This window comes from Faecalibacterium butyricigenerans (assembly GCF_020687345.1).
Taxonomy (GTDB): domain Bacteria; phylum Bacillota; class Clostridia; order Oscillospirales; family Ruminococcaceae; genus Faecalibacterium; species Faecalibacterium butyricigenerans.
On record NZ_JAJEQL010000016.1, the window covers coordinates 1 to 50,600 of the forward strand.

Consider the following 50,600-nt stretch of genomic DNA (forward strand, 5'->3'; position numbering starts at 1 on the left):
GCGTCCTCGCCGCCCATGGCCAGCAGCTCGTCCACCGAGAGGGTGGTGGAGCAGAGGATGGTCTGGAAGGTGATGGTGTCGATGCCCTCAGCCCGCAGCTGACGCAGCGCGGCCAGCGAGATGCGGAAGGAGGCTGTGAGCCGTCCGACGCAGACGGTGAGGGTATTGCCGCTCTGGGTGCTGGTGTAGGAGATGCGCTGGCCGTCCTTGTCGGTGACAGTCAGGCCGGGGAGGGGAGAGGCGGGTGCGGACGGGGTGGCAGAGCCGCCGTCAGAAGAGGAAGAAGACTCCTCGGGGATAACAGGCTCAGGCTCTTCCGGCTCCACAGGACGGGGGATGGGGCTAGAGACCTGCTTGGTTTCGCCATTAGCGTCGGTGGCGGTGACTTTTGCGCCCGGGCCCAGCTTGTCCTTGATGGTGTCGAGGTCAAGCTCATGGCCGGCCCACGAGATGGCCTTGCCGTTGGGCCTACCGGCCTTGGCGGTCAGCTCGAGGCTGCCCGACAGATCGATGTCGTTGCTGTAGATGCCGTAGCCGCCGACTTTGCCGCCGTTGCCGCCAGCGGCGTTGACCGTACCGCCGGAGATGGTGACGCCGCCGCTGCGGATGCCGTCGCCGCCGTAGCCGTCTTTGCTGTCGCCGCCAGCGGCTTTGACCGTACCGCCGGAAATGGTGACGTCGCCGCTGTCGCTGCGGATGCCGTCGCCGCTCACATTGCCGCCGTTGCCGCCGTTGGCAGTGACCGTACTACCGCCGGAAATGGTGACGTCGCCGCTGTCGCTGCGGATGCCGTCGCCGCCGTAGTCGTCTTTGCCGTCGCCGCCGTTGGCAGTGACCGTACTACCGCCGGAGATGGTGACGCCGCCGCTGCTCCAGATGCCGTCGCCGCCGTCGCCGCCGCCGCCGCTGCCGCCGTTGGCAGTGACCGTACCGCCGGAGATGGTGAGGCTGCCGCTGCTATAGATGCCGTCTGCGCCGCTGCCGCCTTGGGCCGTCAGGCTGTCATTTTCGCCGCCGGAGATGGTGAGGCTGCCGCTGCTGGAGATGCCGCTGCTGTAGATGTCGCTCTTCAGCGCGTTGTCGCCATCCAGCTCGATATTGGTATTGCCCTCGCCAGTCACGCTCACGGCGGCTTCGCTCCGGCTGCTGGTGTCGATGTTCACATCCTTGAGTGTGACCTCTACCTTATCGTCCTTATCTTTGGCCTCGATGGTCACGGTGTTGGAAGAAGCTTTGTCCTTGTCACTATTTGTGATAACGGTGTTGGTGTCTTCCACCTCCGGATTCTCCCCTTGTGAGACCTTGTTCGTCCCTTCGGTCTCACCTGCTCTCACGGTGATGTCACCTTCTTCAATGTACCATTCCTTTGCAAAGGCCGGGGCGGTAAGGGTGGTGAGCATTGCGGCAGTCAGGATAAGCGCCGCTGCCCGCTGAGAGGCCGGACGGGGCGAATCGCTGCCCCCCGTATGGAGAGGCCGGCCCAGAACACGCATCGCAAGCTTACGATAAGACAGCATACAAAAACCTCCTTTGAATGGTGAAAATAAATGGTGAAAACAGAGAGCGTCTGACTGACCTGAATGTACCACATCTGGGGGAAAAAATCAAGAAAACCTGCGCGAATCGCCCTGTTTCCTGCGTGAACGAAGGAGTTCGGACAGATTTTGGCTCTCCCAAAGAACCTGTTTATCGCTGTGCGGCGGCTCTCGGGAGACGGGCTTGCCCTCTCAGTCTCGCTCCGCTCGCCAGCTCTCCCATAGGGAGAGCCATTGGCATGTCGGGCAACTCTGCGCTGACCGCTGGAAGCTCAATATGGCATAAAATATAGTGCCCTGCTACAGAGATTCACAACAGCTTGACAAAGTGCTCTTGTCCCGAAGCTGCTGCCCTCTGTAGCAGGGCACTACTGTTTCCGAAAAAATCAGACTTTGCTCGTCCCGCGTGGGCCTGACCGGCACGCCAGAGGCTCCCCCTTTGGGGGAGCTGGCACCGAAGGTGACTGAGAGGGCAAGGACGCCGACAAAGAGCTTTTCTGCGCCTTTTTGCTCAAAAAACCGACTAAAAATACATTTTATTGGACTTTTATTCTGCTATACTCCTGTCAGAACAAAAAGACACAGGAGGGAAGAGGAATGAAAGACGTAGAGCTGCGATATGTGGGCGGTCATGTGGAGGTGTACACGGAGGCGGGGGCGTTCCTGTTCTCGGCGGACACCCTGCGGGAGGCGATGGAAGAGCTGGACGCCGCCTGACGCATTCCCGGGAATACCGGGCGGCGGGGTTAGAAAACACTAACGTAAAATCGAAGTAAAATCAAAGAAAAGAACAGTGCAAAAGAGGGCGGGAATTTTAAAATTCCAGTCAAAAAGGTGATTTTCCTGTAAAATAATGCTTGTTGAGCCGGGGGGTTCGATGATATAATAAAAAGGACGGCGTTTTGCATACGGAGAGCTGGGCGAAGCCGTCTTGTGCAATGGAGCAATAGGAAGATTTTAGGAGCATTGTTTTATGGACATTACACACATCACCTCTCTGCTGGGCGGTATTGCGCTGTTCCTGTATGGTATGTCGATCATGGGCGCCGGCCTTGAGAAGCTGGCCGGCGGCAAGATGCAGGGCGTATTACAGAAGCTGACCTCCTCCACCATCAAGGGCGTTATTTTCGGTACGCTCATCACCGGCGTGATCCAGTCGTCCGCCGGTACGGTCGTCATCTGTGTCGGCCTTGTCAACTCCGGCATCATGACCCTTACGCAGTCGGTAGGCGTTATCATGGGTGCAAACATTGGTACGACGGTCACGGGCCAGCTCATCCGCATGGCGGATATTTCGGGCGACAGCCTCATCCTGACCCTCATCCAGCCCAAGACGTTTGCGCCGGTGGTGGCGTTTATCGGCTGCATTTTTTATGTCTTCATCCGCAGTGCGAAAAAGAAGAACATCGGCCAGATCATGCTGGGCTTCGGCATCCTGTTCACCGGCATGAGCCTGATGGACACCGGCGTGTCCCCTCTGCGGGAGAGCGCCATGTTTCAGGAGCTGTTCGTCACCATGACCAACCCCATCCTCGGCGTTCTCGTGGGTGTGGTGGTCACGGTCATCATCCAGTCGTCCTCGGCGTCGGTGGGTATCCTGCAGGCTCTGTCCAGCACCGGCCTCGTCACCTTCAGTTCGGCCATCCCCATCGTGCTGGGTGCCCACATCGGCACTGCGTTCACCCCGCTGTTGACCATCGGCGGCTCCTCCAAGGACGGCAAGCGCGCCGCCCTCATCCACCTGTACTTCAACATCATCGGCAGCGTCATCCTGCTGGCGCTGGTCTATGCGCTCCAGTTCACCATCGGCATCCCCATGTGGGGCGATGTAATGAACAAGAGCAGCATCGCAAACATCCACACCATGACCAGCGTCATTGCGATGCTGTTCTTCCTGCCCTGCAGCGGTGTGCTGTCCAAGCTGGCCATGATGACCGTGCCCAGCAGCGCCGAGGAGGCGCAGGAGATGAGTATGCCTGTGCTGGATGAGCGTCTGTTCAAGAGCCCGGCCGTGGCTTTGCAGCAGGCCAAGAATGCCGTCGTCAAGATGTCCCGCCGTGCGGCCCGCAACGTCGGTCTTTCCACCCCGCTGCTGCTCAAGATGGACGAGGACGTGGTGAGCGCCATTGATGTCCGCGAGAACCTCATCGACCGGATGGAGGTCGAGATCTCCAACTACCTCATCAAGCTGGCCGATCAGGAGCTGGGCGACGCGGAGAGCCACGAGGTGACAGAGCTGCTCAACTTCGTCACCGAGTGTGAGCGCATCGGCGACTACGCCGTGAACATCAAGGAAAAGGCACAGGAACTGGCCGATAAGGAAGTTGCCTTCAGCGAGATGGCCCAGCAGGAGCTGAAGCTTCTGGACAAGGCGCTGGAAAAGATCCTGACCCTTACGGCGGATGCATTCGAGGCGGACGACGGCCGGATGGCCAGTCAGGTGGAGCCGCTGGAGCAGGTCATCGACATCCTTGTGGAGAAGCTCCGCGCCCAGCACATCAAGCGCCTGAAAGACGGCATCTGCTCCATCGATACCGGTGTCGTCTTCCTCGATGTGCTGAACAACGCCGAGCGCATCTCCGACCACTGCTCCAACATTGCCGCCCGTCTGGTGGGCATGGAGGCAGGCGAGGACTACGACTCCCACACCCTCAAGAATATGATGCACCACAACCCCACCAAGGAATATATGCTCAACTACGAGCAGTGCCGCAAGGATTATCTCCTTCCGCTGGAACAGCTCGAAGCCTGATGAAAGACGCAAAAAGCCTGACCGTCCGCAAGCGGTCAGGCTTTTTGCTTATCCGCCGAGGTCCTCCAGCTGCGCCCGCAGGGCGGTCTCCCCGGAGACGTAGAAGCCCTGCTTGAGCCGGACGGCGTCGGCCTCGGGCAGAAGGTTGACGTAGATGCCGGTGCGCAGGAGGCGCTTGTCGGGCAGGCCGTTCTCCGTGCAGGTGTAGACCACCACCCGTCCGCCCTCGTCGCAGAGGTAAAAATCCGTGCTGCCCTGCCCGGCGCGGCCCTGTGCAGCCAGCCCCGGCTCGGAGGCAGGCGTTTCTGTGCCTGAGTCGGCAGGGAAGGGGAGCTTGGGCAGGGCCATCCAGAACAGGCTGAACACGATGGTGAAGATGCAGACGGCATAAAAAACGCAGAGCCAGACCTTGCGCATGGCAGTGGACTCCTTTCGGGGCAGAATGATGTTTCAGACGGTAGTATGTGCAAAAAACAACAGCCTCAGACAGAAGCGCAGAATTTTCACACCCGGGTGCTGTACTTTGGCGGGGCAGATGTGCTATACTAATATCGTATCCGGTCGATTTGCCCCTTGCAGAAGAGGATGGCGAGGACTATAATGTATTATTATGGCTGCGGGCGGACTCGTCCGCAGCAGGATGAACAGCGAACAGCACCCTTCGGCGGTGCTTTGATGCGAAAATTGCGATAGGAGGGGATCCTTATCTCAAACAACGAAAGACGAAAGATCCGCAGCAACGGTGCTCTCCGGGAGAGACGCCCCGCCGAGGAGACGCCCCGCCGCAGCCGTGCGCCGCGGGAGCCGGAGGAAAAGAGCGGCCACCCCGTCCTGCGGTTTCTGGGCCGCACCCTCGTCACCCTCGTCTGTCTGGGCATCATGGCAGGCAGTCTGGCGGCGGTGGGCGCAGTCTACTATGTGGTGCAGGTCACGGCCAACGACGGCGACCTGCTGGACCTCGACAACATCGAGCTGAGCCAGTCGAGCCTTGTGGTGGCCACCGACCCGGACACCGGTGCACAGGTGGAGTACGCCACCCTGCGCTCCTCTAACAGCCACCGCGTCTGGGCCGACCTCGAGCAGATCCCGACCAACCTACAGTATGCATTCATCTGCACCGAGGATAAGGACTTCTACACCGAGCCGGGCGTCAACTTCAAGCGCACCATCGGCGCGATGATCAACGAGTACCTGCTGCCCATCTACAGCTCCAAGCAGGGTGCCTCCACGCTGGAGCAGCAGCTCATCAAGAACCTGACCAGCGACAAGAGCGCCAGCGGCATCGAGGGCGCACTGCGTAAGCTGCGTGAGATCTACCGCGCCCTCATCCTGAGCCGCAGCTATTCCAAGGAGACCATTCTGGAAGCGTATCTCAACACCATCAGCTTCACGGGCACCATTCAGGGCGTCCAGACGGCGGCCAACGAGTACTTCAACAAGGATGTCAGCCAGCTGACCCTCTGGGAGTGCGCGTCCATCGCTTCCATCACCAAGAATCCGACCAACTACAACCCCTACACCAACCCCGAAAACCTCATCCACCGCCGCAACTTCCTGCTCTACAATATGTGGCAGCAGGGCGTCATCTCGGAGGATGATTACCGCAACGCAGCGGCGCAGCCGCTGGTGCTGGCGGAGGAGGATGGCAGCAAGAAGAGCAGCTCCACCACCTCCTACTTCACCGACGCCCTCTTCAACGAGGTGGTGAAGGACATCATGGCCAAGGAGGGCGTGGACGAATCCACCGCCCAGAGTATGCTCTACACCGGCGGCTACACCATCGAGGCCACCGTGAACCCCAAGCTCCAGACCGCGATGGAGAATCTGATGCTCAACGCCGACGATGCCTACTTCCCGGCCGGCTGGCATGAGGAAGAAGTGACCAGCATCTCGGACGACGATGTGCAGGTGTACAACGAGGACGGCACCCCTAAGACCCGCACCGGCGAGGACGGCACGGTCTACTACTACCGCAATGTCCGCACACAGGCTGCGATGGTCACGCTGGACTACGACGGCAATGTGCTGGCCATGGTGGGCGGTCTGGGCGAAAAGACCAAGAGCCTCTCTCTGAACCGCGCTTACGGCGTCACCCGGCAGACCGGCTCCACCATCAAGCCCATCGGTGCGTATGCGCTGGGCATCGAGTATGGTCTGGTCAACTGGTCCACCATGCTCAACAACTCGCCCCTCTACCTCAAACAGGATATGGTCATCCGCGACGAGGACTACTGCCGGAAGAACGGCCTGATGGGCCTGACCGACAAGCAGCTGAAAGCCTATCCCAACGCATGGCGCAGCTGGCCCCGCAACTACGGCGGCAACTACGGTGACAACTCCGACCTGCCGCTCTGGAACGGCCTTGCCCGCTCGCTGAACACCATCGCCATCCGGGTGGGCGACCTCGTGGGTGCAAGCAACATCTTCAACTTCGTCTACAATACCTTGCAGCTCAATACGCTGGACCCGGTCAACGACGTGGGCCTTGCGCAGATGGTCATGGGCAGCCAGACCCACGGCGTCACCCCGATGGCGTTGGCGGCGGCGTTCCAGATCTTCTATGACGGCGAGTACACCACGCCCCATCTCTACACCCGCGTCCTCGACCGCGACGGCAACATCTATATGGAGAGCAACGACACCAGCTATCAGGCCCTGACCCCCCAGACGGCTTATGTCATGAACCGCCTGCTCAAGAACGTCCTGTTCTCCAGCGTTGGCACGGCCAGCGGCCGCTACCCCAACTCCAACGGTATGGAGGCCTTCGGCAAGACCGGTACGGCCAGCGACGAGAAGGACCTGTGGTTCGTGGGCGGCACGCCCTACTACGTCACCGCCGTGTGGTGGGGCTATGACGCGCCCTACGACATGACCAAGACCCTCGGCAAGCAGCAGGCTAAGACCCGCACCTGCGTCATGGCATGGAAGGCCCTGATGGAGCAGGTGCAGGCAGACCTGCCCTATAAGGCATTCCCGACGGCAGACGGCGTCGTGGAGCGCAGCTACTGCACCCAGAGCGGACTGCTGGCCAGCGGCTCCTGCCCCAGCACCGCAGTGGGCTACTACCGCGCCGACGACCTGCCCGATGTCTGCAACTACTCCCACGGTCAGGCCGCTGTGTCCAGCGCCCCCCTCACGTCGGAGCCGGATACCACCAGCCTCGACACCGACTGAGCGAAAAAACTCATACTTTTGCGGCATCGGATAGCAATTCCGGTGCGCTGAGAGGGCACTTCACGGCACAAAACTGGATAATCTGACAAAATAGCATCCGACCCCTTGCAATGCGGGGAGTCGGATGCTATTATATTTTCTGCAAGAACACTTGTGTTTGTGAGGTGAACAAGTTGGAACGCCGTTTTTATCTGGTGGACGCGCAGGTGCTGCCGGAAGTCTTTCTCAAAGTCGTCCGCGCCAAGGAGCTTCTGGCCAGCGGGGAGGCGCGCAGCATCTCGGCTGCGACCCGCAGCGTGGACCTGTCGCGCAGCGCATTTTATAAATATAAGGACTGCATCTTCGACTCGGAGAATGGCCGCGAGGTCATCACCGTCATGGCGACCCTGCGGGACGAGACGGGCGCGCTGCAGAGCCTTCTGGCCGGCATCAGCGCCGCCGGTGCCAGCATCGTGACCATCAACCAGTCTACCCCGGAGAACGGTGCGGCGCTGGTGGCTGTCACCATCCGCACCGACACCATGCAGATGACCCCCGAGGAGCTGACCGAAAAGCTTTCGCGTCAGCGGATGGTCGTGGGCGTACACTGCGGATACAATCTGTGAGAGCATATTGATAGAAAACAGGAACGAGGGCTGTATCATGGCAAAAATCGCGATCTTGGGCTTTGGCACGGTGGGCAGTGGCGTGTACGAGGTGCTCTGCCGCAACGCCGCAGGCGTCTCCCGCCGCGCAGGCGAGCCGGTGGAGGTCAAGTACATCCTTGACCCCAAGGATTTCTCGGCTCATCCGGCTGCACAGCTGTTTATTAAGAACTTCGATACCATTCTGGAAGACCCGGAGGTGAAGGTCGTCGTCGAGACCATCGGCGGCACCCGCTTCGCCTACCCCTACGTCAAGGCCTGCCTCGAGAGCGGCCGGAGCGTCTGCACCTCCAACAAGGAGATGGTGGCCACCTACGGCGCAGAGCTGCTGGCTCTGGCCAAGGCCCACGGCTGCGCCTTCCTCTTCGAGGCCTCTGTGGGCGGCGGCACCCCCATCATCACCCCGATGCATCAGTGCCTCGCGGCCAATGTCATCACTGAGGTGGAGGGCATCGTCAACGGCACCACCAATTTCATGCTCACCAAGATGGTGCGGGAGAATCTGGGCTTCGACGAGGCACTGAAGATCGCGCAGGAGCTGGGTTACGCCGAGACGAAGGACCCCGGCGATGATGTGGATGGCCGCGACGCCTGCCGCAAGATCGCCATCCTGTCCTCGCTGGTCTGCGGCCATCAGATCTATCCCCAGAACATCCCCACCCGCGGCATCCGGGACATCACGGCGGGCGATGTGGCGGCAGCGGAAAAGCTGGGCTGCGTCATCAAGCTCATCGCATGGATGAAGCGGGGCGAGGACGGCAGCGTGGCTGCGGGCGTCGAGCCCTGCCTCGTGCCGAAGGTGAACCAGCTGGCCGGCGTGGACGACGTCTTCAACGCCGTCCTCGTGAAGGGCGATATGCTGGGCGATGTGGTCTTTTACGGCAAGGGCGCAGGCAAGCTGCCCACCGCCAGCGCCGTGGTGGCCGACGTGGTGAACGCCCTCAAGAACGGCTCCAAGGTCCACGACAGCCTGTTCTGGCAGCCCGCCGAGCCGGTGGAAGGGATGCTCACCGACCCCGCGCCCGCCGCATACTATGTGCGTGTGGAGGGCATCGCCCCGGCCGTGGCCGAGGCCATCTATGGCAAGGGCCATGTGGTGGATGAGCACTTCGACGGCTGTGCCTACTTCGTGGACAGCGCCGACGGCAAGGCTCTGGCCGAAGCGGCCCGGAAGGTGGAGGCCGTGGGCGGCAGCGTGAAGCTGGTGCTCCGCCGTCTGCCCGAGGAAGTCTGAGCGGAAGAGGAGAGGGAACTGCTATGAAGATCAAAGTTTCCGTCCCGGCGACCAGCGCCAACATCGGCTCCGGCTTCGATGCACTGGGCCTCGCGGTGACGCTGTACAACACGGTGACATTTGAAGAGAGCGACCATCTGGACATCTCGGCGGCGGACGGCACCCGTATCCCCCGGGGCGAGAGCAATCTGGTCTATCGCTCGGCCAAGGGCCTGTTCGACAAGGTGGGCAAGACCATGCCGCCCCTCAAGCTCGTCCAGACCAACGCCATCCCCATGGCCCGGGGCCTCGGCTCGTCCTCGGCCTGCATCATCGCGGGCCTGCTGGGCGCGAACCGGATGCTGGGCGATGTGCTCAACACGCAGGAGCTGCTGACGCTGGCCACCTCCATCGAGGGCCACCCCGATAACGTGGCACCGGCCCTTCTGGGCGGCCTGACCAGCAGCGTCTTCGAGGACGGCGTGGTCTACTCCGTCAAGCGGGACGTGGACGAGAGCCTCTGCTTCGCGGCCATCGTGCCCGACTACAAGCTGCTGACCGAGGCCGCCCGTGCGGCCCTGCCGAAAGAGGTCACTCACAAGGATGCGGTGTATAACCTGTCCCGTGCAGCCCTCATTCCGGCGGCGTTCTGTGAGGGACGCCACGACCTGCTGGCCATCGCCACCGAAGATAAGCTCCACCAGCCCTACCGGATGCCCCTGATGCCCGGCTCGAAGGAAGTCTTCGACATGGCGCGGCTCTGCGGCGCAAAGGCGGTATACGTCTCGGGCGCGGGCAGCACCGTGATGGCGGTGGCAGAGAAGGCCAGCGCCGAAAAATTCTACTCCAAGCTGGAAAAAGGCCTCGAGCTGCTGGAGGGCTTGGACGGATGTGAAGCATTTACACTGCTGCGGCTGGATGCCGACAACACCGGTGCGACAGTGGAATGATAGACAGGGAGAGGAAGTGCAAGACCGCTTCCGCCCGGTGTACCCCTCAGACACTGAGGGAGCAAAAAGAGGAGAGTGACAAGATATGGCGTTGATCGTACAGAAGTTCGGCGGTTCTTCGGTGAAGGACCGGGACCGTATCTTCAACGTGGCCCGCATCGTGGCCAACACCCACAACGCGGGAAATGACGTGGTCGTGGTGGTGTCCGCACAGGGCGACACCACCGATGACCTTATCGCAAAGGCAGCAGAGATCACCCACAACCCTTCTGCCCGTGAGATGGATATGCTGCTGGCCGCAGGCGAAGAGATCAGCATCTCCCTGCTGGCCATGGCCCTGAACGAGCTGGGCTGCCACGCTACCAGCCTGACCGGCTGGCAGGCGGGTTTCCGCACCGACCGTGCCTACACCAAGGCCCGCATCACCAAGCTGGAGACCGAGCGCATCTCTTCGGAGCTGGAGCGCAACCGCGTCGTCGTCGTGGCAGGCTTCCAGGGACTGAACAAGCTGGACGACATCACCACGCTGGGCCGTGGCGGCTCGGACACCAGCGCCGTCGCCATCGCGGCAGCCCTGCACGCCGACCGCTGCCAGATCTTCACGGATGTGGAGGGCGTTTACACGGCCGACCCCCGCAAGGTGCGCAACACCCGCAAGCTGGACGAGATCACCTTCGACGAGATGCTGGAGCTGGCCTCCCTCGGCGCACAGGTGCTCAACAACCGCAGCGTGGAGCTGGCCAAGAAGTATAATGTGGAGCTGGAGGTCCTCTCCAGCCTGAACCCCGTGCCCGGCACGGTCGTCAAGGAGGTTGTAAAAGACGTGGAAGGTATGCTGATCAAGGGTGTCGCAAAGGACACCGACGTTGCTGTTATCACTATCCTGAATGTTCCCGATGAGCCGGGCACCAGCTTCAAGATCTTCGGTCTGCTGGCCCAGAAGAACATCAATGTGGACATCATCCTGCAGTCCACCGGCCGCGATGGCAAGAAGGACATCAGCTTCACCTGTGCTGAGAGCGAGGCGGAGACTGCGATGCGCGTCCTGCGCGAGGGCGCACACTTCGATCAGATCACCTGCGACGAGACCTGCGCCAAGGTGTCCATCGTGGGTGCCGGTATGCAGAGCCACAGCGGCGTGGCCTCCAAGATGTTCGAGGCCATGTCCAACAACAACATCAACATCAAGATGATCTCCACCAGCGAGATCAAGATCTCCTGCATCATCGACCGCGAGGACGCCGATAAGGCAGTCAGCGCCATCCACGATATGCTGTTCGAGTAAAAAAGGCTATAGAAGCCGCCGTGCCGTGCGCTCTGCGCCGGTGCGGCGGCTTTTTTGCGTACACAATTTTTTTACAGGGCCTGCCGTTTACACCCGGAGAAAAGGGGTGTATAATGTAATTATCTGCCTGCACCCCGGGCGAACGCCGAACAAGAGGAAGGAAGCTGCATCATGGAGCAAAATCGACCCGAACCCCGCCGCACGCTGCCGCCGGCCCAGCGCCGCCGGAGACACCGCATCCGCCTCGTGCGCAACTGGACGGTCTTTCTGCTCAGCTGCGGCGCGATGATGGCCGTGATGACCGGCGGCATCCTCTGGCTGCTGCCGAAGGCCTACGCCCTCATCGCGCCGCCGACGGCTTTCGAGGCCCGGGAGTATACCGGCGGCGCAGAGACGGACCTCTCCGACGCCCGTCTTGTGCTGGTGAATGGGAACCTGCCCCTGACGGAAGAGCCGACGCCGGAGCTTGCCGTGGCCGACGAGGCCACCGGCGTTTCGCTGGAGGCCGAGGCCGCCGCAGCTTACCGCCAGATGGCGGAGGCTGCGCGGCAGGATGAGATCGAGCTGGTGCTGACGGCGGGTCATCAGGACGCCGCCGCCCGCCAGAGCGCCTATGAGGCCGCAGTCCAGAGCTACCGGGAGGCCGGAAGCAAGGAAGAGGCCGCTGCCGCCAAGGCCGCCACCGTCCAGCCTGCGCCGGAGGCCAGCGAGTACGCCACCGGCTACGCCGCCGACATCCTCGCAGCGGACAGCCTTGAGGAGAACACCGGCTTCGCCGACACCCGCGCCTACGAGTGGCTGGAGGCCTATGCGGCCGAGTACGGCTTCATCCTGCGCTGGCCGCAGGAGCGTCAGGCCGCCACCGGCATGGTGTTCGAGCCGTGGCACTGGCGGTATGTGGGCAGGGACAACGCCCTCGCCATCCGTGCCTCGGGCCTCTCGCTGGAAGAGTATCTGGCGCTGGAACAAACGAAATAACACAAAAGGACGATAGAACATTGAAACGAACCCAGATCGCGCCCGGCGTCCATCTCTCGTATGACGCCGCGCAGAAATTCAACCGCTGCCGCATCAGCATCCACTTTGCGTTCCCGGCCCGCCGCGAAACGGCCACGGCCCACGCACTGCTGCCGCTGGTGATGGAGCGGGGCTATGCCGACTGCCCCGATATGACCCAGCTGACCAAGAAGCTGGCCCGCCTCTATGGTGCCGACCTGACGGTGGACGCCCGCCCGATGGGATGCAGCCACAACCTATGCGTCAGCATCACCGGCATCAAGGACCAGTTCGCGCTGGAAGGGGAGAAGCTGACGCAGGAGTACGCCGCACTGGCGCTGGGCACAGCCTTCCACCCCTATTTCGTGGGCGGAACCTTCGACCCCGAGGCCGTGGGCATCGAGAAACAGATGCTGAAAAAGGCGCTGGAAGACGAAGTGAACGACAAACGGCTCTACTGCCAGCGGCAGGCCAACCGAGAATTTTTCGGCGACAGCCCCGCCGGTGTCCGGCAGGAGGGCTACCTGGAAGAAGTGGACGGCCTGACGCCTGAGATGCTGACCGAGGCTTATGACGAGATGCTCCGGACGGCGAACATCGAGCTGATCGTGCTGGGCTGTGACGAGGCCAGCACCGCCGCTGTGCAGGACGCCCTGCTGGCCGAGCTTTCGGCCCTCGACCGCGGCCCGCTGCCCCGGGCGGAGAACATCGCCATGCCCCGGCGGGAGCCGGTGCGCCGGGTGGAGCACTTCGACACCACGCAGGCCAAGCTCTGTATGCTCTTCACGCTGGGCCAGCCCATGCAGCCCGGCCAGCTGGCCGCAGTCCGGCTGGCGATGGCTCTCTACGGCGGCAGCGTCACCAGCCGCCTCTTCCTGAACGTCCGGGAGCGGGATCACCTGTGCTATTACTGCTCGTCCTCCTTCCAGAGCTTTACGGGCAGTATGGCCGTCAACAGCGGTGTTGAGCACGCGGACGCGGCCCGGGCCGAGGCAGCCGTGCTCAAAGAGCTGAAAGACCTCTGCGACGGCCCCATCACCGACGAGGAGCTGGAAGACTGCCGCCGGGGCCTGCTGGCCGGGATGAACGGCCTTGAGGACACGCTGGGCGGCATCGAGACGTGGTACTATATGGAGGTGCTGCGGGGCGGCCCGGTGCAGACGCCGGACGACGCCCGCCGCGCCCTGCTGGCCGTGACCAAGGAAGAGGTGCGGGACATCCTCCGGCAGTTCACCCTGTCGGTGAGCTGCCTGCTGACGAGAGAGGAGGGAGACGAGAATGGCTGAGAACACCCAGAGCGTGCTGGAACGCACCGCCGCAGACCAGTGGCAGACCCTGCCCTCGGGGCTGACCGTCCTCGTCCGCCCCATGCCGGGCTACTCCGGCACCCATGTCATCTATGCAACCCGCTTCGGCTCCATCGACCGGGACTTCCGGCTGGGGGAGCGGGAGGTACATCTGCCCGCCGGCGTGGCCCATTTCCTCGAGCACAAGATGTTTGAGGACGAGGACGGCGACGCCTTTGCAAAGTTTGCCAAGACCGGCGCCAACGCCAATGCCTTCACCGCCTTCGACCGCACCTGCTATCTCTTTACGGCCACAGAACAGCTGGACGAGAGCCTCGACGTGCTGCTGGGCATGGTGGGACGCCCCTACTTTACCGAGCAGACCATCGCCAAGGAGCAGGGCATCATCGGGCAGGAGATCAAAATGTACGATGACAGCCCTGACTGGCGGCTCATCACCGGCCTGTGCGAGTGCCTGTACCACAGCCACCCCATCCGCAGCGACATTGCGGGCACGGTGGAGAGCATTGCCGAGATAACCCCCGGTATGCTCTACGACTGCTGCAGGGCTTTCTATGCCCCGGGCAATATGGTGCTGGCCGCAGCGGGCAACACCAGCATGGAGCAGATCCTCGCGGCCTGTGCCCGCCACGGCCTGATGGACGAGCGCCCGGCGGAAAAGGTGGAGCGGCTGCTCCGCTCCGAACCCATGACGCTGGCGGCGGCGGAAAAGACCATCGCCATGCCCATCGCCAAACCCTGCTTCGGTCTGGGCTTCAAGGAAGAGCCGCTGCCCTTCGGCGACCTGCGCAGCGAGATGCTGTACGAGCTTATCCTCTGCTGCATCTGCGGCGGGATGTCGCCGCTCTACCGCCGCCTCTACGACGAGGGCCTGACCAACCCGGGCTTCGGCGGCGAGGTGCTGCGGGTGGAGGGGTGCTGCTGCATCCTCTTCACCGGCGAGAGCGACGCCCCCGACACCGTCCGCCAGCTTCTGCTGGACGAGATCGAGCGGGTGCGGCGCGAGGGGGTTGACCGGGAGATCTTCACCCTCTGCAAGAACGAAAAATACGGCCAGCTCATCGAAAATCTGGAAAATGTCGAGGATTCGGCCAGCCAGATGGCGGATTTCGCGCTGGCAGGCCAGACTGTGGCCCAGCAGATCACCATGCTGGCGGGCCTGACGGCAGAGGATGCCGACGCGGCCCTGCAGCACATCCTCCGCCCGGAGCGGATGGCCATGATGCGCATCGAGCCGGACGGCACGGTCGGCGATGAGGAAGAAGAGGAGACAGAAGAATGACGAATCTGGTACAGTTCCCGGGCCTTGGCCTCAGCTTTGAGCTGGATCGTGTGGCCTTCAGCATCGGCGGGGCCGATATTTATTGGTACGGCGTCTGCATCGCCTTCGGCCTCTGCCTTGCGCTGGTGTTCGCGTTCCGCCGCTGCACCGAGTTCGGCATCGACGCCGACGCGATGGTGGACGTCATCCTCGTCGGCGTGGTGCTGGGCATCGCCAGCGCCCGCCTGTATTATGTGGCGATGGCACCTTATAATTATGATACCATCTGGGATGTGCTGGCTGTCCGGGATGGCGGTCTGGCCATCTACGGTGGCATCATCGGTGCTTTCGTGTTCGGTGGTCTGGCCTGCAAGTGGCGGGGCGTGCCGGTGCTGCCCATGTTCGACCTCGCCGGCATGGGCTTTCTCATCGGACAGGGCTGCGGCCGCTGGGGCAACTTCTTCAATCAGGAGGCCTTCGGCTGCAACACCACCCTGCCGTGGGGAATGTTCAGTGAGGCGACGGAGGAATACCTGATGGGCAGCACCGTCACGGTGCCCAAGGGCGTCACCATCGACCCCACGATGCCCGTCCACCCCACCTTCCTCTACGAGAGCATCTGGTGCTTCGTGGGTCTGGCCCTGCTGACGGCGTACATCAAGAAGCGGAAGTTCAACGGCGACATCGCCCTGCGCTATCTCATCTGGTACGGCGCAGGCCGCTTCTGGATCGAGGGCCTCCGCACCGACAGCCTGCTGCTGGTGCCGTCGCTGGGCCTGCGTGCCTCCCAGCTGGTGGCGGCGGCGGCCGTCGTGGGCGGTGTGGCGCTGGAGATCTTCCTGACCCGGAAGTATAAAGGCAAGCCGCTCATGGTGACGCTGGCCCTGACGGCGGAGAACCGCACCCTTCTGGCAAAGGTGCACAAAGCGCAGCCGGAGCTTGTCCTTGAGCGGGAGGAGCTGGTGGCGTCCAGCCCCCGCAAGCTTTTCATCGAGCGCACCAACGCATATAACGAGCGGGTGAAGCAGATGCTGAAGGAGAAGCTGGCGGAGAAAAACTGAAAATATTTCCGCAAAAGCGGGATTTTCCTCTTGAAATCCGCACGCTTTTTTGCTATACTATTCTAGCCGCTTGGTGTGGGCGCCTCAAATGGCCCCTGTGAGGGCCTGCCTTTACGACCAGCGAGTACAACGAAAAGGAATGAACAAAATGTACGCAATCATTGTTACCGGCGGTAAGCAGTACCGCGTGGAGCAGGGCGACATCGTCTACATCGAAAAGCTGGACGTTGAGGCCGACTCCGAAGTGAAGTTTGATCAGGTTCTCGCTGTTGGCGAGGAGGGTTCGGTCAAGGTTGGCGCTCCTGTTGTTGAGGGCGCTTCCGTTTCTGCCAAGGTCATCAAGAATGGCAAGGGCAAGAAGCTGAACATCATCACCTATCGCGCAAAGAAGCACAGTGCTCGCCGCATGGGCCATCGTCAGCCCTTCACCAAGGTTGAGATCACTGCGATCAACGGCTAAGTAGGAGGTATATTACAATGGCACATAAAAAGGGCGTAGGCAGCACCAAGAACGGCCGTGATTCTGCGGCTCAGCGTCTGGGCACCAAGCGTGCAGATGGTCAGTTCGTTCTGGCCGGCAACATCCTCGTTCGCCAGCGCGGCACTCACATCCAGCCGGGTGAGAATGTCGGCAAGGGCAGCGATGATACCCTGTTTGCTCTGGTCGATGGCACCGTTCGTTTCGAGCGCGTGGGCAAGAGCGGCAAGAAGTGCAGCGTCAAGCAGTAACTTCTTCCTAAAATCTGCAACACAGAGAGCCGGACCCTCGTGGCCCGGCTCTTTTTGATGAATTTCTTCTTCCTTGATCCGGCTCCCCTCGCCAGGGGAGCTGGCCGCGCCAAAGCGCGGACTGAGAGGTTATTTTCCGATAAAAGCGCAGAGAATAAGCGCTGAGAAGAATCTTTTCTGAGAACAGGAGGGCCTGTATGGCAGCACAAACCAATTTTATCGACATCGCCACCATCTGGCTCCATGCGGGCAAGGGCGGCGACGGCGCTGTGAGTTTCCATCGTGAAAAGTTCGTGGCCGCTGGCGGCCCGGACGGCGGCGACGGCGGACGGGGCGGCGACATCATCTTCGTCGTGGACGACCACCTCACCACCCTGATGGACTTCCGCTACAAGCGCAAGTACACCGCTGACGAGGGCGGCAAGGGCGGCGCGAGCCTCTGCCACGGCAAGAACGCCGAGAACCTTGTCATCAAGGTGCCGCTGGGCACCGTCATCAAGGACGCCGAGAGCGGCCTTGTCATCGCCGATCTGTCCGACCACACCCCCGTGACCGTGGCCAAGGGAGGCCGGGGCGGCTATGGCAATGCCCATTTCGCCACCCCCACCCGCCAGATCCCCAAGTTCGCAAAGCCCGGTATGCCCGGCGAGGACATTCAGGTGACGCTGGAGCTGAAGCTGATCGCAGATGTGGGCCTCATCGGCTTCCCCAATGTGGGCAAGTCCACCCTCATCTCCACCATCAGCGCCGCCAAGCCGAAGATCGCCAACTACCACTTCACCACGCTGGTGCCCACGCTGGGCGTCGTGTCGGTGGGCGAGGGCGCAAGCTTCGTCTGCGCCGACATCCCCGGCCTCATCGAGGGTGCCAGCGAGGGCATCGGTCTGGGCCATGACTTCCTCCGCCATGTGGAGCGCTGCCGCCTGCTGCTCCACGTCGTGGATGTCTCCGGCAGCGAGTGCCGCGACCCCATCGAGGACTTCGAGAAGATCAACGAGGAGCTGGCAAAGTTCAGCCCTGCGCTGGCCGAGCGTCCCCAGATCGTGGTGGGCAACAAGTGTGACCTCGCCACCGAGGAGCAGATCGACACCTTCCGCAGGTATGTGGAGGAGAAGGGCCTGACCTTCGTGCCCATCTCCGCCGCCACCATGCAGGGCGTGAGGGAGCTTCCGGGTCTGGTCTACAACCGCCTGAAGGACATCCCCGCCATCCCCGTGTTCACCCCCGAGTACAAGAAGCCGGAGGCAAAGGCTGGCCGCCGCGAGTTTACCATCAAGCGGATGGAGGCTCATGTCTGGAGCGTGGATGCGCCGTGGCTGGAGTATATCCTTGCCGGCAGCAATGTGGACGACTACGAGAGCCTGCAGTATTTCCAGCGTCAGCTGGGCGAGAGCGGCATTCTGGACGCTCTGGTCCAGAAGGGCGTGCAGGAGAATGACACCATCCTCATCGGCGAGTATCAGTTCGATTATATCTTCTAAGAGGTCAACGGGCTTGCCCTCTCAGCCTCACGCAGTTCGGCAGCTCTCCCAAAGGGAGAGCCAGAACGTGACGGTCAGGCTTTTGCCTCTCCCTTTGGGAGAGGTGGCATTGCGAAGCAATGACGGAGAGGGCAAGGACGCTGACGAAAGGAGAGACCGTTCTATGAACGAACCCGAAAAGATCGACCCCCGGGAGCTGAGTCCGCTGGCGCTGGCCTTTGTGGGCGACAGTGTGCTGGAGCTTCTGGTGCGGCAGCGGCTGGTGGAGCACCACCGGCTGTCGGCGGGAAAGCTCAACGCCGAAAAGGTCAAGTACGTTTCGGCCCGGGCGCAGTTCCGGGAGGAGCAGCTGTTGGAGCCGCTCTTCACAGAGGACGAGCTTGCCGTCTTCAAGCGGGGCCGCAACGCCAGCAAGGCCAGCGTCGCCAAGCACGCCTCCCCGGAGGAATATCGTGCCTCTACCGGCTTCGAGTGCCTGCTGGGCTGGCTGTATCTGAACGGCCAGCTGAGCCGGGTGCAGGAGCTGTTCGAGACGCTGTGGCAGTCCTTCGACCCCAACGAGAAGTAAGAAAAAACGCGAAAGCCCACTGCTTTCTGCACTGGGGAACAGTGCAAAGAGAGCAGTGGGCTTTTTGGGGTCACTCCGCCTTATCGGCTGTTGCGGGCGGAGTTGTGGGCCGAGTTCTTGCCGCCCTCATCGTCGGCACCCTTGGTGTACTGGTTGGGGTGCTTGTGCTCGTTGGTGGCAGAGTTCTGGCTGGAACTGGTGGTGCGGCTGTTCGTCTGATTGGTGGTGCGGTTCTGGTTCTTGCAGTTGGTGCTGCGGTTCTCGCTGCGATTTTCCATCGTATCGTCGCTCCTTTCGATTTCGGGAGGCGCTTTGCGCTCCCTGCCCATAGTTTGACCGGCTGCGGCGGCTTTATGCACCGCAGCCCGAAGGAGGTTTTGCAAAAATGCCTGCCGAATATTTTGAAGCCCGGGAGCGCGCCCTGCTGGGCGAACGGTACGAGCTGCTCTACGCCGCCCCGCAGGAGACGGCGGCCCGGGGCGTGACCGTCTCCGCACTCCGCACGACCCCGGAGGAGTTTGCGGCCCGGGCAGACTTCCCGCTCCGGCCCTCGCCCTTCTGCAAAGCGGCGTTCGTGGTGGAGTGTCCCGACTTCAAGCCGGGACGCCACCCCTATCATCACGCAGGCGTCTTTTACTCGCAGGAGCCGTCGGCCTCGTCCGCCGCGCCGCTGCTGGGCGTCCGGCCCGGGATGTGGGTGCTGGACCTGTGCGCCGCCCCCGGCGGCAAGAGCAGCCAGCTCGCCGCCGCCCTGCGGGGGCAGGGGCTTCTGGTCAGCAACGAATACGTCGCGGCCCGGGCGGAGATCCTGAAAAGCAATCTCGAGCGGATGGGTGTGCCCAATGCTGTAGTGCTCAACGAGACGCCCGCCCGCATCGCGGCGGCTCTGCCGGAGTTTTTTGACCGGGTGCTGGTGGACGCGCCCTGCTCCGGCGAGGGGATGTTCCGCAAAGAGCCTGCAGCGCTGGCCCAGCACTGTGAGGCGCTGGTGAAGCAGTGCGCGGAGCTTGGCGCAGACATCCTCGACAGCGCCGCCGCGGCCCTCGCGCCGGGCGGGGAGCTGGTCTACTCCACCTGCACCTTCGCACCCGAGGAGGATGAGGGGCAGGTGGCAGCGTTCTTACAGCGCCACCCGGAGTTCGCGCTGGCCGACGTGCTGGGCCATGTGGACTACACCTTCGGCAGTGAGGGCGAGGCCAACCGCACCGGCGGACTGCCGCTGGACGTGAGCAAGGTGCGCCGTATCTGGCCCTGTCAGGGCGGCGAGGGCCACTTCATGGCCCGGCTGGTCAAGGCGGGCACGCCCCGCACCCTGCCTGCCCCCGGCGGGTACACGCCGGAAGAGCAGCTCTGGCTGGCCGCTGCCGCCGAGGCAGGCCGAAAGGCCAAGGGCGGCAAGCCCCAGAAAGGCGGCAGGCCCGCCGATGCCCGCAGCGCACGGCGGGAAAACAGCCGCGCCTGCCGGGAGGCCGCGCAGGGCCGCAGCGTCCGCAGCCGGGACGGCGGGGCAGGGGAGGCAACGCCCGCCCAGAGCCTCGCTGCGTGGCGGGAGTTCGCGGAGGAATATTTCCCGGAGCTGGCCGGGCGTCCCGCCGTGGTGCATGGCGGAGGCGTCCTGCTTCCGGCGGCCTTCCCCCAGACGAATCTCCACGTCCTGCGGGCGGGCGTCTTTGTGGGCAGCGTGCAGAAGGGCCGCTTCGTGCCGGAGCACCATCTGTTCACGGCCTTCGGCGCGCTCTGCAAGAACCGCGAGGAGCTGACCCTCGCCGACCCGCGGACCGTGGAATACCTCTCCGGCCGGGAGGCCGAAGCCCGCACCGCCGCCGACGGCTGGTGCTGCGTGACGGTGGATGGCTGGCCGCTGGGCGGCGGAAAAGTGTCCGGCGGCAGGGTCAAAAACCACTACCCCAAGGCGCTCCGGCTGCTGTAAGACGCAGTTTTTGGCAGAATAGGCCCGAAAACCAGCAGCACAAGGCTTGAACGCCGATGGCTGTTGTGATAGAATAATAGAGTTAGATTTTGTGTGCTGCCACAATGCGGGCGACCACAGCCCGTCTGCCCGCAGGCGGAGATCACTGATAAAATACAGGAGGCTCTTTCCCATGTCTGGACATAGCAAATGGAACAACATCAAGCGCAAGAAGGAAAAGACCGACGGCGCGAAGGCAAAGGTCTTTACCAAGATCGGCCGCGAGATCAGCGTCGCCGTCCGCACCGGCGGCCCCAACCCCGCTTCCAACAGCAAGCTGGCAGACCTGATCGCCAAGGCAAAGCGTATGAGCGTGCCGAACGATAACATCCAGCGCATCATCAAGAAGGCCGAGGGCGGCGATAAGACCGAGTACGAGGCAATCACCTACGAGGGCTACGGCCCCGGCGGCGTCGCTGTCATGGTGGAGACCCTGACCGACAACCGCAACCGTACTGCTGCCGACCTGCGCCACTACTTCGACAAGAACGGCGGCAATCTGGGCGCTATGGGCTGCGTGGGCTTCCTGTTCAGCCAGAAGGGCGTCATCGACATCTCTCTGGAGGACAAGGACGCCGACGAGGCCATGATGGACGCTCTGGATGCCGGTGCAGAGGACTTCGACGCAGGCGAAGAGGCTGCGGAGATCACCACCGACCCCGAGAACTACTCCGCTGTCGTCAAGGCTCTGGAGGAGAAGGGCTACGAGATCCTCTCCGACGATCTGGCCATGGTCCCCATGACCACCACCCGCCTGACCGACCCCGACCAGCTCAAGCTGATGGGCAAACTGCTGGATGCCCTCGAGGACAACGACGACGTCCAGAACGTCTGGCACAGCCTCGAGAACGAAGAGGATCTGCCGGAATAAACTTCCGCAGGCCGGAGGAATGCTGATTCGAAGCCGTTCTTTGTACTGCGAAGCACAGAGAGCGGCTTTTTGGCTTACGAAGGCCAAAAATCGGGAGCAGTCAAATATAGCAGTTTGCGTATTTAATGCACAAGCAACATCCGCAAACTGCATATCGCAAATATGTTATATTTGATAGGCACTATTTTTGAAAATTGCGATAAAAAATGCCGTAGAGAAGCATTTCCGCGGAATTGCCTGTTGCATCCTAGATTTTTCTATGCTAGAATGTGAGAAAGTGAGGAAGAGAAATCCATAAAAATGCGGAAAGGCGGTGATGCGGTATGGAGTCGGGAGCGTTGATCGAACTGCACGCCCATATCCTTCCGCAGATGGACGACGGAAGCGAGAGCGTGGAGATGTCGCTGGCGATGCTTCAGGCGCTGGCCGGGATGGGGGTCGGGACGGTCTGTGCGACCTCCCACTACTACGCCCGGGAGAACAGCGTCACCATGTATCTGGCGCGGCGGGCGGCGGCCCTGAACGCGCTGCACAGCGCTATCCCGGCGGGGAGCAGCCTGCCCCGCATCCTTCCGGCGGCGGAAGCGGCCTATTTCCGGGGGATGGAAGAACATCACCCGGAGCGGCTCTGCATCGAGAACACCCGCACCCTGATGCTGGAGATGCCCTTTTCGGAGTGGACCGACCAGCAGGTGGAGACGGTGGCCGTGCTGTCGCTGGATCTACATTTCAATGTCGTCCTCGTCCATCCTGAGCGGTTCTGCTTCAGTTCGAGCAACCGCCGTCGGCTGGAAGAGCTGGCCAAGCTGCCGCTGGCCCTTCAGGTGAACGCGGATACCCTGCTCCGCTGGGGGACCCGCCGGCAGGGGCTTGAGCTTCTGGAACTGACGGCAACGCCGCTGCTGGGCAGCGACTGCCACGACATGACCAAAAGACCGCCAAATCTGAAAGGGGGAAGAGAGATGGTGCGGCGCAAGCTGGGCGAAGCGTTCCTTGCACAGATGGATGAGAACGCCCGTCGGCTGACGGCACCGACTCTCGCGCAAGTGTGAGGTTCCGAGAGGAAAAACGGCTCCGCCGGAAGGACGTCCTCAAGGCGGGCGTGGCGGCGGCAGTGGCGCTGGCACTGCTGGCCGGCGGCGCAGCGGCCCTCCATTTCTGGGAGAACGACCGCTATGCGACCGGCTCCGACGAGGTGGGCAGCGCCGTCATCGCGGCCCCGGAGGAGCAGAAGGAGATCACCTACGACGGCAGCACCTATCGTCAGCGCTCCGGCCTTGAGACGTACCTGATCATGGGCATCGACGTCAAGGGCAAGGCCGTGGCCGTGGACAGCTACGAGGGCGGCGGACAGGCCGACGTCCAGATGGTGCTGGTGGTGGACGACGCCAACAAGACGTGGCAGGTGCTGCAGATCAACCGCGACACCATCACGAAGGTGCCGGTGCTGGATGTTCTGGGCGGGGTGGCGGCGTATGCCGACGAGCAGATCGCGCTGGCCCATTATTACGGCAATGGCCGGGAGAACAGCTGCGAGAACACCGCGCTTGCCGTCTCGATGCTGCTGGACGACCAGCCCATCGACGGATATTTTGCATTGAACATGGACGCCGTGGGCATCGTCACCGACCTTGTGGGGGGCGTGACCCTGACCGTCACCTCGGATTTCTCTGAGATCGACCCCACGCTGGTGCAGGGCGAAGAGGTGACGCTGGACGGTGAGAAGGCGCTGACCTATGTGCGCAGCCGCCACCACATCGACGACCAGACCAACATCGCCCGCATGGCCCGTCAGCGGCAGTTCCTCGCCGCGCTGGAAGAAAAGCTCCGGCAGCAGGACAGCCAGTTCGCAGCCGAAGCCTATACGGCGCTGGAGGACTACATGGTGACGGACATCGCCAGCGGCACGGCCGCAAAGATCGGCGAAAAGCTCAAGCAGTACAAACAGCTCGACACCCTGACCATCGACGGCGAGAACGTCATCGAGAACGGCTACTGGGCCTACCATCTGGACGAGTCCAGCCGGGAGGCGACCGTCTTACAGCTGTTTTATGAAAAAGTACGATAAGGAAATAGGAAACTGGAAAGGTAGGATCAATCAGTGGGCAAGGAACAACAGGCACTCAATCCGGCGGCCATCAACGGCGCAGAGACAGAAGAAGAGATCGATCTCGTAGAGGTATTCTACCTGCTGTGGGGGCACATCCTGCAGATCATCGCCTGCTTTCTGGCGGGCGCACTGCTGGCGTTCGGCTTTACGCATTTCTTCGTGACGCCGATGTATCAGGCCTCGGCCAGCATCTACATCGTGTCTGCCTCCAACAACTCCATCGTCAACCTGACCGACCTGCAGATCGGCTCTCAGCTGACGGCGGACTATCAGGAGCTGATGCTCAGCCGTCCGCTGCTGCAGGATGTCATCAAAAATCTGGACCTCGACACCAACTACCGCAGCCTTGCAGGGCAGGTCAGCATCACCAACACCAATGACACCCGCATCCTCAAAGTGACCGTCACCGACAGCGACCCCGAGCGGGCGGCAGACATCGCCAACGAGCTGATCAAGCAGGCCCGCATCTACCTGCCCGAGATCATGGAGACGGAGACGCCCAACGTGGTGGAGGACGCTGTGGTGCCCACCCAGAAGTCCAGCCCCAGCTACGCCAAGAACACGGTGCTGGGCGCGTTGCTGGGTGCTGTGCTCTGCTGCGGCGTGCTGCTGGTGCAGTACCTGATGAAGGACAGCTTCGATACGCCGGACGATGTGGCCAAGTATCTGGGCGTCCAGCCGCTGGCTACCATTCCGGAGGTCGATCTGGGCAGCTTCAACCACAATGACACCAAGAAGAAGAGCGCCTTCCGCTGGAACGACGTGATGAGCAGATAAGAGGGGGAGAACGACCATGAATAAGCTTCAAATCGGCAAGATGCCGCAGCTCCCCTTCGAGGTGAGCGAGGCCATCAACCAGCTGCGCATCAATCTGAGCTTCTGCGGCAGCGATGTCAAGACCATCATGATCACCAGCAGCACGCCCAACGAGGGCAAGAGCTTCGTGACCATGCAGCTGTGGCGGATGATCGCCGAGCTGGGCACGCCTGCCGTCCTCATCGACTGCGACTTCCGCAAGTCGGAGATGCGCAGCAAGTACGGGATGTCCACCTCCGGCCAGCTCATCGGCGGCGTCCATTATCTGGCGGGCAAGGCCGAGCTGGATGACGTCATCTATGAGACCAACGTCCCCAACGGGTATATCATCCCGGTGGCAAAGACCGTGACCAACCCCGCTATCCTGCTGGAAAGCGAGCGCTTTGCGCAGATGATCGAGCATTGCCGCCAGCGTTTCGGTGTCGTGCTCATCGACACGCCGCCCCTCGGCAGCGTGGCCGACGCCATGAACATCGCCACCCACTGCGACGGCACCGTTCTGGTGGTGCGCGGCGGTGAGACGCCCCGCAAGGTCGTGGGCGATTCGGTCCAGCAGCTCAAGCGCACCGGAGTGCCCCTTCTGGGTGTCGTGCTGGACCGCGCAGAAATGAATAGTAAGTCGAGCCTGTATTATAAACGCTACTACAAGTCCGGCTACTATTATAAGGGATACGGCAGCGAGAAATCGCAGCCTGTCCAGAAATAAATATGGAGGTAATCGTTATGAAAAAGAAATTCGTAGTAGCAGTCGCCGCTGTGGTGATGGCCGCTGTCATGAGTGTTTCTGCTTTCGCAGCCGACGACGTGAAGGTGCCCAGCATCACCGGCGACGCCACCGGCCCTGCCAGCGAAATTTTTGTTCCTCAGTCTAACGCTGAGGCCAGCGCAACGGCCAATGCTGCTTATAATACCCTCGCTTCTACCGAGGGCAGCGTTGCCGATAAGCTGACTGCCCTTGCAGGCGGCAAGGCTACGGCTGATGCTGCCGCAGCAGCAGGCGTCAAGTCTGCAAATGACCTGTCCGTCCGTGCCATCGGTGATGTGCTGGTGGAAGGCGAAGTCTCGGTCAGCGTCAATGGGATCGGCAATGTTGCAGTCATCATGTATCTGGACAGCAACGGCAACTGGGTGGTCACTACCGCTCGCGTTGTGAATGGCCGCGTCATCTTCAGCCTGCCTTACCCCACCACTGTCGTCATCCTGTCTATCTAAAACGGACTCCTGAGCAGCATTCCGGGCAGGAGGGGGCGTTTATCTCCGGCCCGAAACGGCTCTGAGGGATGGGAAAGACCCAACCGAATGAAAAGGCCCACGGCTTCGTGCTCTCTGCACGGGCCGGGGGCCTTTTTGCGTTTGCGGAAAGAAGAGGGGGCTTTTTGGGGCGGTTAAGAAAGGGCGATACCATTTTTGCGCAGGCTATGCTATAATAAAAAGGAAACAAGAGGATGGGGAGGGGCCGACATGGAGCGAAAGCGCATTTGTCCATACTGTATGCAGGAGCTGGAAGAGGGGAGGGCACAGTGCCCCCACTGCGGCCGGGAGCTTGCAGGGCGCAACCCGGCGGGCAGTCTCCCCGCGGGCACGGTGCTGGCGGGCCGGTATACGGTGGGGGACATCAAGAGCGTGGACGGCGAGGGCATCCTCTACCGGGGCGTCGAGAACACCGGGCCGTTCCGCGTGACCATCAAGGAGTATATGCCCCTGACGCTGGCCGCAGAGCGGGGGAAGGACTGCATCCTCCGCCCGAAGCCCGGCAGCGAGGTGCTGTTCAAGACCACCCGGATGGACTTTGCCGACCTCTACCGCTTCATCCAGCGCATCACCCCGGCCAACGGCCTCGAGGCGGTGCTGGACGTCTTTGAAGAGAACAACACGGTCTACGCCGTCATGGAGAACCCCGGCGGCTGTCCGCTTCAGAAGTGGCTCGAAGAGCACGGCACTGTGACGCCGCAGCAGGCCTGCGCGATGCTGGAGCCGGTGTTCCGGGGGGTGGAGGCCATGCATCAGGTGGGGCTTGTGCACCGGGGCATCTGCCCGGCCAACATCCGCATTCTGGACAATGGCCGCGCCCGGCTGACGGGCTATGCGACGGTGGGCCTGCGGACGGCGGGCAGCGGCCTCCACGAGCAGCTGTACGAGGGCTACTCGGCCCCGGAGCAGTATTCCACGGCGGAGTTCGAGGGCCGCTACACCGACGAATACAGCCTTGCGGCGGTGTTCTACCGGATGGTCTGCGGGGTAAGCCCCGTCCCGGCGGCCCAGCGCCTCGTCTCCGACTCCAACCCCAAGGCCCGCACCGTCTCCTCGGCTGTGCCGCCCTACGTCTCGGAGACGCTGTATCTGGGCCTCCGCCTCAAGCCGGTGGAGCGCATCCAGACCGTCCAGCAGCTCTTCCGCGCCCTCTCGGAGCGGGAGTATGCCGAGGAGCTGGCCCGGAGTCTGGCCCCCCGGACGTCTCCCGCCCCGCAGGAGACGAGAGCGCCCGCAAAGGCCGAGCTGCTCAGCGTCCGCAACCTGCTGGCCGGCATCCTCATCCTGCTGAGCGTCCTCATCGTGCTGATCCTCTGGGGGCTTCTGAGCCGCCAGAACGACGCCCGCCCAGCGCCGTCGGCCTCGGAGCCGGACTCCGTCAGCGAGGCCGCCAGCGAGCCGGTAAACGAAAACATCATCCTGACGCCAGATCTCGTGGGCCGCGACTATGACGCGGAGGTGCGGAACAACCGCAGCTATATCAACGACTACCTCTTCTATGTTACGCTGGAATACAGCAACACGGTAGAGAAGGGCCGCATCATCCGGCAGACGCCGGAGGCGGGCGAGGTCATCCAGAAGGGGGACACCATCAGCCTCGTGGTCAGCCGAGGCCCCCAGATGATGGAGATGCCCGACATCATCGGCCAGACGCAGGACAGCGCCGTGCAGGAGCTTGCCGCCAAGGGGCTGAACGCCACCTGCTTCACGGTGGTCAACGACGGCTCGGAGGCCGCAGGCTGTGTCGTCTCGGCCAGCGAGGACGCCGGGACGATGGTGGAGGTGGGCACCACGGTGGTGCTCTATATCGCGGGCGATGCCGCCGCCAGCGCCTCCGGCAGTACCGAAACGCCGCCTGACACCGAAGGCCCCGCCGTCGGCGGCGACGCCGTGCAGGATGGCATTGAATACGATACGGATTAAATAAAAAGAGGCTGCTGGTCAACCTCTCAGTCTGCTTCGCAGACAGCTCCCCTACCGAGGGGAGCCTCTGGCGAAGAGGAAAAGCTTTCTGCCATGCCAAAGCCTCCCCTCGATAGGGGAGGTGGCACGGCGGAAGCCGTGACGGAGAGGTTGAGGCCAGCAGCCTCTTATTTTTTATTTCAGAAGCTTCAGAAAAAGCTCTTCATGAACGCAATATCGCTGGCGGCGCGGGCCGGGACAGCCTCCTCCCGCAGGACGGGGAGGACGGGCTGGGGCAGGGCGCGCAGCATCTCGAAGCCGCCTTTGTAGTCCACGCAGGAATCCTCGAGGCTGGTGGAGTAGAGGGTGCCGTCGGGCTTAAAGTTCTGGCCCTTGAAGTGGACGGCCGCGATCTTATCGCCGTACCAGCTGCCGACCTTGTCCCAGATGCGGCGCTGGGCGTCCACCGAGGCGTTCTCGGGGCCGACGTAATTCGCAAGGTCGCAGATGACCCGGAGGTTGGGGCTGGCGATGGTGTCCAGCACCATCCGGACGGCCTCGGGGGTGTTCATGGAATGGTAATAGACGCACTCCACCGCGAAGAGCACGCCCTGCTCTTCGCAGACGGGGATGATCTCGCCGAGGCTGCGAAGCAGGGCCTCCTGCGCCTCTTTGCGGCTCACGGTGGGCTGCTTTGCCATATTGGTGGTCTCGCTGCCCATGCAGCCGGCCCGGAGAGCCTTTGCCACCGGCACCTGACTCAGGGCCTTCGCCACCTCGGCGCGGCGCTTGTCCTCGTCTGCATAGCCCAGCTCGACGTAGGTGCCGTCTACGGCGATGGACACGCCGCTCTTCTGGACGGCGGCGTTGGTGGCGTCCACCAGCGCAGGGGTCACGTCTGCATAGCTCTTGACCCCCTCCACGGCCTTGGTGTAGGCCAGCTGGGTGCAGCGAAAGCCTGCGTCTCCGATGGAGCAGAGCAGCTCTTCCACGCTGTGACGGCCAAAATCATGGCCTCGTGCGCCGACGATAAATTCCGACATCCCGCATCCTCCTTACGCTCAGCCGAACAGACGCTCGGCAAACATCCCGAACTCCTTGCCCCACCAGTACCAGTCGTGGGAGACGTCGCCGCCCCAGACTTCGAGGTGGCAGGGCAGGCCGGTCTCCTTCAGGGTGTCGGCCAGAGCCTGCGTGTCAGCAAGGGCGTCGCCCTCGTAGCCGCCCTGACCCACGCAGAGCAGGAGGGTGTTATCCTCGGCCTTGGCCAGCAGGTTTTTGTTGCAGATGCCGTTCTTCCGCAGGGCGGCGAGGGGGCTGCTGCGGAGGACAAGGTCGTCCTCACAGCCGCCGAGGAAGCGGCTCATGTCGTACAGGCCCGACAGACCCACCGCGCCCGCAAAGACCCCGGGGCGGCGCAGGCGGCACTGGACGGCCTGATAGGCGCCGGTGTCCACGCCAGCGCACCAGATGAGGGGAGGCTTTTTGGCCTCCGGGGCGTTCAGCGCAGCGATGCGGGGGGCCAGCTCGGCAGTCAGGTAGACGAAATACTTTTCCTGCATCTCGGCCCGGCGGCGGGGCGTCTCATGGCCCGCCAGCAGGCTCTCGGCGTCGATGCTGTCGGCGCAGAAGAGCTGCATCTTTCCCTCGTGCAGCAGCCGTGCTACGGCCTCGGGCATCCCGTTGTTCTCCCAGTCGTAGAAACGGCCGCCCCGGGCGGGCAGTGCCAGCACCGGCACGCCGCCGTGGCCGTAGACCTTGAACTCCATCGCGCGGTCGAGCACCGCGCTCCACTCTTTGTAATAAGTGCCTTCCATTCTGAAAAGCTCCTTCCTGTCAGATGAATTGATTGCGTGCTGCGTCGTAGGCGTAGCCCACGGCGGAAAGCGTTTTGCACAGGGCGTCCCTGTCTGCGTCCATGTCGTCGCAGAGGGCGTCGAGGCTGGGGTAGAAGTCGCGCAGCTTGAGGTTGACCACGCTCAGCAGCATGATCGGGTCGCTCGGCAGTGCCATCTCAGTTTCCTCCCAAAGTCCGGTGATAAAATAAAAAGCCGGCCACTCGACAAAGTGACCGGCAATACGCATCAGCTTAGACAGCGCGGGTGACTTTGCCAGCGCGCAGGCAGCGGGAGCATGCGTAGATATACTTGGGAGAACCCTCCACGACCGCCTTGACACGACGGACATTCGGCTTCCAGGTACGGTTGGAACGGCGATGAGAGTGAGAGACCTTGATACCGAAGGTAACACCCTTGCCGCAGCATTCACACTTAGCCATGGTACTTGCACCTCCTACAGTGAAGTTATGGAATCAAAATAATCAGCTTGACTATTTTACCAGAACAGCCGCCAAAAAGCAACCCCCTTTTCAATTTTTTTGCGGCTTTTTTTCGTCTGAGGCCCAAACGCTTGTCTAAACACGAAAAAAATAGTACAATAAACTCGTATATCTTATAGAAAACAGGAGAACACCATGACCCCAAGAATGTTTTATACCCTCGCACGGGTGCTGGCCGCTCTGACCGTCATCCCCTTCCACGAGGCAGGCCACGCGCTGGCTGCATGGCTGCTGGGCGACCCCACGGCCAAGCAGCAGGGGCGGCTGTCGCTGAACCCTTTCCGCCATTTCGACCTGCTGGGCACGCTGTGCATGGTGTTTGCGGGCGTGGGCTGGGCAAAGCCTGTCTCCACCGACCCCCGCAACTTTAAAAACCCCAAGCAGGGCATGGCCCTCACCGCGCTGGCCGGCCCGGTGGCGAACCTGATCCTGGCCTACCTGTCGATGGTGGTCTGGAAGCTGCTCTATTATTGGGCACCCGTCAACGAAGCGACGATTTTTTTGGCGCTCTTCCTGCAATACTTAGTGTACATGGACGTGAGCCTCGCGGTGTTCAACCTCATCCCCGTGCCCCCGCTGGACGGCAGCCGGGTGCTGCTGGCGGTGCTGCCCGAGCGCATCTACTTCGGGATGATGAAGTATGAAAAGGTCATCCTTGTGGTGATGCTGGCGGCGGTCTGGAGCGGCGTTCTGGACGGCCCGCTGAGCGTGATGAACAGCGTGGTGTGGGACCTGCTGGACGCAGGCACCCAGTACATCGACAGCATCGCCTACTCGGCCTACTACGCATCTCTGGGGGCGGTGATCTGATGGCGGAGGAGCTTACCTTTCATCTGGAGGAGTTCGAGGGGCCGCTGGAACTGCTTCTGGCGCTGGTGACGAAGCACAAGATGGACCTGCACAACATCCCCATCCTTGCGCTGATCGACCAGTACACCCGCACCGTGGAGGCCGCACAGGCCGTGGACCCCGACGTTTCCAGCTCCTTTATCGAGATGGCGGCCCACCTCGTGGAGATGAAGAGCTACCTGCTGCTGCCCCGCAGCACCGAGGGTGAGCGGATGAAGCAGGAGCTGACCGGCCAGCTCATCGAGTACGACCAGTGCCGCCGGATGTCGGCCGCGCTCCGCGCCGCCGCCGAGGCGTCGCCCACCTTCGTCCGCCCGCCGCTGCGGCTGGAACGGGACGAGACTTACGCTCTCAACCATCTGCCGCAGGTGCTGGCCGACTGCTGGGAGGGGCTGATGGGCCGCACGCCCGCCCGGCGTGTCCCGACACAGGCGGTCTTTGAGCCGCTGGTGGCCGCCCCGCAGGTGTCGGTGAGCAGCCGGGTGGTGTACATCCTGCGCCGCCTCATCGCGGGGGGCGCGGCCCGGATGAGCCAGCTCTTCGCCCGCAGCCAGAGCCGCAGCACCAACGTGGCCACCTTTCTGGCGTTGCTGGAGCTGGTGCGCGGCGGGCGCGTCATTCTCGGTCCGAAGGGGGAGCTGGCCATGCAGCGGGGACGCCTGCCCCGTGAAAAGGCAAAGGAGGAAGAATGAACCAGAAACAGACCAAAGCCGCCGTCGAGGCGATGCTTTTTGCGGCGGGTGACCCGGTAAGCGCCGATAAACTCGCCGCCGCCGTCCAGCTGCCCCAGACCGCAGTGGAGACTGCGCTGGAGGACCTGCGCGCCCGCTATGCCCGGGAGGATTCGGGCCTCTGCCTGCTCCATCTGGACACCCGCTGGCAGCTGGCGACCAAGACCGAGTGGGCCGACTGCGTCCGCCGCCTGCTGGACGCGAGGCGCTCGGTGCCCCTCGGCCCGGCGGCGATGGAGACGCTGACGGTCATCGCCTACAATCAGCCCGTCTCCCGCGCCTTCATCGAGCAGGTGCGCGGCGTGGATTCCTCGTCCAGCGTCAGCAGCCTTTTGCAGAAGGGACTCATTGAGGAGGCGGGCCGCCTTGATCTGCCCGGCCACCCGGTGAGCTTCCGGACAACGGACGTTTTCCTGCGGTGCTTCGGCCTTTCCTCGCTGGCGGACCTGCCGCCCGTGCGGGGCCAGAACGAGGGAGCGGAAGGGGAGGCGGTCCGATGATGGCGGTGCTGGGGGCGCTGGGCTGGCTGCTGCTGACCCTGCTGAAGATCGTGGGCATCCTGCTCCTTATTTTATTGGTGCTGCTGGCCCTCGCCCTGCTCTGCCCGTTCTGCGCCGACTTTTGCTGGGAGAACGGCGTCGTGACGATCCGGGCCGGTGTGCCGGGCATCACCCAGCCGGTGTTCCGGTGGCCCGCCCCGCCGCCTGCGGGAGCGGAGGAGCCGAAGGGCTTTTTCGGGAAGCTGAAGGCGAAGCTCCGGGCCAGCCGCGCGGAGCGGCGGCGGAAAAAAGCCGCCGAACGGGCCGCGAAAGAGGCGAAGAAGCCCAAAAAAGAGACGCCGCCCCGCAAGAAAGCGAAGCTCACCCTCAACATTCTCGTGACCATCCTGCGGGGGGCAGGGCGGCTGACGAAAGCCGTCTTCGGCTCCCTGCGAGTCACGAAGATCCGGGTCTGCCTCGGCGTCCGGGGCGAGGACCCCGCCGAAGCCGCCCGCGCCTACGGCAGGCTGAATGCGTGGCTCTACCCGTCTCTCGGCGTCATCGACCGCTTCGTCTACCTCGACTTCGAGGAGCTGCGCATCCTGCCGGATTTCGGCTCTGCCGAGCCGACGGTGGCCGACCGCGTCTCGTTCCGCCTCAGCGCCCGGCTGCTGTTCATCGTCGCAGCGGCGGTGCGGGTCCTGTATGAGTTCTGGCGCGAAAAAGTGCTGGACGTCTTCCTATAAAATGTGTTACAATAAACTCGTATGGTGTATCCTTTGAAAAGGGAGCCTGCGGGTTTCCCGGAAAATAATAAGAGGAGGCCGATTTTATGGCTGAGCATCCGATTCAAGGTTTAATGAACGTCACAATGGACAAGATCCGCCAGATGGCAGACTCCAACACCATCATCGGCAAGCCCATCAAGACCGACGACGGCACCACCATCCTGCCGGTGTCCCGCATCTCCTTCGGCTTTGCGTCCGCAGGCACCGACTTTGACGGCAAGAACGCCGCCAACAAGGACCTGTTCGGCGGCGGCAGCGGTGCGGGCGTCAACATCCAGCCGGTGGCTTTTCTGGTGGTGAAGGACGGCTGTGTGCGCACCATCCAGCTGTCCGACGGCTCCAACACCATCGACCGCGCCCTGACCATGCTGCCCGAGCTGGTGGACAAGGTCAGCGCTCTGCTGAAAAAAGAGGAGAAGCAGGGGACTGCCGCTCCGAAAGCGGAGGAATAAACCCATCTACGCCGTACCTGCGGCCCGCCCGGGCCGCAGTGACTGAACTGAGGCTGCCCCAGCAGCCCTATTTGAGCGCCGGGAGGCGCACAAGGAGATTTTATTATGGCAGAAGAACGCATCCAGAAGATTATGAGTGAGCAGGGCCTGTGCTCCCGCCGCGCCGCTGAGCAGATCATTGCGGAGGGCCGCGTAAAGGTCAACGGCCACCCCGTGAAGGTGGGCGACAAGATGGACCCCAACCGCGACGTCCTCCATGTGGACGACGAGCGCATTTATATCCAGAAGAACCAGCAGCTGTACTATCTGGCCCTGTACAAGCCCCGCGGCTATGTCACCACCGCCAGCGACGAGCTGGGCCGCAAGACGGTCATGGACCTCGTGACTGACATCCCGGCCCGCCTGTACCCCGTGGGCCGTCTCGACAAGGACAGCGAGGGCCTGCTGCTGATGACCAACGACGGCGCATTCGCACAGGCCGTCACCCATCCGTCGGGCGGCATCTCCAAGCTGTACCGCGTCACCGTCCAGCCCCGGGCCGACGAGAGCCAGATCCTGAAGCTCAGCTCCGGCGTCGTGCTGGATGACGGCACCAAGACCATGCCCTGCGCCATCAATGTCGTCACCGACGAGCCGGGGCGCACCGTCATGGAGATGACCCTGAAAGAGGGCAAGAACCGCGAGATCCGCCGGATGTGCGAGGCAGTGGGCCTCGAGGTCATCCGCCTGAAGCGGAACGCCGAGGGCGTCGTCAAGCTGGGGATGCTTCAGCCCGGCAAGTACCGTGAGCTGACCAAGGCAGAGGTGAACGGCCTGCGCGCCGCTGCGGCCAAGGGCCGTGCACAGACCCGCTCGGCAGCGCTGCAGTCCAAGGCAGCGGCCCGCCGCCCCCGCGGCCCGGTGGGCGGGAACAAAGCCGCCGTCGGCAAAAAGCGCAAGTAAAGCGGCTTCTGGGCAATGTGTCCGATATTTCCTCTCTTTTTGCCAAACTTGTGACATTCTCTGAAAAAAAGGAATGGAACAAGGCTTGAGAATCTTGGGGAAATCGGGTATAATATACCTAATTTTGAAACTCACACAGATAAGCAGGAGGTCTTACCATGGCTTCAAAGAGTACCAAAGGAGAAATCCTCGCCAAGTTTTTTGATGACGGGGAATACACCGCTCTGTTTGCGGACGGCGCGGTGAGCGCTGCCAGCGGCTATGCTGCCGGTCAGCAGGCTTACGCCGTTTTCCAGAACGGCGAGGCTGTTTCGGTCAAGGATGTTGAAAAGAACATCAAGGTCCTTGAGCTGGCTGCCCAGACGGGCTGCCCGGTCGTCACCTTCTACGACTCCGTCGGCGCAAAGCTGGCTGAGGGTCTGGACGTTCTGAACGCTTCCGCCAAGCTCAACGCCACCATCGCCAAGGTGTCCGGCGTCGTGCCTCAGGTGGCCGTCGTTCTGGGCGTCTGCGGCGGCACCAGCGCCCTGAGCGCTGCCAACGCAGACGTCTGCATCATGGCAGAGGGCGCAGAGCTGTTCTTCACCGCTCCCTTCACCGCCGCTGCCAAGGGTGACAAGGTGGCTGACGCCGGCTCTGCCGCTGCTGCCGCAAAGGCAGGCGTGGCCGCCATCGTGGCCGCTGACGCTGCTGAGGCTGCGGAGAAGGCCGCCCACATCGTGGGTCTGCTGCCTGCCAACAACCTGACCGGCCCCGCCATCTTCGAGTTCGAGCAGCCCACCGCTGTTCTGGCCGCAAATGCCGAGCCTGCAAAGGCCGCTGCTGCCCTCATCGATAAGGACAGCGCTGTGGAGATGTACGCCGGCTTCGGTAAGAGCGTCTACACTGCCTTTGCCACCATCGGCGGCAACGCTGTGGGCGTCGTGTCCACCGGCAAGCAGCTGTGCCACAACTGCGTGGCCAAGGCTTCCCGTTTTGTCCGCCTGTGCGACGCATTCAGCGTCCCGGTGCTGACCATCGTGAACACGGAGGGCTTCGTGCCCAGCACCACCGACGACATCGCCGGCGGCATCCGTGAGGCTGCCCGTCTGGCTGCGACCTATGCCGATGCTACCACCGCCAAGGTCGCGCTGATCGCCGGTAAGGCCGTCGGCCCTGTGTACACCGCACTGGCCGCAGCCGACCTGAAGATTGCCGTCAAGGGCTGCACCGTCAGCGCCCTCGAGCCTTCCGCAGCCGTCTCCGTGCTGTACAAGGACGAGATCGACGCCTCCGACAACATCGTCGCCGCCACCAAGGCCAAGGCTGCTGCCTATGTGGCTGAGGTCTGCAGCGCAGACGCTGCTGTGGCCGCAGGCGCTGCTGATATGACCTGCGAGGCCGCCAACGCCCGCGCAAGCGTCGTGGCTGCTTTCGAGCTGCTGAGCACCAAGCGTGCTGCCCGTCTGCCCAAGAAGCACGGCAACATGGCTCTGTAAGAAAACGTACATCTAACGAATCGATTTGGATTTTTCAGGAGGATTCTTCCATGAAGTACTACAACATTTCCGTCAATGGCGTTGCTTACAGCGTCTCTGTCGAGGAGACCGCTGCCGGCGCTGCTCCCGTGGCTCCTGCTGCTGCACCCGCACCCAAGGCCGCTCCGGCTCCTGCCGCCGCTGCTGCTCCCGCCGCACCCGCTGCTCCTGCTGCCGCAGGCGCTGTTGAGGTCAAGGCTCCGATGCCCGGCAACATTCTGGACGTCAAGGTCGCTGCCGGCGCTTCCGTCAAGGCTGGCGATGTGCTGGTCATCCTCGAGGCCATGAAGATGGAGAACGAGATCGTTGCTCCTCAGGATGGCACCGTTGCTTCCATCAACGTGCATAAGGGCGACACCGTCAACTCCGGTGACACTCTGGTTTCCATGAACTAAGAGAGAGGTGACAACAATGGCTAAAAAGCCCATCAAGATCACGGAAGTCGTCCTGCGCGATGCCCACCAGTCTCTGCTGGCCACCCGTATGACGATGGACGAGATGCGTCCCATCCTGCCCGAAATGGACAAGATCCCTTACTTCTCCGTCGAGTGCTGGGGCGGTGCGACCTTCGACAGCTGCATCCGCTTCCTCGATGAGGATCCGTGGGAGCGTCTGCGCATCCTGCGCAAGGAGCTGCCCCACCAGAAGCTGCAGATGCTGTTCCGCGGCCAGAATATGCTGGGCTACCGCCCCTACGCGGACGACGCCGTCGAGTACTTCGTCAAGAAGTCCGTCGCAAACGGCATCGACGTCATCCGCATCTTCGACGCACTGAACGACGCCCGCAACCTGCAGACTGCCATCAAGGCCGCCAACAACGAGGGCGCACACGTTCAGGGCTGCATCAGCTACACCCTCAGCCCCGTCCACAACAACGAGTACTACGTCAAGTACGCCAAGACCCTCGAGGAGATGGGCGCAAACTCCATCTGCATCAAGGATATGGCCGGTCTGCTGACCCCCTACACCAGCTATGAGCTGGTCAAGGAGCTGAAAAATACCCTGTCCATCCCTGTGGACATCCACAGCCACTACACCGCCGGTCTGGCTTCCATGTCCCTGCTGAAGGGCATCGAGGCAGGCGCGGACATCGTGGATACCGCCATGAGCCCCCTGAGCGGCGGCACCAGCCACATGGCCACCGAGAGCCTCGTCGCCGCCCTGCAGGGCACCGATTACGACACCGGTCTCGACCTCAAGCAGCTGAATGTCGTGCGCGCATACTTCGCAAAGCTGCGTGAGAAGTACATCGCCAACGGCCAGATCAGCCCCAAGTCTCTGGGCGTGGACGCAAACACCCTGCTGTATCAGGTGCCGGGCGGTATGTTCTCCAACATGCTCAAGCAGCTGAAGGATGCCGGCAAGGAAGACAAGCTGGACGAAGTGCTGGCTGAGATCCCCCGCGTCCGCGAGGATGCAGGCTATCCTCCGCTGGTCACTCCCACCAGCCAGATCGTCGGCACGCAGGCTGTCTTCAACGTCATCCTCGGCGAGCGCTACAAGATGGTCACCAAGGAGTTCAAGGGCCTCGTCCACGGCGACTACGGCAAGACTCCGGCTCCCATCAGCCCTGAGTTCACCAAGAAGATCCTCGGCGACGAGAAGCCCATCACCTGCCGCTTTGCTGACACCCTCGCACCTGAGATGGACAAGCTGAAGGCTGAGGCTGCAAAGTGGGCTACGCAGGAAGAGGACGTCCTGACCTACGCCATGTTCCCGCAGGTCGCTCCCAAGTTCTTTGAGAAGCGCAATGCCAAGGCACAGGGCGTGGATGCAGACCATGCAGATTTTGCAAATAAGTCTCATCCCGTCTGATAAAACAGCATAAGCACCCAAGCCCCTCGCAGTGCTGCGGGGGGCTTTTTGCGTCCACTTTTTTATCTTTCCCGGCTTGCAAAAAAGCGGCTATCAGAGTAGAATAATAACATATGTATCGTAACATGGGCTTGTGTACCCAAACGCGGATACATATACCGTGATCTGTCCGCATATCCACCCATAAAAAGAGAGGGAACGTACCGCATATGATCCTGAGCATGACCGGTTTTGGCCGGGGGACAGCTGTATGCAATGGCCGCGAGATCGCGGTCGAGCTGCGCAGCGTCAACTCCCGGTATTTCGAGTATTCTTCCCGCATTCCCCGCAGCTGCAACTACATGGACAGCCGCCTGAAAAAGCAGCTCAACGAGCGGGTCTCCCGCGGCAAGGTCGAGCTGAGCATGACCGTCCAGAACGTGGAGGCTGCCGACGCCGTCGTCACCGTGAACATGGAGCTGGCCCGCAGCTATCAGCAGGCCCTGCGCAGTATTTCGGAAGAGCTGCGCATCAAAAACGACATCACGACCTCGGGCTTGGCCCGCTTCCCTGATGTGCTGGCCACCCGCCACGCCGACGTGGACGAGGAGCAGCTCTGGGCGGACGTCTCCGCCGTGACGGCGCAGGCACTGGACAATTTCATCGCCATGCGTGCCGCCGAGGGCGCAAAGATGAAGGCCGATGTGGAGGGCCGCCTTAGCTTCCTCGAGGAGTGCGTGGGGAAGGTGGAGACCCTGAGCGCAGGCCGGGTGGAGGCTTACACCAACCGCCTTTACGAGAAGCTCAAGACCATTCTGGAGGATCGGAACATCGACGATGCCCGCGTCCTGACCGAGGCCGCCATCTTTGGCGACAAGACCGCTGTGGACGAGGAGACCGTCCGGCTGCGCAGCCACATCGCCCAGTACCGCTCCATTCTGGAGCTGGACGAGCCGGTGGGCCGGAAGCTGGACTTCCTGACGCAGGAGCTGAACCGTGAGACCAACACCATCGGCTCCAAGTGTCAGGATCTCGACATCACCCGCATCGTGGTGGATATGAAGGCGGAGATCGAGAAGATCCGCGAACAGATCCAGAACTTGGAGTAACCAGAATACGGAGGAGTTCAGATGAAGCTCATCAACATCGGCTTTGGCAATCTGGTCAGTGCCGGGCGGGTGGTGGCTGTGGTCAGCCCCGACTCCGCGCCGGTCAAGCGTCTGGTGAAGGAGGCGCGGGAGCGGGGGATGCTCATTGATGCATCCTATGGCCGCAGCACCCGGGCCGTGCTCGTCATGGACTCCGACCATGTAGTCCTTTCGGCCCTGACGCCCGAGACGGTGGCAGGCCGCGCAGCGGGCCAGCCGGAAGGGAAAACGACAGAAGAGGAGCAGTAAAAAATGGAAAACGAAAAGTACCTGTTTGTCGTCTCCGGTGCCGCCGGCACGGGCAAGGATAGTGTGGTCAAAGCCCTGCGCACGGCCCACCCCGAGATCGAAAAGACCGTTTCCGCCACCACCCGTGCACCCCGCCCCGGGGAGCAGGAGGGTGTGGACTACTACTACCGCAGCGTAGAGCAGTTCCGGCAGCTCATCGACACCGATCAGGTGGTGGAGCACAACTTCTACAACGGCAACTACTACGGCACCCTCCGCGAAGAGGTGGATAAGCGCCTCGAAGCGGGCAAGCTGGTGGTGCTGGTCATCGACGTCCACGGCGCGGCCAACATCCGCCGGATGTTCCCGGGTGCGACCACCATCTTCCTGCTGCCGCCGTCTGTGGAGGAGCTGGAGCGCCGTCTGCGGGGCCGCGGCACCGAGACGGAGGCAAGCATCCTCGAGCGCCTCGATACGGCAAAAAAAGAGCTGGCAGAGCAGGATAAGTTCACCCTCACCCTCGTGAACGACGAGGTGGATGCCTGCGCCGAGAAGCTCTACGGCATCATCCGGGAGCGGGCAGGCCTCGACAAATAACAATTCAAGGAGCCGCGAATGCCAAAAACGGTAGGCGTTGCCGTGAGCAACGCGACCTTTCACTTCGACAAACTCTACACTTACGCCGTCATGCCCGACCAGCAGGAGGCCGTCCGCCTCGGCAGCATGGTCCTCGTCCCCTTCGGGCGGGGCAGCAAGGCCCGGATGGGGGTCGTGCTGGCCTGCGACGAGGAGCCGGAGCACGCAAAGCTCAAATACCTCTTCGACGTGGCCCCTGCCTCGGCCTGTCTGACGCCGGAGCTGCTGCGGCTGGTGCATTTTTTGAAAGAGCGCACCTTCTGCACCTACTACGAGGCCGTCAAGGCCGTCATCCCCTACGGCGCACAGTACAAGCCCGCCCTTGCGGCGGACGGCGTGACGCCGGTGCTCCAGAAGCAGCTGACCCGCCACACCGAGAACTGCTATAAGCTGGTGGGGACCTTGCAGCAAAAACCCAAGCCCACGGCCAAGCAGCTGGCGGCGGTGGCTCTGCTGGGCGGGGGAGAGCGCACCCAGAACGAGATGGAGGCCCACGGCATCAGCCGGGCGGTGCTCGACAACCTCTGCGCCAAGGGTGTCGTCGAATGCAGCAAGGTGAACAAATCCATCGACCTGTATTCGTCTATCCCGCTGAAAAACGAACCCATCCGCCTGACGGCAGAGCAGCAGGCAGCCTTCGACGCCCTGCTGCCCGGCCTTGAGGATGCCGCGCCCCACTCGGCGCTGCTCTACGGTGTCACCGGCAGCGGCAAGACGCTGGTCTTTCTGAAGCTCATCGAGCGGTGTCTGGCGCTGGGGCGGCGCGCCCTTGTGCTGGTGCCGGAGATCAGCCTGACGCCCCAGATGATCCTTCGGCTGAAGGGCCAGTTCGGGCGGCGGGTGGCCGTCCAGCACTCGGCGCTGAACCACACCGAGCGGCTGCTGCAATGGCAGATGATACAGGACGGCGGCGCAGACATCGTGGTGGGGACCCGCAGCGCCATCTTCGCGCCGCTGGAAAACATCGGCCTCATCATCATCGACGAGGAGCAGGAGCACACCTACCGCTCCGAGTCGTCGCCCCGCTATGCCGCCCACGAGGTGGCCCGGCAGCGTGCGGCGGAGAATGGGGCCCTCCTTCTCCTCGCCAGCGCCACCCCCAGCACCGAGAGCTTCTACGCGGCCCGGCAGGGCCGCACCCAGCTCGTCCGGCTCACCCAGCGCTACGGCGGCAACCCGCTGCCCAGCGTGAAGATCGTGGATATGCGGGCCGAGCTGGCGGCGGGCAACCCCCGGGAGATCAGCCTTGCGATGGAGGACGCCATCCGGCGCAACCTCGACGCGGGCAAGCAGACCATCCTGCTGCTCAACCGGCGGGGCTATCAGACCATGGCCCAGTGCGACGACTGCCGCGAGGTGCTCAAGTGCCCCAAGTGCAGCGTCCCCATGGTCTACCACAAGGCAGGCCACAAGCTGCTCTGCCACTACTGCGGCACCCAACTGGACCCGCCCCCCAAGAGCTGCCCCGCCTGCGGCGGAAAGCTGCTCTACCGGGGCTTCGGCACCCAGAAGGCCGAGGAGGAATTGGCGGAGCTGTTCCCCGAGGCCCGGGTGCTGCGGATGGATCAGGACTCCACCGCCGCTAAGGACGCCCACGAAAAGCTGCTGGCGAAGTTCGCCCGGCACGAGTACGACATCATGGTGGGTACCCAGATGGTGGCCAAGGGCCTCGACTTTGAGGATGTGACCCTTGTGGGGGTGCTGGGCATCGACTCGCTCCTCTTCGCGCAGGGTTTCCGGGCCTACGAGACGGTGTTCAGCCTCATCACGCAGGTGGTGGGCCGCTCCGGCCGGGCCAAGGACCCGGGCTTTGCCATCATCCAGACCACCGACCCCGACAACCCCGTCCTGAACCTCGCCGCTGCGCAGGATTATGACGCCTTTTTCGAGCAGGAGATCGCCTACCGCAAGTTAGGACTTTACCCGCCCTTCTGCGGCCTCTGCGTCGTGGGCTTCTCCGGGCCGAAGGAGATCGAGGTGGCCCGGGCCGCCGCCCGCTTTGCGGCGCTGCTGGGCCGTCAGGCCGCGCAGCAGCCCGACCTGCCCCTGCGGGTGCTCGGCCCCACCCCCGGCAACATCGAAAAGATCAACGAGAACTACCGCTACAAGCTCACCATCAAGTGCCGGGCGGACAGGCGCTTCCGCGACCTTGTCCGCCAGACCCTCGGCCTCTACGAGCAGGAAAAACTGCCCGCTAAGGCTACTGTGGCCGTGGATATGCACTCGGACGGTGATATTTGAGATAAGATGATTTGGAGGTATACTTCATGGCTATCCGCAACATTGTGAAAGAGGGCGACCCCATCCTGAATAAGGTCTGCCGCCCTGTGACCAACTTCGACGACCGTCTGGCCACCCTGCTGGACGATATGCGCGAGACGATGATCGCCGCCGACGGCGTGGGCCTCGCAGGCCCGCAGGTGGGGATGCTGCGCCGCGTCTTCGTGGTGTGGGACACCACCGACGCCCCCGAGGAGATCCCCGAGAACTACGAGTACAAGTTCATCGACTTCGTGAACCCTGAGATCCTGGCCGTGTCCGAGGACGAGGAGACCGCCTACGAGGGCTGCCTGTCCTTCCCGGGCCACAACGGTGCTGTCACCCGCCCGGTGGCTGTCAAGGTGCGTGCACAGGACCGTCACGGGGAGTGGTTCGAGCTGGAGGCCGAGGGCCTGCTGGCCCGCTGCATCCAGCACGAGAACGACCATCTGGACGGCATCACCATCATGGAGTCCAGCGAGTTCTTCTATGAAGACACCGAGGAGGGCCGCGCCGCTGCCGCCAAGAAGAAGGAGAACGACTGATGCGCATTCTGTTCATGGGCACGCCCGACATCGCGGCGGACTGCCTGAAGGCCCTGTATGAGGCGGGCCACGACATCTGCGCGGTCTACACCCGGCGCGACAAGCCCGTGGGCCGCAAGCAGGTGCTCACCGCGCCCCCGGTGAAGGAGGTGGCGCTGGCCCACGGCACCCCCGTCTTTCAGCCCCGCACCCTGCGGGACGGCAGTGAGGACGAGAACATCCGCGCACTGGCTCCGGAGCTGATCGTGGTGGTGGCCTATGGCTGCATCCTGCCCAAGTCGGTGCTGGAAGCCCCGAAATATGGCTGCATCAACCTCCACGTCTCTCTGCTGCCCAAGTACCGCGGCAGCGCCCCGGTGCAGTGGGCCGTGCTGAATGGCGACGCCGAGACGGGCGTCTCCATCATGCAGATGGACGAGGGCCTCGACACCGGCGATGTGCTGGCCTGCGAGAAGATCGCCATCGACCCCGAGGAGACCAGCGGAGAGCTGTTCGACCGGGTGACGGCTGTGGGTGCCCGCGTCCTCTGTGAGACGGTGCCTGCCATTGCGGCGGGTACGCTGAAAGCTGTGCCGCAGGCCCACGAGAACGCCTCTGCGGCCCCCATGCTGAGCAAGGAGATGGCCGAGTTCCACCTGACCGAGAGCGCCGCCCACATCCACAACTGGGTGCGGGGGATGAATCCGTGGCCCGGCGCATGGTTCGTCACCTCCGGCGGCAAAAAGCTCAAGGTGACGGAGTGCCGCGTGGCAGACAGCCACGGGGAGGCCCCTGGCACGGTGCTGGCGACCAAGCCCCTGACCGTGGCCTGCGGTGAGGGTGCCATCCAGCTGCTCCATGTCGTGCCGGAGGGCAAGAAGCCCATGGACGGCACTTCCTTCGCGGCTGGTCTCCGCCTCAAGGCGGGGGATACCCTGTGAGCGGCCCGAACCCCCGCGCAGCGGCGGTGGCGGCGCTGGTGCGGCAGGAGCAGGACGGCTTTTCCAACCTCATCCTTGACGCAGAGCTGCGCCGCCAGAAGCTGGAAGGCCGGGATAAGGCCTTCGCCAGCGCGATCTTCTACACCGTCCTTGAGCACCGGGGGACGCTGGACTATATCCTCGGGCAGTTCCTGCCCAAGGGTCTGGCCAAGCTCGACCCGCAGGTGCGGGAGATTCTCCGCGCCGCGCTGGCACAGGCGCGGTATATGCAGGTGCCCGCTTCGGCGGCGGTCAACGAGGCGGTCAAGCTGACCCGCACCTTCAAGAAGGCCAGCGCCTCCGGCCTCGTGAACGCCGTGCTGCGCCGTGCCATCGCCTACGACCTCGACACCGCCGTCTTTGCCGACGCGGTGGAGCGGCTGATGGTGCTGGGGTCGGCGGGCCGGGATGTGGCCGCCTTCCTCCACGCCAGCTACCCCGACGAGGCGCTGGACATCCTGACCCACACCGCAGACGGCGGCCTGACCAGCCTCCGGGCGAACCCCCTGAAAGGGACGCCGGAGGCCCTCTGCGAAAAACTGCTGGCCTCGGGCGCGAAGACCGCCGCGCCGGGCCTCGTGCCGGGCAGCGTTCTGGCCCGCTTCGAGGGCAGCCCGGCAGAGAGCGGGCTGTTCCGGGAGGGATACTTCCACGTCGAGGGGCAGGCCAGCCAGCTTGCCGCCCTCTGCGTGGAGGCAAAGCCCGGCGACACCGTCCTCGACCTCTGCGCCGCCCCCGGCGGCAAGAGCCTGCTCCTCATCGAGGAGATGGGAGATGAGGGGCGGCTGGTGAGCTGCGATGTCAGCGAGAACCGCGTCCAGCTCATCCGGAAGGCCGTGGAGCGGATGGGCTTTGCCCATGTGGAGCCGCGGGTCTCGGACGGCACCAAGCCGGACGCAGACCTGCCCATGGCCGACCGCATCCTTGTGGACGCCCCGTGCAGCGGCCTCGGCATCCTTGCCAAGAAGCCGGACATCCGGTACAAGACCCTCGAAAAAGCGCGTCACGATGAATTATTGGCCACCCAGTCGGCCATTCTGGATACAGCCGCCGCCCATCTCAAGCCCGGCGGGCGGCTGGTCTACTCGACCTGCACCATCGACCCCTCTGAGAACGAGGAGCAGGTGAGGGCCTTTGTGGGCCGTCACCCGGAGTTCCGGGTGGTGACGCCGGAGGTGGCCTTCCCCGCCGGGATGACGGTGGGGGACTGGGGCGCTCTCTCGGTGCCCACCCGCACCGGCATGGACGGCTTTTTCCTCTGCGCGATGCAGAAAGTTCCCTGATAAAAGGAGATTCCAATGGATACAAAACGCTGTATATCCTCCCTGACGCTGGAACAGCTGACGGCGGAGCTGAAAGCGATGGGCCAGCCCGGCTTCCGGGCCAAGCAGATCTTTCACTGGGTGCACCAGAAGCTCGTGACCGACTTTTCGGCCATGACCGACCAGCCCAAGACCCTGCAGGCAAAGCTGGAAGAGGCCTTTTACATCGCCGCGCCCATCATCGAGCGGCGGCAGGAGGCCAAGGACGGCACGGTGAAATACCTGCTGCGGATGGCCGACGGCAACTGCATCGAGACGGTCGTGATGCGCTACCACTACGGCAACACGGTCTGCGTGTCCACGCAGGTGGGCTGCCGGATGGGCTGCCGCTTCTGCGCGTCCACGCAGGCGGGCCGCGTCCGCAACCTCGAGGCGGGCGAGATCTGTTCCGAGATTTATACCGCCCAGAAGGACATCGGAGAGCGCATCTCTCACATCGTGCTGATGGGCATTGGCGAGCCGCTGGACAATTTTGACGAAGTGATGCGCTTTCTGGAGAACATCTCTTCCCCCGAGGGCGTCAACATCGGGATGCGGAACATCAGCCTCTCCACCTGCGGCCTCGTGCCGAAGATCGACCAGCTGGCGGAGAAGAAATTGCAGCTGACCCTCTCCGTCTCCCTCCACGCCCCCAACAACGACATCCGCAGCGGCATGATGCCCGTCAACGATGCCTACCCGGTGGAGGTGCTGATGCAGGCGGTGCGCCGCTATCAGGACACCACGGGCCGGCGGGTGAGCTTCGAATACTCGATGGTGCGGGGGGTCAACGACTCGGACGCCTGCGCCAAGCAGCTGGCCGACCTCATCCGGGGCATGGGCGCCCACGTCAACCTCATCCCCATCAACCCGGTGGATGGCAGCCCCTACTCGGCCACCGACGCGGCCAACGTCCGGCGCTTCCAGCAGAAGCTGGAGAGCCTCGGCGTCAACGCCACCGTCCGCCGCCGTCTGGGCAGCGAGATCAGCGCCGCGTGCGGCCAGCTCCGCCGCGACGAGATGAACGGCAAAGCCTAAAAAGGAGAAGCCTATGAAACTTGCAGGAAAAACAGACGTCGGCAGCGTCCGGCAGGAGAATCAGGACGACTACCGGGCGGGGGAGCTGCCCGGCGGCGCGGCATGGGGGCTTGTGTGCGACGGCATGGGCGGCGCAAGGGGAGGCCGTGAGGCCTCGCTGAGCGCCTGCGACGTCATCGAGCACTGCTTCCTTGAACAGTACGCCCAGTGTCTGCCCGGCGACGAGGAGAGCTTCCTGAAGCGGGCGCTCATCAGCGCAAACCGCTTCGTCTTCCAGAAAGCCTCCCGGGTGGAGGAGCTTGCGGGGATGGGCACCACGGCGGTCTGCGCCCTCGTGCGGGGCGGGACGGCCTACGTCTGCCACGCAGGCGACTCCCGCGCCTACCTCTGCCGGGAGGGGAAGCTCACCCAGCTGACCCACGACCACTCCTATGTGCAGGAGCTGGTGGACTGCGGCACCATCACCCCCGAGGAGGCCGAGCATCACCCCCAGAAGAACATCATCACCCGGGCGCTGGGCGTGGACTACCGCCTTGAGCCGGAGTTCACCAGCTGCCCCGTCCAGCAGGGCGACCTGCTGCTGCTCTGCACCGACGGCCTCACCAACGTCCTGCCCAAGGACAAGATGGAGGAGCTGCTGACCAAGGGCGGGTTCTACGACATCCCCGACCGGCTGGTGGACGCCGCCAACGCGGGCGGAGGCCCCGACAACATCACCGCGCTGCTGCTGGGTGTGGAGCCGCTGGAGGTGAAGCATGGATAATCTCATCGGGAAGACGCTGGATGGGCTTTACACCATCCGGGAGCTGATCGGCACCGGTGGGATGGCCAACGTCTATAAGGCTGTGGTGACGGCCCCCGGCGGGCCTGTGCCGGAGGGGACGGTCGTGGCCGTCAAGGTGCTGCGGCAGGAGCTGATGCACGACGCCGACCTCGTCCGCCGCTTCAAGAACGAATCCAAGGCCATCTCCCTGCTCAACCACCCCAACATCGTGAAGGTGTATGACGTTTCCGTCAGCGAGAACTTACAGTATATCGTCATGGAGTGTGTGGAGGGCATGACCCTCCGGGAGTACCTCAACGAGCGGGGCGGCAAGATCACCAGCCGCGAGACCGTCCACTTCATCGGCCAGATCCTCCGCGCCCTCGACCACGCCCACCGCAACGGCGTCGTCCACCGGGACATCAAGCCCCAGAACATCATGCTGCTGGACAACGGCCAGCTGCGGATGATGGATTTCGGCATCGCCCGCATCTCCCGGGCGGAGAACCAGATCCAGAACGGCCGGAAGGCGATGGGCAGCGTCCACTATATCAGCCCCGAGCAGGCGAGGGGAGACGAGACCGACCCCAAGAGCGACCTGTACTCGGTGGGCGTCATGATGTACGAGATGCTCTCGGGCAAGCTCCCCTTCGACGCAGACGACATGGTGGAGGTGGCCCGCAAGCAGATCACGGACGACCCGAAGCCGCTGGCCGAGCTGGCCCCCGAGGTGCCGCTGGGCCTTGTCCAGATCACAGAGCGCGCCATGGCAAAGCTGCCGGTGAACCGGTACGCCAGCGCCGCCGAGATGCTGGAAGCGCTGGACGCCTATGTGCGCGACCCGTCCATCACGTTCGACTATCAGTATGTAAAAGAGGAAGTCCCCGAAAAGGCGGTGAATGAACCTATGGCAGAAAAGCGGACCATCCGCAGACCGCCCGAGGCGCAGAAAACGCGCACCAAGGCGAAAAAGAAGAAGCCCGGTGCCTTTATGCCGGTGCTGCTGGGCATCACGGCGGCCTTTGCGCTGGCCTGCGCGGCCCTGTGCTGGGTCATCCTGAGCGACTCGAGCAACATCATGAACAAGAAAGCCGACATCGTGCTGAGCGATTTCAGCGGCATGACGCAGGACGAGGTGAACGCCTCCCCGCAGGTGGCCTCCGGGCAGGTGGTCGTCAACTGGGAGCAGGAGTACAGCAACGACTACGCCGCCGGTCATGTCTACAAGCAGTCGCCGGTGGCGGGCCGCACCGTCCGCGAGGGCCAGAGCGTGACCCTCACCGTCAGCCTCGGCGTCCACTACGTCACCGTCCCCGACCTGACCAACTATGTGCAGGCCGACGGCGAACAGCAGCTCAAGGAGCTGGGCGTCTCGGTGCTGGTGACGCAGGCCGTGGATGAATCGGTGGCCGCAGGCTCCATCATCCGCACCGACCCCGCCGCAGGCAGTCAGGTGGCCGCAGGCACCACCGTCGTCATCTACGTCAGCCGCCCGCAGGTGGCCACCACCACCAAGGTGCCCAGCCTCATCGGCATGAACGTGGACGACGCCCGCACCCTGCTGGTGCAGAAGAAGCTGGGCCTCGGCGGCCAGACCGAGCAGTACAGCGACCAGCCCGTGGGCACCATCATCAGCCAGTCGCCCGGCGAGGGCGCATCGGCCAAGCTCAACACCCGCGTCAGCGTGGTGGTCAGCGCAGGGCCGGAGCCTGCACCGGAACCGGAAGCACCCAGCGAGAGCGCCAGCAGCTCCGGCAGCTCCGGCGGCGGCTGGTGGAGCGGCCTGTTCGGCAGCGGCAGCTCGTCCTCGTCCAGCACTGCCGCCAGCGAGAGCAGCAGCGCCTCCTCCGGGAGCACCGGCGGCGGCCTCGGCGACTGGTGGACGTCGTGGCTGGGGTAAGGGAGAGACTATGACAGGTTATATCACAAAAGGCATCGGCGGATTTTATTACGTCAAAACGTCGGAAGGCATCGTGGAGTGCAAGCCCCGGGGCATCTTCCGCAAGCAGAAGCTCACCCCCGTGGCGGGCGATGTGGTGACGCTGGAAACGGAAAACGGCGCGGCGGTCATCGCGTCCATCGCGCCCCGGCGGAACGTCTTCGTCCGCCCGCCGATGGCCAACCTCGACGTGCTGTTCCTCGTAGCCAGCACCACCCAGCCCACCCCCAGCACCCTCGTGCTGGATAAGCTCTCGGCCATCGCCGTGGACAAGGGCGTCCAGCCCGTCATCGTCTGCACCAAGGGCGACCTCGCCGAGGCGGAGTTCCTGCGCAGTGCCTACGAGAAGTCCACGCTGCCCTTCATCCGCATCGACCACCGGACGGGGGAGGGCCTCGATGAGATCCGGAACTGGATCAATGGCCGTCTCTGCGCCTTCTGCGGCAACTCGGGCGTGGGCAAATCCACCCTCCTGAACGCCCTGCTGCCCGATGTAGAGCGGGAGACCGCCGCCATCAGCCAGAAGCTGGGCCGGGGCCGCCACACCACCCGCGAGGTGACGATCTTTGAAGCCTTTGGCGGGCGGATCGCCGACACCCCGGGCTTTGCCAGCCTCGAGGCCAGCCGGGCGGGCTTCATCCCCAAGGAAAACCTGGAACACGCTTTCCCGGAGTTCGGCCCCTACCTCGGCGAGTGCCAGTTCACCGGCTGCTCTCACCGCTCGGAGAAGGGCTGCGCCGTCCGGGCCGCGCTGGCCGAGGGCAAGCTCTCCCAGACCCGCTACGACAGTTACTGCGCCATGTACGACGAGGTCAAGGACGTGAAGGAGTGGCAGAGGCCGAGGGGAGTGTAAGGCAAAGCCTTCCCGTGAGCAAAAGCCTCTCCCTTTGGGAGAGGTGTCTGCGAAGCAGACGGAGAGGGCAAGCCAGTTACGACAGAGCTGCTGCGCAGCGATAGGCAGCCTTTTTGTCAGAGCGATACGATCGCTGTGTGGAGCTGTCTTGTCAGCGTCCTTGCCCTCTCAGGCGCTCCGCGCCAGCTCCCCCAAAGGGGGAGCCACTGGCGAGCCGGGCCACTCTGAACTGCCCGCTGAAAGTGTAATTTTACGCAAAAGGGTGGGCCTCGCTTACGGGGGCAGGCCCTAGAAAGAAGGAAATCAATGTCCCGCTGTGTTATTTTGTCGGCTTGCCCCGTCAGCCCTGCGCTGGCTGCGGCGCTGCGGCCCGACGACACCATCATCGCCTGCGACGCGGGCTACCGCAACTGTGAACCGCTGGGCTGCCGCCCCGACATCATCGTGGGCGACTTCGACACCGCGCCCTGCCCGGCGCAGGAGGAGGACGACATCGTCGTCCTGCCCCACGTCAAGGACGACACCGACACCGAATATGCGGCAAAGCTGGCCTCCGAGAAGGGCTTCGACGAGGCGCTTTTGCTGGGTGCGCTGGGCGGCAGACGCCTCGAGCACACGCTGGCAAACCTCTGCACCGGCCTCGGCCTTGAGCAGCGGGGCGTCCGGGCCACGCTCCTCGACGAGCGCAGCCGCATCACCTTCGTGATGCCCGGCGAGACCCGCCGCTACCCGAAGGGCGGATACTTCTACCTCTCCGTCTTTCCGATGGAGGGCAGGGCTGAGGGCGTCTCGGAGCGCGGCTCGTTCTACGAGCTGACGGACGCAGTCCTCACCGCAGGCTACCCCCTCGGCGTCAGCAACGAGTACGCCGACGGCTCCGACTGCATCACCATCTCCACCCGGAAGGGTGCGCTGGTGGTGGTGGAGACGGTGCCGGATGGCCCGATCCTGAGCTGAGAGTCACATTCTGCGCCCCGCCCGCCTATAATGGCATAGAAAACGAGAGAAAGGTGGTCGGCGCTATGCAGGTGGTCGTGCTCAAAAGCCCCAAGTGTCTGAGGGGGCTGCTCCGCAGACTGTTCGGGATAAAAAAGGAAACGCAGGACTAAAGAAAACAGAAGCCGCCGTGCCGCCCGGGAAGACCGGGGGCGCGGCGGGGGTTTGTG

50 protein-coding genes are annotated in these 50,600 nt (G+C 63.1%); 43 read left to right on the top strand and 7 right to left on the bottom strand.

The window, feature by feature from the left end; genetic code table 11:
- On the bottom strand, positions 1-1,517 hold a 1,517-nt coding region (locus LKD23_RS07600; protein ID WP_227621127.1), incomplete at its 3' end, for a hypothetical protein.
- Positions 1,518-2,508: 991 nt separating this feature from the next.
- Between LKD23_RS07600 and LKD23_RS07605 the strand changes: the two genes are divergently transcribed.
- Positions 2,509-4,287 carry a Na/Pi cotransporter family protein gene (locus tag LKD23_RS07605; RefSeq protein ID WP_227621128.1) on the top strand — a complete coding sequence of 593 codons (1,779 nt, stop codon included), beginning with the start codon at positions 2,509-2,511 and terminating at the stop codon, positions 4,285-4,287.
- Between the two features lie 48 nt (positions 4,288-4,335).
- On the opposite strand, the gene LKD23_RS07610 is transcribed toward LKD23_RS07605, so the two are convergent.
- Entirely contained in the window at positions 4,336-4,704 is a 369-nt protein-coding gene (locus LKD23_RS07610) for a hypothetical protein (protein WP_227621129.1), read from the bottom strand.
- Between the two features lie 462 nt (positions 4,705-5,166).
- Between LKD23_RS07610 and LKD23_RS07615 the strand changes: the two genes are divergently transcribed.
- The 13 genes from LKD23_RS07615 (at position 5,167) to LKD23_RS07675 (ending at position 18,956) form a co-directional block, all read left to right on the top strand.
- Positions 5,167-7,461, top strand: a complete 2,295-nt coding sequence (locus tag LKD23_RS07615) for a transglycosylase domain-containing protein (RefSeq protein ID WP_227621130.1) — start codon at positions 5,167-5,169, stop codon at positions 7,459-7,461.
- 164 nt (positions 7,462-7,625) lie between these two features.
- A complete protein-coding gene (locus LKD23_RS07620) occupies positions 7,626-8,066 on the top strand; it encodes an ACT domain-containing protein (RefSeq protein ID WP_112114976.1) in 441 nt (146 codons plus the stop codon).
- 37 nt (positions 8,067-8,103) lie between these two features.
- Positions 8,104-9,339, top strand: a complete 1,236-nt coding sequence (locus LKD23_RS07625; protein ID WP_227621131.1) for a homoserine dehydrogenase — start codon at positions 8,104-8,106, stop codon at positions 9,337-9,339.
- Positions 9,340-9,362: 23 nt separating this feature from the next.
- The gene (thrB, locus tag LKD23_RS07630; RefSeq protein WP_227621132.1) at positions 9,363-10,268 is read left to right on the top strand and encodes a homoserine kinase; all 906 of its coding nucleotides are present in this window, start codon (positions 9,363-9,365) and stop codon (positions 10,266-10,268) included.
- A gap of 85 nt (positions 10,269-10,353) precedes the next feature.
- Positions 10,354-11,553 carry an aspartate kinase gene (locus tag LKD23_RS07635; RefSeq protein ID WP_227621133.1) on the top strand — a complete coding sequence of 400 codons (1,200 nt, stop codon included), beginning with the start codon at positions 10,354-10,356 and terminating at the stop codon, positions 11,551-11,553.
- A gap of 171 nt (positions 11,554-11,724) precedes the next feature.
- A complete protein-coding gene (locus tag LKD23_RS07640) occupies positions 11,725-12,531 on the top strand; it encodes a M15 family metallopeptidase (RefSeq protein ID WP_227621134.1) in 807 nt (268 codons plus the stop codon).
- 20 nt (positions 12,532-12,551) lie between these two features.
- A complete protein-coding gene (locus tag LKD23_RS07645) occupies positions 12,552-13,835 on the top strand; it encodes a M16 family metallopeptidase (RefSeq protein ID WP_227621135.1) in 1,284 nt (427 codons plus the stop codon).
- Positions 13,828-15,138, top strand: coding sequence for an EF-P 5-aminopentanol modification-associated protein YfmH (gene yfmH / locus LKD23_RS07650; RefSeq protein WP_227621136.1), 1,311 nt, complete (start codon positions 13,828-13,830; stop codon positions 15,136-15,138). Before LKD23_RS07645 ends, yfmH begins: the two co-directional genes overlap by 8 nt.
- Positions 15,135-16,178, top strand: coding sequence for a prolipoprotein diacylglyceryl transferase (lgt, locus tag LKD23_RS07655; protein WP_227621137.1), 1,044 nt, complete (start codon positions 15,135-15,137; stop codon positions 16,176-16,178). The genes yfmH and lgt overlap by 4 nt, the downstream gene beginning before the upstream one ends.
- 148 nt (positions 16,179-16,326) lie before the next feature.
- Complete coding sequence (rplU, locus tag LKD23_RS07660) at positions 16,327-16,638, top strand: 50S ribosomal protein L21 (protein ID WP_227621138.1); 312 nt, start codon at positions 16,327-16,329, stop codon at positions 16,636-16,638.
- 17 nt (positions 16,639-16,655) lie between these two features.
- Complete coding sequence (gene rpmA / locus LKD23_RS07665) at positions 16,656-16,907, top strand: 50S ribosomal protein L27 (protein WP_015563948.1); 252 nt, start codon at positions 16,656-16,658, stop codon at positions 16,905-16,907.
- Positions 16,908-17,104: 197 nt separating this feature from the next.
- A complete protein-coding gene (gene obgE, locus LKD23_RS07670) occupies positions 17,105-18,388 on the top strand; it encodes a GTPase ObgE (RefSeq protein WP_227621139.1) in 1,284 nt (427 codons plus the stop codon).
- Positions 18,389-18,551: 163 nt separating this feature from the next.
- Positions 18,552-18,956 (top strand): Mini-ribonuclease 3, encoded by a 405-nt coding sequence (locus LKD23_RS07675; RefSeq protein WP_227621140.1) that lies wholly within the window; start codon positions 18,552-18,554, stop codon positions 18,954-18,956.
- An 80-nt stretch (positions 18,957-19,036) separates the two neighbouring features.
- On the opposite strand, the gene LKD23_RS07680 is transcribed toward LKD23_RS07675, so the two are convergent.
- On the bottom strand, positions 19,037-19,234 hold the full coding sequence (locus LKD23_RS07680) for a hypothetical protein (protein WP_227621141.1): 198 nt from the start codon (positions 19,232-19,234) through the stop codon (positions 19,037-19,039).
- 107 nt (positions 19,235-19,341) lie between these two features.
- On the opposite strand from LKD23_RS07680, the gene LKD23_RS07685 reads away from it, so the two are divergent.
- The 8 genes from LKD23_RS07685 to LKD23_RS07720 all read left to right on the top strand — a co-directional run bounded on the left by LKD23_RS07685 (position 19,342) and on the right by LKD23_RS07720 (position 27,896).
- On the top strand, positions 19,342-20,886 hold the full coding sequence (locus LKD23_RS07685) for an RsmB/NOP family class I SAM-dependent RNA methyltransferase (protein WP_227621142.1): 1,545 nt from the start codon (positions 19,342-19,344) through the stop codon (positions 20,884-20,886).
- Between the two features lie 172 nt (positions 20,887-21,058).
- Positions 21,059-21,796: a YebC/PmpR family DNA-binding transcriptional regulator gene (locus LKD23_RS07690; protein WP_227621143.1), complete on the top strand. Its 738-nt coding sequence runs from the start codon at positions 21,059-21,061 to the stop codon at positions 21,794-21,796.
- 338 nt (positions 21,797-22,134) lie between these two features.
- Complete coding sequence (locus LKD23_RS07695; protein WP_227621144.1) at positions 22,135-22,848, top strand: CpsB/CapC family capsule biosynthesis tyrosine phosphatase; 714 nt, start codon at positions 22,135-22,137, stop codon at positions 22,846-22,848.
- Positions 22,845-23,864 (top strand): LCP family protein, encoded by a 1,020-nt coding sequence (locus LKD23_RS07700; RefSeq protein WP_227621145.1) that lies wholly within the window; start codon positions 22,845-22,847, stop codon positions 23,862-23,864. Before LKD23_RS07695 ends, LKD23_RS07700 begins: the two co-directional genes overlap by 4 nt.
- A 33-nt stretch (positions 23,865-23,897) precedes the next feature.
- Positions 23,898-24,683, top strand: a complete 786-nt coding sequence (locus tag LKD23_RS07705; RefSeq protein WP_227621146.1) for a YveK family protein — start codon at positions 23,898-23,900, stop codon at positions 24,681-24,683.
- Between the two features lie 16 nt (positions 24,684-24,699).
- Positions 24,700-25,428: a CpsD/CapB family tyrosine-protein kinase gene (locus tag LKD23_RS07710; RefSeq protein WP_227621147.1), complete on the top strand. Its 729-nt coding sequence runs from the start codon at positions 24,700-24,702 to the stop codon at positions 25,426-25,428.
- Positions 25,429-25,445: 17 nt separating this feature from the next.
- Positions 25,446-25,934, top strand: a complete 489-nt coding sequence (locus LKD23_RS07715) for a hypothetical protein (RefSeq protein ID WP_227621148.1) — start codon at positions 25,446-25,448, stop codon at positions 25,932-25,934.
- Between the two features lie 279 nt (positions 25,935-26,213).
- A complete protein-coding gene (locus LKD23_RS07720) occupies positions 26,214-27,896 on the top strand; it encodes a PASTA domain-containing protein (RefSeq protein ID WP_227621149.1) in 1,683 nt (560 codons plus the stop codon).
- A 188-nt stretch (positions 27,897-28,084) separates the two neighbouring features.
- Here LKD23_RS07720 and LKD23_RS07725 read toward each other — a convergent pair whose 3' ends face one another.
- From LKD23_RS07725 to rpmB, 4 genes are all read right to left on the bottom strand, one after another.
- Entirely contained in the window at positions 28,085-28,918 is an 834-nt protein-coding gene (locus LKD23_RS07725; RefSeq protein WP_227621150.1) for a sugar phosphate isomerase/epimerase family protein, read from the bottom strand.
- A gap of 18 nt (positions 28,919-28,936) precedes the next feature.
- Complete coding sequence (locus tag LKD23_RS07730) at positions 28,937-29,692, bottom strand: esterase family protein (RefSeq protein WP_227621151.1); 756 nt, start codon at positions 29,690-29,692, stop codon at positions 28,937-28,939.
- Between the two features lie 19 nt (positions 29,693-29,711).
- Positions 29,712-29,888, bottom strand: coding sequence for a DUF4250 domain-containing protein (locus LKD23_RS07735; RefSeq protein ID WP_227621152.1), 177 nt, complete (start codon positions 29,886-29,888; stop codon positions 29,712-29,714).
- Positions 29,889-29,964: 76 nt separating this feature from the next.
- Positions 29,965-30,153 carry a 50S ribosomal protein L28 gene (gene rpmB / locus LKD23_RS07740; protein WP_005932647.1) on the bottom strand — a complete coding sequence of 63 codons (189 nt, stop codon included), beginning with the start codon at positions 30,151-30,153 and terminating at the stop codon, positions 29,965-29,967.
- A gap of 207 nt (positions 30,154-30,360) precedes the next feature.
- On the opposite strand from rpmB, the gene LKD23_RS07745 reads away from it, so the two are divergent.
- The 21 genes from LKD23_RS07745 (at position 30,361) to LKD23_RS07845 (ending at position 50,391) form a co-directional block, all read left to right on the top strand.
- A complete protein-coding gene (locus LKD23_RS07745; RefSeq protein WP_227621153.1) occupies positions 30,361-31,023 on the top strand; it encodes a site-2 protease family protein in 663 nt (220 codons plus the stop codon).
- On the top strand, positions 31,023-31,754 hold the full coding sequence (locus tag LKD23_RS07750; protein ID WP_227621154.1) for a segregation and condensation protein A: 732 nt from the start codon (positions 31,023-31,025) through the stop codon (positions 31,752-31,754). The genes LKD23_RS07745 and LKD23_RS07750 overlap by 1 nt, the downstream gene beginning before the upstream one ends.
- Positions 31,751-32,293: an SMC-Scp complex subunit ScpB gene (gene scpB / locus LKD23_RS07755; protein ID WP_227621155.1), complete on the top strand. Its 543-nt coding sequence runs from the start codon at positions 31,751-31,753 to the stop codon at positions 32,291-32,293. Before LKD23_RS07750 ends, scpB begins: the two co-directional genes overlap by 4 nt.
- Positions 32,290-33,018 (top strand): DUF2953 domain-containing protein, encoded by a 729-nt coding sequence (locus tag LKD23_RS07760; RefSeq protein ID WP_227621156.1) that lies wholly within the window; start codon positions 32,290-32,292, stop codon positions 33,016-33,018. The genes scpB and LKD23_RS07760 overlap by 4 nt, the downstream gene beginning before the upstream one ends.
- A gap of 86 nt (positions 33,019-33,104) precedes the next feature.
- Positions 33,105-33,512, top strand: a complete 408-nt coding sequence (gene ytfJ, locus LKD23_RS07765) for a GerW family sporulation protein (protein WP_227621157.1) — start codon at positions 33,105-33,107, stop codon at positions 33,510-33,512.
- Positions 33,513-33,617: 105 nt separating this feature from the next.
- A complete protein-coding gene (locus LKD23_RS07770; RefSeq protein WP_227621158.1) occupies positions 33,618-34,454 on the top strand; it encodes a pseudouridine synthase in 837 nt (278 codons plus the stop codon).
- 158 nt (positions 34,455-34,612) lie between these two features.
- Positions 34,613-35,932: a carboxyl transferase domain-containing protein gene (locus LKD23_RS07775; RefSeq protein WP_227621159.1), complete on the top strand. Its 1,320-nt coding sequence runs from the start codon at positions 34,613-34,615 to the stop codon at positions 35,930-35,932.
- Between the two features lie 50 nt (positions 35,933-35,982).
- On the top strand, positions 35,983-36,366 hold the full coding sequence (locus LKD23_RS07780; RefSeq protein ID WP_015563969.1) for a biotin/lipoyl-containing protein: 384 nt from the start codon (positions 35,983-35,985) through the stop codon (positions 36,364-36,366).
- Positions 36,367-36,382: 16 nt separating this feature from the next.
- Positions 36,383-37,786 carry an oxaloacetate decarboxylase subunit alpha gene (locus LKD23_RS07785; protein ID WP_227621160.1) on the top strand — a complete coding sequence of 468 codons (1,404 nt, stop codon included), beginning with the start codon at positions 36,383-36,385 and terminating at the stop codon, positions 37,784-37,786.
- 209 nt (positions 37,787-37,995) lie between these two features.
- Complete coding sequence (locus LKD23_RS07790) at positions 37,996-38,874, top strand: YicC/YloC family endoribonuclease (protein WP_227621161.1); 879 nt, start codon at positions 37,996-37,998, stop codon at positions 38,872-38,874.
- A gap of 21 nt (positions 38,875-38,895) precedes the next feature.
- Entirely contained in the window at positions 38,896-39,162 is a 267-nt protein-coding gene (locus LKD23_RS07795; RefSeq protein ID WP_227621162.1) for a DUF370 domain-containing protein, read from the top strand.
- A gap of 3 nt (positions 39,163-39,165) precedes the next feature.
- Positions 39,166-39,738 carry a guanylate kinase gene (gene gmk, locus LKD23_RS07800; RefSeq protein WP_227621163.1) on the top strand — a complete coding sequence of 191 codons (573 nt, stop codon included), beginning with the start codon at positions 39,166-39,168 and terminating at the stop codon, positions 39,736-39,738.
- 18 nt (positions 39,739-39,756) lie between these two features.
- Positions 39,757-42,018 carry a replication restart helicase PriA gene (priA, locus tag LKD23_RS07805; protein ID WP_227621164.1) on the top strand — a complete coding sequence of 754 codons (2,262 nt, stop codon included), beginning with the start codon at positions 39,757-39,759 and terminating at the stop codon, positions 42,016-42,018.
- A gap of 26 nt (positions 42,019-42,044) precedes the next feature.
- Positions 42,045-42,581, top strand: coding sequence for a peptide deformylase (def, locus tag LKD23_RS07810; RefSeq protein ID WP_227621165.1), 537 nt, complete (start codon positions 42,045-42,047; stop codon positions 42,579-42,581).
- Positions 42,581-43,501, top strand: a complete 921-nt coding sequence (gene fmt, locus LKD23_RS07815) for a methionyl-tRNA formyltransferase (RefSeq protein ID WP_227621166.1) — start codon at positions 42,581-42,583, stop codon at positions 43,499-43,501. Before def ends, fmt begins: the two co-directional genes overlap by 1 nt.
- Complete coding sequence (rsmB, locus tag LKD23_RS07820; RefSeq protein WP_227621167.1) at positions 43,498-44,823, top strand: 16S rRNA (cytosine(967)-C(5))-methyltransferase RsmB; 1,326 nt, start codon at positions 43,498-43,500, stop codon at positions 44,821-44,823. Before fmt ends, rsmB begins: the two co-directional genes overlap by 4 nt.
- Positions 44,824-44,838: 15 nt before the next feature.
- Complete coding sequence (gene rlmN, locus LKD23_RS07825; protein ID WP_227621168.1) at positions 44,839-45,879, top strand: dual-specificity RNA methyltransferase RlmN; 1,041 nt, start codon at positions 44,839-44,841, stop codon at positions 45,877-45,879.
- Positions 45,880-45,892: 13 nt separating this feature from the next.
- The gene (locus LKD23_RS07830; protein ID WP_227621169.1) at positions 45,893-46,642 is read left to right on the top strand and encodes a Stp1/IreP family PP2C-type Ser/Thr phosphatase; all 750 of its coding nucleotides are present in this window, start codon (positions 45,893-45,895) and stop codon (positions 46,640-46,642) included.
- Positions 46,635-48,542, top strand: a complete 1,908-nt coding sequence (gene pknB, locus LKD23_RS07835) for a Stk1 family PASTA domain-containing Ser/Thr kinase (RefSeq protein WP_227621170.1) — start codon at positions 46,635-46,637, stop codon at positions 48,540-48,542. The genes LKD23_RS07830 and pknB overlap by 8 nt, the downstream gene beginning before the upstream one ends.
- Positions 48,543-48,552: 10 nt before the next feature.
- Positions 48,553-49,434 carry a ribosome small subunit-dependent GTPase A gene (gene rsgA, locus LKD23_RS07840; RefSeq protein ID WP_227621171.1) on the top strand — a complete coding sequence of 294 codons (882 nt, stop codon included), beginning with the start codon at positions 48,553-48,555 and terminating at the stop codon, positions 49,432-49,434.
- 324 nt (positions 49,435-49,758) lie between these two features.
- The gene (locus LKD23_RS07845) at positions 49,759-50,391 is read left to right on the top strand and encodes a thiamine diphosphokinase (protein WP_255668177.1); all 633 of its coding nucleotides are present in this window, start codon (positions 49,759-49,761) and stop codon (positions 50,389-50,391) included.
- Positions 50,392-50,600: the final 209 nt, after the last annotated feature.

Coding starts and splice junctions, on each gene's coding strand:
- LKD23_RS07605 (WP_227621128.1), top strand. CDS start 2,509: ATGGACATTACACACATCACCTCTCTGCTGGGCGGTATTGCGCTGTTC.
- LKD23_RS07830 (WP_227621169.1), top strand. CDS start 45,893: ATGAAACTTGCAGGAAAAACAGACGTCGGCAGCGTCCGGCAGGAGAAT.
- yfmH (WP_227621136.1), top strand. CDS start 13,828: ATGGCTGAGAACACCCAGAGCGTGCTGGAACGCACCGCCGCAGACCAG.
- ytfJ (WP_227621157.1), top strand. CDS start 33,105: ATGGCTGAGCATCCGATTCAAGGTTTAATGAACGTCACAATGGACAAG.
- rsgA (WP_227621171.1), top strand. CDS start 48,553: ATGACAGGTTATATCACAAAAGGCATCGGCGGATTTTATTACGTCAAA.
- obgE (WP_227621139.1), top strand. CDS start 17,105: ATGGCAGCACAAACCAATTTTATCGACATCGCCACCATCTGGCTCCAT.
- LKD23_RS07640 (WP_227621134.1), top strand. CDS start 11,725: ATGGAGCAAAATCGACCCGAACCCCGCCGCACGCTGCCGCCGGCCCAG.
- LKD23_RS07735 (WP_227621152.1), bottom strand. CDS start 29,888: ATGGCACTGCCGAGCGACCCGATCATGCTGCTGAGCGTGGTCAACCTC.
- LKD23_RS07715 (WP_227621148.1), top strand. CDS start 25,446: ATGAAAAAGAAATTCGTAGTAGCAGTCGCCGCTGTGGTGATGGCCGCT.
- LKD23_RS07760 (WP_227621156.1), top strand. CDS start 32,290: ATGATGGCGGTGCTGGGGGCGCTGGGCTGGCTGCTGCTGACCCTGCTG.
- LKD23_RS07625 (WP_227621131.1), top strand. CDS start 8,104: ATGGCAAAAATCGCGATCTTGGGCTTTGGCACGGTGGGCAGTGGCGTG.
- LKD23_RS07790 (WP_227621161.1), top strand. CDS start 37,996: ATGATCCTGAGCATGACCGGTTTTGGCCGGGGGACAGCTGTATGCAAT.
- LKD23_RS07725 (WP_227621150.1), bottom strand. CDS start 28,918: ATGTCGGAATTTATCGTCGGCGCACGAGGCCATGATTTTGGCCGTCAC.
- LKD23_RS07635 (WP_227621133.1), top strand. CDS start 10,354: ATGGCGTTGATCGTACAGAAGTTCGGCGGTTCTTCGGTGAAGGACCGG.
- rplU (WP_227621138.1), top strand. CDS start 16,327: ATGTACGCAATCATTGTTACCGGCGGTAAGCAGTACCGCGTGGAGCAG.
- LKD23_RS07785 (WP_227621160.1), top strand. CDS start 36,383: ATGGCTAAAAAGCCCATCAAGATCACGGAAGTCGTCCTGCGCGATGCC.
- LKD23_RS07710 (WP_227621147.1), top strand. CDS start 24,700: ATGAATAAGCTTCAAATCGGCAAGATGCCGCAGCTCCCCTTCGAGGTG.
- scpB (WP_227621155.1), top strand. CDS start 31,751: ATGAACCAGAAACAGACCAAAGCCGCCGTCGAGGCGATGCTTTTTGCG.
- lgt (WP_227621137.1), top strand. CDS start 15,135: ATGACGAATCTGGTACAGTTCCCGGGCCTTGGCCTCAGCTTTGAGCTG.
- LKD23_RS07685 (WP_227621142.1), top strand. CDS start 19,342: ATGCCTGCCGAATATTTTGAAGCCCGGGAGCGCGCCCTGCTGGGCGAA.
- def (WP_227621165.1), top strand. CDS start 42,045: ATGGCTATCCGCAACATTGTGAAAGAGGGCGACCCCATCCTGAATAAG.
- LKD23_RS07750 (WP_227621154.1), top strand. CDS start 31,023: ATGGCGGAGGAGCTTACCTTTCATCTGGAGGAGTTCGAGGGGCCGCTG.
- thrB (WP_227621132.1), top strand. CDS start 9,363: ATGAAGATCAAAGTTTCCGTCCCGGCGACCAGCGCCAACATCGGCTCC.
- LKD23_RS07690 (WP_227621143.1), top strand. CDS start 21,059: ATGTCTGGACATAGCAAATGGAACAACATCAAGCGCAAGAAGGAAAAG.
- LKD23_RS07680 (WP_227621141.1), bottom strand. CDS start 19,234: ATGGAAAATCGCAGCGAGAACCGCAGCACCAACTGCAAGAACCAGAAC.
- gmk (WP_227621163.1), top strand. CDS start 39,166: ATGGAAAACGAAAAGTACCTGTTTGTCGTCTCCGGTGCCGCCGGCACG.
- LKD23_RS07610 (WP_227621129.1), bottom strand. CDS start 4,704: ATGCGCAAGGTCTGGCTCTGCGTTTTTTATGCCGTCTGCATCTTCACC.
- rpmB (WP_005932647.1), bottom strand. CDS start 30,153: ATGGCTAAGTGTGAATGCTGCGGCAAGGGTGTTACCTTCGGTATCAAG.
- LKD23_RS07745 (WP_227621153.1), top strand. CDS start 30,361: ATGTTTTATACCCTCGCACGGGTGCTGGCCGCTCTGACCGTCATCCCC.
- LKD23_RS07780 (WP_015563969.1), top strand. CDS start 35,983: ATGAAGTACTACAACATTTCCGTCAATGGCGTTGCTTACAGCGTCTCT.
- rpmA (WP_015563948.1), top strand. CDS start 16,656: ATGGCACATAAAAAGGGCGTAGGCAGCACCAAGAACGGCCGTGATTCT.
- priA (WP_227621164.1), top strand. CDS start 39,757: ATGCCAAAAACGGTAGGCGTTGCCGTGAGCAACGCGACCTTTCACTTC.
- LKD23_RS07615 (WP_227621130.1), top strand. CDS start 5,167: ATGGCAGGCAGTCTGGCGGCGGTGGGCGCAGTCTACTATGTGGTGCAG.
- rlmN (WP_227621168.1), top strand. CDS start 44,839: ATGGATACAAAACGCTGTATATCCTCCCTGACGCTGGAACAGCTGACG.
- LKD23_RS07775 (WP_227621159.1), top strand. CDS start 34,613: ATGGCTTCAAAGAGTACCAAAGGAGAAATCCTCGCCAAGTTTTTTGAT.
- LKD23_RS07720 (WP_227621149.1), top strand. CDS start 26,214: ATGCAGGAGCTGGAAGAGGGGAGGGCACAGTGCCCCCACTGCGGCCGG.
- pknB (WP_227621170.1), top strand. CDS start 46,635: ATGGATAATCTCATCGGGAAGACGCTGGATGGGCTTTACACCATCCGG.
- LKD23_RS07770 (WP_227621158.1), top strand. CDS start 33,618: ATGGCAGAAGAACGCATCCAGAAGATTATGAGTGAGCAGGGCCTGTGC.
- LKD23_RS07795 (WP_227621162.1), top strand. CDS start 38,896: ATGAAGCTCATCAACATCGGCTTTGGCAATCTGGTCAGTGCCGGGCGG.
- fmt (WP_227621166.1), top strand. CDS start 42,581: ATGCGCATTCTGTTCATGGGCACGCCCGACATCGCGGCGGACTGCCTG.
- LKD23_RS07675 (WP_227621140.1), top strand. CDS start 18,552: ATGAACGAACCCGAAAAGATCGACCCCCGGGAGCTGAGTCCGCTGGCG.
- LKD23_RS07730 (WP_227621151.1), bottom strand. CDS start 29,692: ATGGAAGGCACTTATTACAAAGAGTGGAGCGCGGTGCTCGACCGCGCG.